Origin of the sequence: Bradyrhizobium sp. WSM2793 (assembly GCF_000379585.1) — a bacterium.
In the GTDB taxonomy this organism is placed as follows: Bacteria; Pseudomonadota; Alphaproteobacteria; order Rhizobiales; family Xanthobacteraceae; genus Bradyrhizobium.
Map to the genome: position 1 here is coordinate 1 of NZ_KB902782.1, position 56,717 is coordinate 56,717.

At 64.5% G+C, this 56,717-nt stretch carries 52 protein-coding genes, 1 tRNA gene and 1 pseudogene (1 of these 54 running past the window's edge); 26 read left to right on the top strand and 28 right to left on the bottom strand.

Annotation, left to right across the window (positions count from 1 at the left end):
* Positions 1–237 (top strand): annotated as a pseudogene (locus A3AS_RS0117305) (IS481 family transposase); the annotation flags it as partial.
* A 44-nt stretch (positions 238–281) separates the two neighbouring features.
* Here A3AS_RS0117305 and A3AS_RS0117310 read toward each other — a convergent pair.
* Positions 282–371 (bottom strand) — tRNA-Ser (locus A3AS_RS0117310).
* Between the two features lie 577 nt (positions 372–948).
* Positions 949–2,127: an ROK family protein gene (locus A3AS_RS0117315; RefSeq protein WP_018318836.1), complete on the bottom strand. Its 1,179-nt coding sequence runs from the start codon at positions 2,125–2,127 to the stop codon at positions 949–951.
* 331 nt (positions 2,128–2,458) lie between these two features.
* Between A3AS_RS0117315 and rplU the strand changes: the two genes are divergently transcribed.
* The 3 genes from rplU (at position 2,459) to A3AS_RS0117330 (ending at position 3,966) form a co-directional block, all read left to right on the top strand.
* A complete protein-coding gene (gene rplU / locus A3AS_RS0117320) occupies positions 2,459–2,845 on the top strand; it encodes a 50S ribosomal protein L21 (RefSeq protein ID WP_018318837.1) in 387 nt (128 codons plus the stop codon).
* Positions 2,846–2,948: 103 nt separating this feature from the next.
* Entirely contained in the window at positions 2,949–3,218 is a 270-nt protein-coding gene (rpmA, locus tag A3AS_RS0117325) for a 50S ribosomal protein L27 (protein WP_008137923.1), read from the top strand.
* Between the two features lie 154 nt (positions 3,219–3,372).
* Positions 3,373–3,966, top strand: a complete 594-nt coding sequence (locus A3AS_RS0117330; RefSeq protein WP_026202082.1) for a GNAT family N-acetyltransferase — start codon at positions 3,373–3,375, stop codon at positions 3,964–3,966.
* A gap of 161 nt (positions 3,967–4,127) precedes the next feature.
* Here the strand turns inward: A3AS_RS0117330 and A3AS_RS0117335 are convergent, their stop codons facing one another.
* Positions 4,128–5,042 (bottom strand): DMT family transporter, encoded by a 915-nt coding sequence (locus A3AS_RS0117335; RefSeq protein WP_026202083.1) that lies wholly within the window; start codon positions 5,040–5,042, stop codon positions 4,128–4,130.
* 277 nt (positions 5,043–5,319) lie between these two features.
* Here A3AS_RS0117335 and A3AS_RS0117340 point away from each other — a divergent pair, with 277 nt between their 5' ends.
* From A3AS_RS0117340 to A3AS_RS0117350, 3 genes are all read left to right on the top strand, one after another.
* Entirely contained in the window at positions 5,320–5,802 is a 483-nt protein-coding gene (locus A3AS_RS0117340) for a MaoC family dehydratase (RefSeq protein WP_020508694.1), read from the top strand.
* Positions 5,803–5,887: 85 nt separating this feature from the next.
* Positions 5,888–6,928, top strand: coding sequence for a GTPase ObgE (gene obgE, locus A3AS_RS0117345; RefSeq protein ID WP_018318841.1), 1,041 nt, complete (start codon positions 5,888–5,890; stop codon positions 6,926–6,928).
* Positions 6,929–7,171: 243 nt separating this feature from the next.
* Positions 7,172–8,806 carry an alkaline phosphatase family protein gene (locus A3AS_RS0117350; protein ID WP_018318842.1) on the top strand — a complete coding sequence of 545 codons (1,635 nt, stop codon included), beginning with the start codon at positions 7,172–7,174 and terminating at the stop codon, positions 8,804–8,806.
* A gap of 23 nt (positions 8,807–8,829) precedes the next feature.
* Here the strand turns inward: A3AS_RS0117350 and comJ are convergent, their stop codons facing one another.
* Complete coding sequence (comJ, locus tag A3AS_RS0117355) at positions 8,830–9,336, bottom strand: competence protein ComJ (protein WP_018318843.1); 507 nt, start codon at positions 9,334–9,336, stop codon at positions 8,830–8,832.
* A gap of 28 nt (positions 9,337–9,364) precedes the next feature.
* Positions 9,365–10,333, bottom strand: coding sequence for a Bug family tripartite tricarboxylate transporter substrate binding protein (locus A3AS_RS0117360; RefSeq protein WP_026202084.1), 969 nt, complete (start codon positions 10,331–10,333; stop codon positions 9,365–9,367).
* 189 nt (positions 10,334–10,522) lie between these two features.
* On the opposite strand from A3AS_RS0117360, the gene proB reads away from it, so the two are divergent.
* The 10 genes from proB to A3AS_RS0117410 all read left to right on the top strand — a co-directional run bounded on the left by proB (position 10,523) and on the right by A3AS_RS0117410 (position 20,449).
* Positions 10,523–11,644, top strand: a complete 1,122-nt coding sequence (proB, locus tag A3AS_RS0117365) for a glutamate 5-kinase (protein WP_018318844.1) — start codon at positions 10,523–10,525, stop codon at positions 11,642–11,644.
* 375 nt (positions 11,645–12,019) lie between these two features.
* Positions 12,020–13,315, top strand: coding sequence for a glutamate-5-semialdehyde dehydrogenase (locus A3AS_RS0117370; protein ID WP_018318845.1), 1,296 nt, complete (start codon positions 12,020–12,022; stop codon positions 13,313–13,315).
* A gap of 20 nt (positions 13,316–13,335) precedes the next feature.
* Positions 13,336–13,980 carry a nicotinate-nucleotide adenylyltransferase gene (locus A3AS_RS0117375; protein ID WP_018318846.1) on the top strand — a complete coding sequence of 215 codons (645 nt, stop codon included), beginning with the start codon at positions 13,336–13,338 and terminating at the stop codon, positions 13,978–13,980.
* A 222-nt stretch (positions 13,981–14,202) separates the two neighbouring features.
* Complete coding sequence (gene rsfS / locus A3AS_RS0117380; protein WP_018318847.1) at positions 14,203–14,559, top strand: ribosome silencing factor; 357 nt, start codon at positions 14,203–14,205, stop codon at positions 14,557–14,559.
* A 112-nt stretch (positions 14,560–14,671) separates the two neighbouring features.
* Complete coding sequence (gene rlmH / locus A3AS_RS0117385) at positions 14,672–15,154, top strand: 23S rRNA (pseudouridine(1915)-N(3))-methyltransferase RlmH (protein WP_018318848.1); 483 nt, start codon at positions 14,672–14,674, stop codon at positions 15,152–15,154.
* Positions 15,155–15,186: 32 nt separating this feature from the next.
* Positions 15,187–16,545: a murein hydrolase activator EnvC gene (locus A3AS_RS0117390; RefSeq protein ID WP_026202085.1), complete on the top strand. Its 1,359-nt coding sequence runs from the start codon at positions 15,187–15,189 to the stop codon at positions 16,543–16,545.
* Positions 16,542–17,900 (top strand): S41 family peptidase, encoded by a 1,359-nt coding sequence (locus tag A3AS_RS0117395; RefSeq protein WP_018318850.1) that lies wholly within the window; start codon positions 16,542–16,544, stop codon positions 17,898–17,900. Before A3AS_RS0117390 ends, A3AS_RS0117395 begins: the two co-directional genes overlap by 4 nt.
* 164 nt (positions 17,901–18,064) lie before the next feature.
* Entirely contained in the window at positions 18,065–19,303 is a 1,239-nt protein-coding gene (locus tag A3AS_RS0117400; RefSeq protein ID WP_018318851.1) for a divergent polysaccharide deacetylase family protein, read from the top strand.
* A 75-nt stretch (positions 19,304–19,378) separates the two neighbouring features.
* Entirely contained in the window at positions 19,379–19,885 is a 507-nt protein-coding gene (locus A3AS_RS0117405) for an RNA pyrophosphohydrolase (protein ID WP_018318852.1), read from the top strand.
* A 63-nt stretch (positions 19,886–19,948) separates the two neighbouring features.
* Entirely contained in the window at positions 19,949–20,449 is a 501-nt protein-coding gene (locus A3AS_RS0117410; RefSeq protein WP_018318853.1) for an RNA pyrophosphohydrolase, read from the top strand.
* Between the two features lie 284 nt (positions 20,450–20,733).
* Here the strand turns inward: A3AS_RS0117410 and A3AS_RS0117415 are convergent, their stop codons facing one another.
* From A3AS_RS0117415 to A3AS_RS0117440, 6 genes are all read right to left on the bottom strand, one after another.
* Positions 20,734–22,380: an adenylate/guanylate cyclase domain-containing protein gene (locus A3AS_RS0117415; RefSeq protein ID WP_018318854.1), complete on the bottom strand. Its 1,647-nt coding sequence runs from the start codon at positions 22,378–22,380 to the stop codon at positions 20,734–20,736.
* A gap of 161 nt (positions 22,381–22,541) precedes the next feature.
* A complete protein-coding gene (locus A3AS_RS0117420; RefSeq protein WP_018318855.1) occupies positions 22,542–22,949 on the bottom strand; it encodes a F0F1 ATP synthase subunit epsilon in 408 nt (135 codons plus the stop codon).
* A gap of 87 nt (positions 22,950–23,036) precedes the next feature.
* On the bottom strand, positions 23,037–24,479 hold the full coding sequence (atpD, locus tag A3AS_RS0117425) for a F0F1 ATP synthase subunit beta (RefSeq protein ID WP_018318856.1): 1,443 nt from the start codon (positions 24,477–24,479) through the stop codon (positions 23,037–23,039).
* A 52-nt stretch (positions 24,480–24,531) separates the two neighbouring features.
* A complete protein-coding gene (locus A3AS_RS0117430; RefSeq protein ID WP_018318857.1) occupies positions 24,532–25,407 on the bottom strand; it encodes a F0F1 ATP synthase subunit gamma in 876 nt (291 codons plus the stop codon).
* A gap of 143 nt (positions 25,408–25,550) precedes the next feature.
* A complete protein-coding gene (atpA, locus tag A3AS_RS0117435; RefSeq protein ID WP_018318858.1) occupies positions 25,551–27,080 on the bottom strand; it encodes a F0F1 ATP synthase subunit alpha in 1,530 nt (509 codons plus the stop codon).
* Entirely contained in the window at positions 27,080–27,640 is a 561-nt protein-coding gene (locus tag A3AS_RS0117440; protein WP_018318859.1) for a F0F1 ATP synthase subunit delta, read from the bottom strand. The genes atpA and A3AS_RS0117440 overlap by 1 nt, the downstream gene beginning before the upstream one ends.
* Before the next feature lie 683 nt (positions 27,641–28,323).
* Here A3AS_RS0117440 and A3AS_RS0117445 point away from each other — a divergent pair.
* On the top strand, positions 28,324–28,824 hold the full coding sequence (locus A3AS_RS0117445; protein WP_018318860.1) for a septal ring lytic transglycosylase RlpA family protein: 501 nt from the start codon (positions 28,324–28,326) through the stop codon (positions 28,822–28,824).
* A gap of 271 nt (positions 28,825–29,095) precedes the next feature.
* Here A3AS_RS0117445 and A3AS_RS0117450 read toward each other — a convergent pair whose 3' ends face one another.
* The gene (locus A3AS_RS0117450) at positions 29,096–31,306 is read right to left on the bottom strand and encodes a primosomal protein N' (protein ID WP_018318861.1); all 2,211 of its coding nucleotides are present in this window, start codon (positions 31,304–31,306) and stop codon (positions 29,096–29,098) included.
* Between the two features lie 111 nt (positions 31,307–31,417).
* Between A3AS_RS0117450 and A3AS_RS0117455 the strand changes: the two genes are divergently transcribed.
* A complete protein-coding gene (locus A3AS_RS0117455) occupies positions 31,418–32,383 on the top strand; it encodes a tyrosine recombinase XerC (RefSeq protein WP_018318862.1) in 966 nt (321 codons plus the stop codon).
* A gap of 97 nt (positions 32,384–32,480) precedes the next feature.
* A complete protein-coding gene (locus A3AS_RS0117460; protein ID WP_018318863.1) occupies positions 32,481–33,068 on the top strand; it encodes a DUF4337 domain-containing protein in 588 nt (195 codons plus the stop codon).
* 180 nt (positions 33,069–33,248) lie between these two features.
* On the opposite strand, the gene A3AS_RS0117465 is transcribed toward A3AS_RS0117460, so the two are convergent.
* The 11 genes from A3AS_RS0117465 to zapE all read right to left on the bottom strand — a co-directional run bounded on the left by A3AS_RS0117465 (position 33,249) and on the right by zapE (position 46,033).
* Entirely contained in the window at positions 33,249–33,779 is a 531-nt protein-coding gene (locus A3AS_RS0117465; protein WP_018318864.1) for a hypothetical protein, read from the bottom strand.
* A 34-nt stretch (positions 33,780–33,813) separates the two neighbouring features.
* Positions 33,814–35,214, bottom strand: coding sequence for a dihydrolipoyl dehydrogenase (gene lpdA / locus A3AS_RS0117470; protein ID WP_018318865.1), 1,401 nt, complete (start codon positions 35,212–35,214; stop codon positions 33,814–33,816).
* Positions 35,215–35,271: 57 nt separating this feature from the next.
* Positions 35,272–36,021 (bottom strand): SDR family oxidoreductase, encoded by a 750-nt coding sequence (locus A3AS_RS0117475; protein ID WP_018318866.1) that lies wholly within the window; start codon positions 36,019–36,021, stop codon positions 35,272–35,274.
* A 25-nt stretch (positions 36,022–36,046) separates the two neighbouring features.
* A complete protein-coding gene (locus A3AS_RS0117480; protein ID WP_018318867.1) occupies positions 36,047–36,280 on the bottom strand; it encodes a hypothetical protein in 234 nt (77 codons plus the stop codon).
* Positions 36,281–36,291: 11 nt separating this feature from the next.
* Positions 36,292–37,536 carry a 2-oxoglutarate dehydrogenase complex dihydrolipoyllysine-residue succinyltransferase gene (odhB, locus tag A3AS_RS0117485; protein WP_018318868.1) on the bottom strand — a complete coding sequence of 415 codons (1,245 nt, stop codon included), beginning with the start codon at positions 37,534–37,536 and terminating at the stop codon, positions 36,292–36,294.
* A 177-nt stretch (positions 37,537–37,713) separates the two neighbouring features.
* Complete coding sequence (locus A3AS_RS0117490; protein WP_018318869.1) at positions 37,714–40,683, bottom strand: 2-oxoglutarate dehydrogenase E1 component; 2,970 nt, start codon at positions 40,681–40,683, stop codon at positions 37,714–37,716.
* Between the two features lie 137 nt (positions 40,684–40,820).
* Positions 40,821–41,705 (bottom strand): succinate--CoA ligase subunit alpha, encoded by an 885-nt coding sequence (gene sucD, locus A3AS_RS0117495; RefSeq protein WP_018318870.1) that lies wholly within the window; start codon positions 41,703–41,705, stop codon positions 40,821–40,823.
* A gap of 36 nt (positions 41,706–41,741) precedes the next feature.
* Positions 41,742–42,221, bottom strand: a complete 480-nt coding sequence (locus tag A3AS_RS0117500) for a DUF1579 family protein (RefSeq protein WP_018318871.1) — start codon at positions 42,219–42,221, stop codon at positions 41,742–41,744.
* Between the two features lie 4 nt (positions 42,222–42,225).
* Positions 42,226–43,422 carry an ADP-forming succinate--CoA ligase subunit beta gene (gene sucC / locus A3AS_RS0117505; RefSeq protein WP_018318872.1) on the bottom strand — a complete coding sequence of 399 codons (1,197 nt, stop codon included), beginning with the start codon at positions 43,420–43,422 and terminating at the stop codon, positions 42,226–42,228.
* A 208-nt stretch (positions 43,423–43,630) separates the two neighbouring features.
* Entirely contained in the window at positions 43,631–44,599 is a 969-nt protein-coding gene (mdh, locus tag A3AS_RS0117510; RefSeq protein WP_008145224.1) for a malate dehydrogenase, read from the bottom strand.
* A gap of 249 nt (positions 44,600–44,848) precedes the next feature.
* On the bottom strand, positions 44,849–46,033 hold the full coding sequence (gene zapE / locus A3AS_RS0117515; protein WP_018318873.1) for a cell division protein ZapE: 1,185 nt from the start codon (positions 46,031–46,033) through the stop codon (positions 44,849–44,851).
* Positions 46,034–46,194: 161 nt separating this feature from the next.
* Between zapE and A3AS_RS0117520 the strand changes: the two genes are divergently transcribed.
* Both A3AS_RS0117520 and A3AS_RS0117525 read left to right on the top strand, forming a co-directional pair.
* Entirely contained in the window at positions 46,195–46,449 is a 255-nt protein-coding gene (locus tag A3AS_RS0117520; RefSeq protein ID WP_018318874.1) for a type II toxin-antitoxin system VapB family antitoxin, read from the top strand.
* On the top strand, positions 46,449–46,853 hold the full coding sequence (locus tag A3AS_RS0117525) for a type II toxin-antitoxin system VapC family toxin (protein ID WP_018318875.1): 405 nt from the start codon (positions 46,449–46,451) through the stop codon (positions 46,851–46,853). Before A3AS_RS0117520 ends, A3AS_RS0117525 begins: the two co-directional genes overlap by 1 nt.
* A 19-nt stretch (positions 46,854–46,872) precedes the next feature.
* Here A3AS_RS0117525 and thpR read toward each other — a convergent pair whose 3' ends face one another.
* Entirely contained in the window at positions 46,873–47,409 is a 537-nt protein-coding gene (thpR, locus tag A3AS_RS0117530; RefSeq protein WP_026202086.1) for an RNA 2',3'-cyclic phosphodiesterase, read from the bottom strand.
* Between the two features lie 174 nt (positions 47,410–47,583).
* Positions 47,584–48,228 (bottom strand): arylesterase, encoded by a 645-nt coding sequence (locus tag A3AS_RS0117535; protein ID WP_026202087.1) that lies wholly within the window; start codon positions 48,226–48,228, stop codon positions 47,584–47,586.
* 55 nt (positions 48,229–48,283) lie between these two features.
* On the opposite strand from A3AS_RS0117535, the gene A3AS_RS0117540 reads away from it, so the two are divergent.
* The 4 genes from A3AS_RS0117540 (at position 48,284) to A3AS_RS0117555 (ending at position 53,502) form a co-directional block, all read left to right on the top strand.
* Entirely contained in the window at positions 48,284–49,003 is a 720-nt protein-coding gene (locus A3AS_RS0117540; RefSeq protein ID WP_018318878.1) for an ABC transporter ATP-binding protein, read from the top strand.
* Positions 49,000–51,570, top strand: coding sequence for an ABC transporter permease (locus A3AS_RS0117545; protein WP_018318879.1), 2,571 nt, complete (start codon positions 49,000–49,002; stop codon positions 51,568–51,570). The genes A3AS_RS0117540 and A3AS_RS0117545 overlap by 4 nt, the downstream gene beginning before the upstream one ends.
* A 281-nt stretch (positions 51,571–51,851) precedes the next feature.
* Positions 51,852–52,643: a Bax inhibitor-1/YccA family protein gene (locus A3AS_RS0117550; protein ID WP_018318880.1), complete on the top strand. Its 792-nt coding sequence runs from the start codon at positions 51,852–51,854 to the stop codon at positions 52,641–52,643.
* 328 nt (positions 52,644–52,971) lie between these two features.
* On the top strand, positions 52,972–53,502 hold the full coding sequence (locus A3AS_RS0117555; RefSeq protein WP_018318881.1) for a GNAT family N-acetyltransferase: 531 nt from the start codon (positions 52,972–52,974) through the stop codon (positions 53,500–53,502).
* Positions 53,503–53,711: 209 nt separating this feature from the next.
* On the opposite strand, the gene A3AS_RS0117560 is transcribed toward A3AS_RS0117555, so the two are convergent.
* The 3 genes from A3AS_RS0117560 to acnA all read right to left on the bottom strand — a co-directional run.
* Positions 53,712–54,080, bottom strand: a complete 369-nt coding sequence (locus A3AS_RS0117560; protein WP_018318882.1) for a DUF2794 domain-containing protein — start codon at positions 54,078–54,080, stop codon at positions 53,712–53,714.
* A 615-nt stretch (positions 54,081–54,695) separates the two neighbouring features.
* On the bottom strand, positions 54,696–55,472 hold the full coding sequence (locus A3AS_RS0117565; RefSeq protein ID WP_018318883.1) for a thioredoxin family protein: 777 nt from the start codon (positions 55,470–55,472) through the stop codon (positions 54,696–54,698).
* A 234-nt stretch (positions 55,473–55,706) separates the two neighbouring features.
* Positions 55,707–56,717 carry the end of an aconitate hydratase AcnA gene (gene acnA, locus A3AS_RS0117570; protein ID WP_018318884.1) on the bottom strand. Its footprint extends 1,710 nt past the window's final position, so only the last 1,011 of its 2,721 coding nucleotides appear in the window; the start codon falls outside the window, past its right edge; it ends in the stop codon at positions 55,707–55,709.

Sequence of the window (56,717 nt, forward strand, 5' to 3'; positions counted from 1 at the left end):
TGTCCCTTTCACGATCGCGACGTCGTCGTCACCTCCTGCGGGCGTCTCTGCCTTCACCGTAAGAGAATCAATATCTCCCTTGTCTTGGCCGGCCAGAAGCTCGGCATCAAGGAGGTCGACGAGGGCATTTGGCTCGTCAGCTTCATGCACTATGATCTTGGATATTTCGACCTGGAGCAGAAGACCCTGCAACCCCTCGACAACCCGTTCGGCACGAGGTTGTCACCCATCTCTTAGGTACGATCCGTTACCCATCTCTTCGGGCCGGACACGACAAGTTATGGCGGAGAGGGAGGGATTCGAACCCCCGATAGGCTTGCACCTATGCCGCATTTCGAGTGCGGTGCATTCAACCACTCTGCCACCTCTCCTGAAGGCGCCATGGTAGGAGCAGCGGCCCCTGTGGTTGGGGGCGTTAATAGGCGAGGATGGCGGGCCAGACAAGGCGCGCGGGGCGAAAATCCGCTGCCTGTTTCGCCCTCTGCCCGCCTTTTCCCGGCGCGAACGGGGGGGAAAGGTGGCCCGATTAGCGATTTGCCCCGTTTTTCGCGCGCGCGAGGCGTCCGCTTCGACAACCCCAATGCGGAGACACCCTCTCCCCACCCCTCCCCCGCGAGCGGGGAAGGGGGCGCACCGCCTTCGGAGCGGGCGTCTCATTGCATGTTCGAAAAAACGGGGTGGGACCGCCAGACGCGGTAAACACTGGCGGTCCCGTGCCGCTCATTGCAATACTGGCTGGGAAGGGCGGCTTCGCCGGCCAGGTGAGGCGACAATTCGACCCTAGCGTGCGGCCTCGGCGCCGCAACGCAATCCGGTCCTTAACCTAACCAGTCAAGGTTACTCTGGAGCCCGCTTCCGTTCCGATGACACCGGAGCGGGGCTCCAGATTCCTCGTTTTGCGCGTTTTCTCGACGCGAACCGGTGTCCACTTCGCTTGAAAACGCGCAGCTAGTCGCTTTTGGCGCTGTCCTTGTTGTTTTCCTTGTTGTTTTCCTTGTTGTTTTCCTTGTTATTTTCCTTGGCCTTTTTCTTGCCGTTCTCCGTGCTGTCCCGGTCCTTGGCGCTCTCCTTGCGGCGGTTGGTGAAGCGCGCATTGCCAAGGCCGGTGCCGATGGTGAGCACGCCCCAGCGCTCGACGTCCTGCATGAACGGCACCTCGGAGAGGCCCTGAACCACGCCGTCATTGTGCATCAGGATCGCAGTGTCGTGCTCGCCGATCTCGGGGATGCCCTCGATCAGGCTCGCCGGCAGGTTGAACTTGCTGCTCTCCCAATTGCCCGGCAGGTTCTGCGCGCCCTTCTCGATCGAGCCGTCGGCATTGATCACGCCGGGACAGGCGATGCCGATGAACGGCGCGAGCTTGAAGCCCTCCTCTTCGGCCTCCGCGATCAGCCCCTTCAGCATCTTGGTGAGGCGCTTGACCGCACCCTCGCGCGTCGGCTCGTCGTCGGCATGACGCCACAGCTCGGATTTCACGACCTTGGCCTTCGACAGATCCTTGGCCTTCCTCCAGTTGGTCTCGACCAGGCCGCAGCGGATGTTGGTGCCGCCGATGTCGACGGCCAAAATGCTGTCATAGGCCTCGAAGATCCAGGACGGCGCCAGATGCAGCGCGCCGAGCAGGCCGGCCTCGTCGGGGTGATGGCGGATCGGCATCATGTCGATCTTGAAGTCCTCGGATTTGAGGATGATCTCGGTGCGCGCGATCGCGAGCTCGCCGAGCCGGGAATCGCGGAAGCCGCCGCCGACCACGATGCGCTCGGTCTTGGCCCAGGCCTTGGTCTTGAGGAAACGCCTTGTGACATAGGCGAGCTCCTGGGCGAAATCCTCGATCGCGCTGTGCACCACCGCGGAGGCCTCGGTGTCGTCGCCGACCAGGATGGCATCCAGCGTCTTCTTGCTGATCTCCTCCGAGGGCTCCTTGCCGAACGGGTCCTCCCCGGTCTTGCGCAGCGGCTTGCGCCAGCGGTCGAGGATGTCGCGGAACGCGCCCTTGCTGGCGCGATCGCCGAGAAAGCCGTCCTCGTCCTTCATCTCGATGTTGAAACTGTCGATCTCCACCGACGGCAGCCGCTCCGCGCCGTGATGGGCGATGCCCGTCGCCTTGACCAGTTCGTCCGTTGCCATGGTAAGCCCTTGCCCGCATGTCGATTTGCGAGGACAACGGCAGGGGAACCCGATGGTTGCAATGCTATCCCGCAGATTCGACGAGGCACCGGAAGAGGTCCAAGGCCTTCAAATCCGGGCCTTTTTCCGCGGTTTTCCTTGACTCTTCCCTGCCGGCGGCTATAAGTCCCACACCCGGCGCGGGGCGTTTCTCGCGCCGCTTGTTTTTGCGTGGGTTTTCAAAGGGATAACTCCCGCCCGCACAAAACTCGATAAACCCATAGCGACTGACAAAAAGCCGACCCCGACGATACCAGTCGCGAGGCCGGGATTGAACACGGAGAAAAAAACGATGTTCGCAGTCATCAAAACCGGCGGCAAACAATACCGCGTCGTGCCGGATGATGTTCTCGAAGTAGGCAAGATCGAAGGCGAAGTCGGCTCGATCGTGCAGCTGAATGAAGTTCTGGTGGTCGGCGGCGACACGCCGGTGCTGGGTATTCCGACGGTCGCAGGCGCGTCCGTTGCGGTCGAGGTGCTCGACCACAAGCGCGGCCCCAAGGTCATCGCGTTCAAGAAGCGCCGCCGCAAGAATTCGCGCCGCAAGCGCGGCTATCGCGACGAGATCACGGTGCTCCGCATCTCCGAGATCCTGACGGATGGCGCCAAGCCCACCAAGGGCCCGCGTCCGAAGCGGGAGAAGGTGGCGAAGGAGCCGGCAGCGGAAGCCGCCGAGTAACGCAAAATCGATCACGCCAATTCACGAATTGATGCGTGAGAAATTTTGAAATGATTCCGTCAAGGAATTGATCTAGAAATACGCAGGATTTCGGAGACGAGCCATGGCTCACAAAAAAGCAGGCGGTTCATCGCGCAACGGTCGCGATTCCAAGGGTAAGCGCCTCGGCATCAAGGCGTTCGGCGGGGAAGTTGTGATTCCCGGCAACATCATTGCGCGTCAGCGCGGCACCACCTGGCATCCGGGCCTTAATGTCGGCATGGGCACGGACCACACTTTGTTCGCCAAGATCGAGGGTCGCGTCACGTTCCAGGCCAAAGCCAACGGCCGCACTTTCGTATCGGTGCTCCCGCTCGCAGAGGCGGCTGAATAGACGGTGGATCAAATTGGAGTCCGCCGGTCCTACCAAACCGGCGGAGTCCTTAAGATCGCAAGAGATCGAAGGCTCCAAGGGGGAGGCGGGAAACCGGCCTCCCCTTTTCTTTTGACTTGCTCACTTTGACTTAGTGACTTTCACGGAGCCGGACATGTTGCAGGACTTCTCGAGCGCGACCTTGGCTGAGGCGAGACCTGGTGTCGTCGCCACCGAACGGCTGACCTTGCGGCGGCCGACCCTCGCCGACGTCAGGACCATCGCCCGGCTCGCCAACGACCGCCGCGTCGCGGAAAACACCCGCCGCCTGCCACACCCCTATTCCCAGGACGACGCCGTCGCCTTCGTCCGCGCCACTGCCGCGCTCGGCAGCGAGACCGTGTTCCTGATCGAGCACGATACCGGGCCGGTCGGCATGGTCGGCATCGACTGCTCCACGCCCGGCAATGCCGAGCTCGGCTATTGGCTCGGCGTCGAGCACTGGGGCCAGGGCTTTGCCACCGAGGCCGCGCGCGGCGCGATCGACTTCTTCTTCGAGGAGTTCGAGGACGAGCACCTCTATGCCGGCGCGCGCGTCACCAATCCCGCCTCACGCAAGGTGCTTGAGAAGTGCGGCTTCCAGTGGAGCGGCGTGCAGCTGCATCGCTTCCTGGCGCTGGGCTCGTCGACGCCGGTCGACTGCTTCCGCCTCTCGCGCGGCGTGTGGGCGTCGCTGAAGAGCTGGAGCAGTGCGCGAAGGATGAGGTAGGGGGCGCACTGCGTCCTCAATCACCAGTGTCGCCCCCGCGAAAGCGGGGGCCCATAACCACAGGGAGGAGTGAGAGGCAAAGCGCCCACTCCGAGTCTTCGCAAAACATCTCCCTGTGGGTATGGGTCCCTGCGTACGCAGGGAGGACGGCGTGAGTGGGGTTACGCCGGCGGATTCACTTCCACGCTCTCGCGACCCAAATCCCGTTCGCGCAAGTAGATGTAGAACCCCGCGCCGATGATGATCGCGGCGCCGATGAGTGTGGCCATTGACGGCACGTCGCCGAACACGACGAAGCCGAAGATCACGGCCCAGACGATCATCGAATATTGGTAGGGCACCACGACGCTGGCCGGCGCCAGCTTGAGCGAGCGATTGACGCAGAACAGCGCGGTGACCGAGACGCATCCGGCCAGCGCGAAGATCACGAGGCTGCCAGGGGTCGGCGGCACCCAGTGGAAGGCGGACAGCACCGCGCCCAGCGAAAACGTGCCGACGAATTGCGAGGATGCCATCACGATGTCGGGCGTCTTGCGCAGGCTGCGCGTGATCAGCATCAAGGTCGCAAACGACAGGCTGCCGCCGAGCGCGATCAGCGCCGGCAGGCTGACGGTCTGCGCCGACGGCCGCAGCGCGATCAAAACGCCGCAGAAGCCGATCAGGATCGCGGTCCAACGCCGCCAGCCGACCTTCTCCCCTAAGAAGGTCGCCGACATCGCGGTGACGAAGATGGGACCGGCAAGATAATAGGTGATGACGTCGGCGAGCGGCAGATAGACGGTGGCGAGGAAGAAGGCGGCGACCTCGAGCGTCGACAGCACGACGCGAAACAGCTGCAGCCACGGCCGTTCGAGGCGGACGAAATCGTGACGCTGCCGCCAGATCAGCGGCGCGAGCAGCAGCAGCGCCGCGCAGGCGCGCAGGAACAAGAGCTGCCCCACCGAATAAGTCCCGACCAGGAACTTGCCCATGGCGTCGCCGAACGAGAACATGAAGATCGACAGCACCATCAGCCCGATGCCGGCGAGGCGCGCGGAGCGATCGTCATAGGCGGAGAGGTTCTTGAACAGGGGCATCGAATAAGTCGGACTGTGAGAGGTCGTCATCGCGAGCGAAGCGAAGCAATCCAGACCGTCTCCATGGCGGCAGTCTGGATTGCTTCGTCGCTACGCTCCTCGCAATGACGGGCGGAGAGAGCGCAGAAAACCAGCGGTAGAGTTCGCTTGCGGTCGTTTTTAATGACGTGAGCCGCCGCGGCAACCCCGCGCAAGCCGAATTGAACGGATTGTCGCACTCTTCGCATCGCGGTAGCGATAAGCGCCCCACCGATAAAGTGATAAAGTGAGTATGGACATGACCGATTTCGATCCGACCCAGCATCGCATGATCCCCACGCAACGCTGGTTTGAGGATTTCGTCATCGGCGAACGCTTCGTGCTGCCGAGCCGGACCCAGACCTCGGCGATATTCGCCGCATTCCAGACCGCGAGCGGCGACACCCATCCCGTGCATTACGACGTGGAATATTGCCGCAGCCGCGGCATGCCGCATCTGCTCGCCCATGGCTTCCAGACCCTGATCCACACCGCGCCCGGCGCCGGCCTGTTTCCGTTCATGGTCGAGGAGTCCCTGGTCGGTTTCCTCGAGCAGTCGAGCCGGTTCCTCAAGCCCGTCTACGCCGACGACACCATCTATCCCGCGCTCGAAGTCACCGAACTGGTGCCGGGACGTACCACCGGCGCGGTGACGCTTCGCAGCACCGTGTTCAACCAGCGCAAGGAGCTGGTGCTGGAGGGGACGCAGAAATTCCTGATCCGGCGCCGGCCGACTGGTTAAGCAAGGGGCGAAATCGCGAGAAATTCGGCCGATTTGCGGGTCTATCCGGGTTGCCGCGGGAGACCTGCTGGCCTACCTATGGCCCATGAAATTCCTCGACGAAGCAAAGGTCTATATCCGCTCCGGTGACGGCGGGAACGGCTGCGTGGCGTTCCGCCGCGAGAAGTTCATCGAATTCGGCGGCCCCTCCGGCGGCAATGGCGGCCGCGGCGGCAACGTCATCATCGAGGTCGCCGATGGCCTCAACACGCTGATCGACTACCGCTACCAGCAGCACTTCAAGGCCCAGAAGGGCGAGAACGGCTCAGGTTCGGACCGCCACGGCGCCAACGGCAAGAACATCGTGCTGAAGGTGCCGATGGGCACGCAGATTTTCGACGAGGACCGCGAGACGCTGATCCACGACTTCACCAAGGTCGGCGAAAAGTTCGTGCTGGCCGAGGGCGGCAATGGCGGCTTCGGCAACGCGCATTTCAAGACGTCGACCAACCGCGCGCCGCGCAACGCCAATCCCGGCCAGGTGGGCGAAGAGCGCTGGATCTGGCTGCGGCTGAAATTGATCGCCGACGCCGGCCTCGTCGGCATGCCCAATGCCGGCAAGTCGACCTTCCTCTCCAAGGTCAGCGCGGCGCGGCCCAAGATCGCCGACTATCCCTTCACCACGCTGCATCCGCAGCTCGGCGTCGTGAATGCTGACGGCCGCGAATTCGTGCTCGCCGACATTCCCGGCCTGATCGAAGGCGCGCATGAAGGCACCGGCCTCGGCGATCGCTTCCTCGGCCATGTCGAGCGCTGCCGCGTGCTGCTGCATCTGATCGACGCGACCTGCGAGCACGCCGGCAAGGCCTACAAGACGGTGCGCAAGGAGCTCGACGCCTATGGCGGGCTGCTCACCGACAAGATCGAGATTGTCGCGCTGAACAAGATCGACGCGGTCGAGCCGGACGAATTGAAGAAGCAGAAGGACCGGCTGAAGCGCGCCGCCAAGAAGACGCCGCTGCTGCTCTCCGGCGTCACCGGCGATGGTGTCAAGGAAGCGCTGCGCGCGCTCGTCGGGGTGATCGGCGAAGCACCGGTGTCGGCCAAGGCCAAGAGCGCGGCCGAAGCGGAGCCGTGGTCGGCGTGATTGTCGTCCCTGCCTAGTGCGCCATTGCGCACGGGGCGCAGGGACCCACACCGCGTGATCTCTCGATGCGGATGGTCGTAGTACCGAACATCGAGTCTTCGCCAAACCACGCCCTGTGGTTATGGGTCCCTGCTTTCGCAGGGACGACAGTGGAGGATGCGGCTACGCGTACGCGCATCACCGGCTTGTCTTCGCCCCTCCAATAGCGCAGCATCCAACATCAAGAAAATGCAGGGATGACGCATGGCGCGGGCGAAGAACGTTCTCTGGATCATGTGCGACCAGCTTCGCTATGATTATCTCGGCTGCACCGGCCATCCCACGCTGAAGACGCCGAACATCGACGCCATGGCGAAGCGCGGCGTGCTGTTCAGCAAGGCCTATGTGCAATCGCCGATCTGCGGTCCGTCGCGGATGTCGTTCTACACCGGCCGCTACATGCGCTCGCACGGCTCGCACTGGAATGGCTGGCCGCTGCGCGTCGGCGAGCCCACGCTTGGCGATCACCTCAACAAGATCGGCGTGCGCAACGTGCTGGTCGGCAAGACCCACATGGCGCCCGATGTCGAAGGCATGAAGGCGCTCGGCATTCCCCCGGAATCGATGATCGGCGTGCATGTCGCCGAATGCGGTTTTGAACCGTATGAGCGCGACGACGGTCTGCATCCGACCGGCCGCCCGCGACCGAAATACGACGAGTATCTGCGCCAGAAAGGCTTTGACGCCGCCAATCCCTGGGAGCATTGGGCCAATTCGGGCGCGGCGGAAGACGGTAGCTTGCAGAACGGCTGGCTGCTGGTGCATGCCGACAAGGCCGCGCGCGTGCCGGACGAGCATTCCGAAACGCCCTACATGACGCGCCGCGCGATGGACTTCATCGGCGAGGCCGAGACCGACGGCCGGCCGTGGTGCCTGCATCTGTCCTACATCAAGCCGCACTGGCCCTATATCGCGCCGGAGCCCTATGCCAGCATGTACTCGACCTCGGACATGATCCCGGCGATCCGTTCGATGCGCGAGCGGCAGAATCCGCATCCGGTGTTCGGCGCCTACATGGACATGCGCTACTCCCGCAACATGGCGCGCGACGATGCCCGCGAGAAGGTGATCCCGACCTATATGGGCCTGATCACCCAGATCGACGACCAGATAGGCGTGCTGATGAAATTTCTGGAGCAACGCGGCCTGCTGGAAACCACCATGATCGTGTTCACCTCCGATCACGGCGATTATCTCGGCGATCACTGGATGGGCGAGAAGGATTTGTTCCACGAGCAGTCGGCGAAGATCCCACTGATCATCATCGACCCTTCGCAAGAGGCTGACGCCACGCGCGGCACGCGCAGCGACGCGCTGGTGGAGGGAATCGACCTCGCGCCGACCTTCGTCGATTATTTCGGCGGCAAGGTGCCGGGCCACATCCTCGAGGGACGTTCGCTGCTGCCGCTGCTGCGCGGGCCGACACCGCCGGACTGGCGCAAGGTCGCGTTCTCCGAATACGACTACGCCATGCAGGACGTGCGGCTGAAGCTGAACCAGCCGATCGAGCGCTGCCGCCTGTTCATGGTGTTCGACGGCCGCTGGAAATACATCCACGCCTCCGGCTTCCGCCCGATGCTGTACGATCTCGAAACCGATCCGCAGGAATATGTCGATCGCGGCGACGACCCAGAGTGCGCCGGCATCATCGCGCGGTTGCAGGCCGAGCTGTTCGACTGGGCGCTGCATCCGAGCGGTCACATCACCACGCCCCCCGAAAAGATCGCAGCCTATGCCGAGAACCAGCTTCAGGTGAAAGGCGGCTTCCTGATCGGCATCTGGGATGAGAAAGAGCTCGACGCGATCAAGGACGGCATCGCGCAACGCGCGAAGATGTAAGCCAAATCATCGCTCGGTACGTCTTAAGGGCGGTCCACGAGTCGTCCTTCGAACTCCGGTTTGCCCTGAACCAGAAAGAGGCGATACCACTCGACATCTTTTCGCTGGGCGAATTCGACATCAGCGAGCTTCGTGCTCTCGCCGAGGCTCAATTGATCGATTCCAAGATTTTGCGCGGCCGCATAGATCGAATAATCGCCCGGCTCGACGTCTGCGGAATATGCAGACTCATTGTCGATCACCGACATGACGTGAACGCGTCCGCTCTCGGATCGGAAGTGGACGCAGGTGATCCGCTGCCATTCATCGCAGGAGGGCGGCCGGCTAGCGGCGACCAGCTCGACCCAATGGTCATTAAGATCAGCTTCGGTATTGATCATGCGGAACGTGGGCGCGCCTGCAAAGCCCCGTTTGGTTTTCTCGTCATTCCAATTTTCATCAGCACCAAGCGGTCTGCGCGGATCGTCGCAGACGACGATCTGATAGTGACTCGCAAACAACCGCGCGGCGCCAAGCAGCTGCTGTTCCATTAGCAGAGATCCACTTCACGATTACGGTTCAATTCTCGATCTTGTATCCCGTCGCCTTGACGATCGGCTGCCAGAACGCCGTGTTCGCGGCGAGCTCCTTCGAAAGCCCGTCCGCATTGCTTCCGACCGGAATCAACCCGATCGCGGTGAGCTTCTCCTTCACCTCCGGCTTGGCCAGCATCGCGACCGCGGCTGCGCTGAGCTTTTCGGCAAAATCCGGCGGGCTGCCGGCGGGGAGCCACATGCCGTACCAGCCGTCGGCAACGAGATCGATGCCGCTTTCCTTTAGCGTCGGCACATCGGGAACGAACGGCGAGCGCTCTGCGCTTGCAATCGCGAGGATCCTCACGCCGTTGGCACGATGCTGCGCGATCGCATCGGATACCGTGGTAATGCCGAACGGCAGATGGCCGGCGATGAGATCATTCATGACCAGCGCACTCCCGCGATAGGGCGCCCTGGTCATTGAAAGACCAAGGATCTGTTCAAGTCGCCATCCGAGGAAGTGCGGGATGTTGCCGCTGCCTGGTGTCCCATAGGCGGCCTTTGCGACATTTGCCCTCAACCAGGTGACGAGTTCACTAAAACGACCCACCCCGATCGCGGGACTTGCAACGACGGCAAACTCGAAGCGAACGAGTTGCGACACGGGGACGAAATCCTTGGCCGCGTCGAAGCTCGGTTGATTCTCCACCATCGGCAGCAGGTACATGGTCGGACCGGTCGTCACCAAGATTGTATTGCCGTCCGAGCTTGCGCCCTTCACGGCCCTGATTCCGATCAACCCGTCACCACCGGTACGATTCTCGACGATCATGGTTCGCCCAAGCGGGGCGCCGAATTGCTCGGCGATGAGACGACACAAGGCATCACCGCTGCCGCCTGCCGCGAACGGGAAGATGATGCGCGTCAGCGGACCGGATTGAGCATGTGCGCCAATGGCCTGCGCCAGCAAGGGCAGCGAGAGGCCTCCGGCAATGAAGCTGCGTCGGTCCACGTCATCCTCCCTCGTTATTGATTATTCGAGGCATAGACTGCCCGGGCCTCGGCCGACAAGGGTGCCGTTAGGCCTATTTACCGGCTCCTCTGCCTTGCGCCGGCCACCGTCCTGCTGCAAAAGCTAGCCGCATCGGCGCCGCCCCTTTTTGCTCCGCCGGACCAACGACAGAGCAATTTGACGACCGCCATGGCCAGCCCCGAACTCAGTCAATTCCGCCGCATCGTCGTCAAGGTCGGCTCCGCGCTGCTGGTCGATTCCGACAAGGGCGAGGTGCGGGCGTCCTGGCTCGCCGCGCTCGCCGACGACATGGCCAAGCTGCACCGCGAGGGACGCGACGTCCTCGTCGTCTCCTCCGGCTCGATCGCGCTCGGCCGCAGCCGCCTCAAGCTGCCGCGCGGCCCGCTCAAGCTGGAAGAGAGCCAGGCCGCCGCCGCCGTCGGCCAGATCGCGCTGGCGCGGATCTGGTCCGAGGTGCTCGGCGCGCACGGTATCGGCGCCGGCCAGATCCTGGTGACGCTGCAGGACACCGAGGAGCGCCGCCGCTATCTCAATGCACGTTCCACCATCGGCAAGCTGCTGGAGTGGCGCGCGATCCCCGTGATCAACGAGAACGACACGGTAGCCACCAACGAGATCCGCTACGGCGACAATGACCGCCTCGCCGCGCGCGTCGCCACCATGGCGAGCGCCGACCTGCTGGTGCTGCTGTCCGACATCGACGGGCTCTACGACGCCCCGCCGAAGAACAATCCGAACGCAAAACTCATTCCGGTGGTCGAGAGCATCTCCTCGGAGATCGAGGCTGTCGCTGGTGATGCCGAGTCCGAGCTGTCGCGCGGCGGCATGCGCACCAAGGTCGAGGCGGCCAAGATCGCAACGACCGGCGGCACGCATATGCTGATCGCCTCCGGCAAGATCGAGCATCCCTTGCAGGCGATCGCCGATGGCGGCCGCTGCACCTGGTTCCTGACGCCGGCCAATCCGATCACCTCGCGAAAGCGCTGGATCGCGGGCACGCTGGAGCCGAAGGGCACGCTGACGATCGATGCCGGCGCCGTGACGGCGCTGCGCGCGGGCGCCAGCCTGCTGCCGGCCGGGGTGATCAAGGTCGAGGGCCAGTTCGCCCGCGGCGATGCCGTGATCGTGCGCGGCCCCGACACCAGCGAGATCGGCCGCGGCCTGATCGCCTACGACGCTGAGGAAGCCGAGCGGATCAAAGGCCGCTCGTCCCCCGACGTCACGACCATCCTCGGCATCAGCGGCCGCGCCGAGATGATCCACCGCGACGATCTGGTGGTGGGCGGATAAGGGCGAGAAGGGGCGTATCGAAGATCAGAGAGCTTCCGCGCGGCCAGCCGCTCGCGTCCTCGAGCCTTGATGCGTTCGATCCACTGATCATCGATCTCTTCCATTGGTCCGCTGTCGAAACCCTTCTGGATTTCGGCTCTCAGCGCCTCAAGCTTGGCCTTTCGTCCCTCTTCGCGCTCCTCGACGGTCGGCATCGCAGACTCCATTATTAGGCATTGATATTCCGAGATATTTTGGCGTCCCCCCAGTCGTGGCCCAACCAGGCCATTGGCCGAGCCGGCAGCGCGGACCGGGCCTCAGCCATACCCTCCACGGCCTTCGCAAACGCGGGATTTCCGTGCTAGGACACCGCCTTAGCAGAAGGTTGAAACTCCCATGGCCGCCCCCCTCAAAGCCGTCGACGGCAATGCCGATCTTCAGGCGCTGATGTCCGATCTCGGAACCCGTGCCCGCGCTGCCGCGCGCGTGCTGGCGCTGGCGCCGCCGGAGCAGAAGAACCGGGCGCTGGAGGCCATGGAGCGGGCGATCCGCGCGAGCTCTGCGGCGATCCTCGCAGCCAATGCCGAGGACGTCGCCGAAGCCCGTGCCTCCGGCAACGCCACATCCTCCTTCATCGATCGCCTGACGCTGACGCCGGCCCGCATCGAGGGCATGTCCGAGGGCATCGGCATCGTGCGCGGCATCGCGGATCCCGTCGGCATCGTCACCGAGAGCTGGCAGCGGCCGAACGGCATGAGGATCGAGCGCGTGCGCGTGCCGCTCGGCGTCGTCGGCGTGATCTTCGAAAGCCGGCCGAACGTTGCGGCCGACGCCGGCGTGCTGTGCCTGAAGTCCGGCAATGCCGTGATCCTGCGCGGCGGCTCGGACAGTTTTCGGTCCTGCCGCGCGATCCATGAATGTCTGGTGCAGGGCCTGCGCGAGGCGGGCCTGCCCGAAGCTGCGATCACGCTGGTGCCGACGCGCGACCGCGCGGCCGTCGGCATGATGCTCTCGGGCCTGAACGGCGCGGTCGACGTGATCGTGCCCCGCGGGGGAAAAAGCCTCGTCGCGCGTGTCGAGCAGGAAGCGCGCGTGCCTGTCTTCGCGCATCTCGAAGGCGTCAACCACGTCTATGTCGATGCCAGCGCCGACCTCGCCATGGCGAAGTCGCTCGTGCTCAACGCAAAAATGCGCCGCACCGGGGTCTGCGGCGCGGCCGAGACGCTGCTGGTCGATCGTGCGGCAGCCGGCAAAAATCTGAAGCCGCTGGTCGAGATGCTGATCGAGGCGGGCTGCGAAGTGCGCGGCGACGAAACGGTGCAAGGAACGGATGCGCGCGTAAAACCTGCCAGCGAAGACGATTGGGACACCGAATATCTCGACGCGATCATCGCGGCGAAGGTCGTCGACGGCGTCGATGGCGCAATCGCGCACATCCAGAACCATGGCTCGCATCACACCGATGCGATCGTGAGCGCGGATGAGGCGGCCGCGAAGAAATTCCTGAGCGAGGTCGATTCCGCGATCGTGCTGCACAACGCCTCGACGCAGTTCGCCGATGGCGGCGAGTTCGGCTTTGGCGCCGAGATCGGGATTGCCACCGGCCGCTTCCACGCCCGCGGCCCTGTTGGCGCCGAGCAGCTGACGAGCTTCAAATATCGCGTTCACGGCACCGGACAGACGCGGCCGTAAGCAACGTCGCGGGGCGGGCATTGAGCAACAATTTCGTCGTGCCGCGTTTCGTGGCGCAAGCGGTCCCGCCCCACACGGAGGGCATGCGCATCGGCCTGCTCGGCGGCTCGTTCAATCCGCCGCATCAGGCGCATCGCGCGATCAGCCGGTTCGCGCTCCAGCGATTGCAACTCGATCGCGTCTGGTGGCTGGTGACTCCAGGCAATCCGCTGAAGCAGAACGGCAATCTGCATGAGCTCGGCGAGCGCATGCAGGCCGCGCGCGACGTCGCCGATGATCCCAGGATCGAGGTCAGCTGTCTCGAATCCGTCATCCGTACGCGCTACACTATCGACACGATCAACACCTTGCGCCGCCGCTTCTCGGGCCTGCGCTTTGTCTGGATCATGGGCGCCGACAACCTCGCTCAATTCCATCGTTGGCAGGACTGGCGGCGCATCGCCGGCCAGGTCCCGATGGCAGTCATCGATCGCCCGCCGCAGAGTTTTCGCGCCCTCGCCTCCCCCGCAGCCCAGGCGCTGGCACGCTACCGCCTGCCCGAGAGCAAGGCAGCGCTGCTTGCGGACCGGCCGGCGCCGGCCTGGGTATTCCTGACCGGATTGAAGCTGAATCTGTCCTCAACGGGCTTACGGAACCCGGACGGGAGCTGGAAAGGTAAAATGTGAGGACGAGGGCGTGGATGTGGTGTGGGCTTTCGCCTCTCTGGCATATTGAAACCCTTAACCCCACATGATGTAGTGTAACCAGTGAGCGCGGATTCGGCGTTCGCGATACAGTGAAAGGAATGGTCCCTGACCACATCTGTATTGTCCAAGTCAGCTTCGACGAAGTCTGTTTTACCCAAGGTTGCCAAGCCGGCGCGTAAAACATCAGCCAAAGCTGCGGCCTTGAAGGCGCAACCCGACGCCGACAAGACGCTGAGCCTGATCCTCTCCCGCCTCGAGGACATGAAGGCGGAAGAGACGGTCACCATCGACCTTCGCGGCAAATCGGCGTACTCCGACTACATGATCGTCACTACCGGCCGGGTGAACCGGCACGTTGGCGCGATCGCGGAAAACGTCGCCAAGGGCCTCAAGGAAAACGGCATCAAGAACATCCATGTCGAGGGCTTGCCCAATTGCGACTGGGTGCTGATCGATTCCGGCGACGTGATTGTGCACGTGTTCAGACCCGAGGTCCGCGAGTTCTACAATCTCGAGCGATTGTACACGCAGGGCCCAGGGGCGGCGAAGGCGATCTAGGCTGATCGAGCCGATTTCGAATCGGCTGACGCGCATGCTAGCGTCGTGCGCGCGCCATTTGCGCGCGGTCTTGAAAACACGACCCTGAAGATATCAGACCCCTGAAGATATCATGCGCGTTGCTGTCATTGCGGTGGGCCGGCTGAAGCAGGGCCCCGAACGAGAGCTTGCCGACCGCTATTTCGAGCGGTTCGACGAGGCCGGCCGCAAGCTCGGATTCCGCGAACTCCTAGTCCACGAAATCCCCGAGAGCCGCGCGCGCGACACCGCGACGCGGATGACCGAAGAGGCCGCCGCGATCTCCGCGCATATTCCGGACAAATCGATCCTGGTGGCACTGGACGAGCGCGGGCAAAATCTCGACTCCACCGTATTCGCACGGCATCTCGGGCGCTGGCGGGACGAGGGGGCCGGACATACTATCTTCATGATCGGAGGGGCGGACGGACTTTCGCCCGAATTGCGCCGTAAGGCCAAGCTCGCGATCGCGTTCGGCTCTGCGACCTGGCCGCACCAAATGGTCCGCGTCATGCTTCTGGAACAGCTTTATCGGGCCGCCACCATTCTGGCCGGCCACCCCTATCACCGCGCGTGATCCGCGCCACAACGGGCACTTTTGCCGACACGATGCGAGCGCCGCTCCTCAACCTGCTGCTGATCGGAAGCGTTGCCGGCGCAAGCCTCGCGCAAGCTTACATAAGCCTCGCGCAAGCCCAGACCGCAGCGCCGGCGCCACAGACCGCCGCCGTCTCGCCCGACGCCATCAAGCAGCGCGAGCAGGAGCTCGAAGCCGCGCGCGCCCGGCAGAAGAGCGCGGAAGAGGCGCAGGCCAAGCTCAAGGCCGAGATCACCTCACTCGGCCAGGACCGCACTCAGCTCAATCAGCAGCTGATCGACACGGCCGCCAATGTGCGCAGCGTGGAGACCAAGATCGACGAAACCGAAGCCCGGCTGCGCGCGCTCAACGGACGCGAGCAGGCGATGCGCTCCTCGCTCGATTCGCGCCGTGCCGACATCGTCGAGGTGCTGGCAGCACTGCAGCGGGCCGGACGGCGCACGCCGCCGGCGCTGCTGGTGCGGCCCGAAGATGCGCTGCAATCACTGCGCACGGCGATGCTGCTCGGCGCCGTGGTGCCGGAGTTGCGCGGCCGCGCCGAAAAGATCGCAAGCGAGCTCGGCGAGCTCGTGGCCTTGCGCAAGAATATCGCCACCGAGCGCGACCAGCTCGCTTCCGATCGCGACAAGGTCAGGAGCGACCAGACCCGGCTCACCGCCCTCGTCGACGAGCGGCAGCGCCAGCAGGCGGCGCGCGAAAAGGACCTCGATGCCGAGAATTCGCGCGCCATCGCGCTTTCGAGACAGGTCGGCGATCTCCAGGGCCTGATCACCAAAATGGAGCAGGATCTGCAAAGCGCCGCCAAGGCCGCCGAGAAGGCAGCCGAGGCCGCAAGGCAGGCCGAGGCCAAGGCGGCGGCCAGCGCCAGCGCGAGCGCCAAGTCCGGGCCGGGCGTGTTCAAGGACCGGTCCCGGACCACCCCCGCGATCGTCTTTGCTTCCGCCAAGGGTCTCCTGCCTCTTCCGGTTAACGGTAACAAGATCAGGGATTTTGGCGGTTCCGACGGGGTCGGCGGGGTCCAGAAGGGCATTTCGCTGGCGACCAAGCCCGGCTCCCAGGTCACAACGCCGTGTGACGGCTGGGTGGTCTATTCAGGCCCGTTCCGCAGCTATGGACAACTCTTGATCCTCAACGCCGGGGGCGGGTATCATGTCCTGATCGCCGGGATGGAGCGCATTTCGGTCAACATCGGACAGTTTGTGCTCACGGGGGAGCCGGTTGCGACGATGGGATCGACCTCTCAGGTCGCCTCCATTCTCGCGACGAACGCGAGTCAACCTGTGCTGTATGTCGAGTTCCGTAAGGACGGCACTCCAATCGATCCAGGCCCATGGTGGGCCGCAAATGAAGGCGAGAAGGTTCGCGGATGATGCGCAAGACTTCAGTAATCCTCCTCAGCGCGGCCACCGGTGCGGCGCTGATGCTGTTCGTGACCCAGCCGCGCGCGGTGTTCATGGGCTCCAGCGCGCGAGCCGCGACCGCAGACACCTATCGCCAGCTCAATCTGTTCGGTGACGTCTTCGAGCGCGTGCGCTCCGACTATGTCGAGAAGCCCGACGACACCAAGCTGATCGAATCCGCCATCAGCGGCATGCTCACCGGCCTCGATCCGCATTCGAGCTACATGGACGCCAAGAGCTTCCGCGACATGCAGGTGCAGACCCGCGGTGAGTTCGGCGGCCTCGGCATCGAGGTCACGATGGAAGACGGCCTGATCAAGGTGGTCTCGCCGATCGACGACACCCCGGCTTCGCGCGCCGGCGTCATGGCCAACGACATCATCACCAATCTCGACGACGAGGCGGTGCAGGGCCTGACCCTGAACCAGGCGGTCGAGAAGATGCGCGGCCCCGTCAACACCAAGATCAAGCTCAAGATCATCCGCAAGGGCCAGGACAATCCGATCGACGTCACCCTGGTGCGCGACAACATCCGCGTCCGCTCGGTGCGCGCGCGCGTCGAGGCCGACGACATCGCCTATATCCGCATCACCACCTTCAACGAGCAGACCACCGAAGGCCTGAAGCGCGAGGTCGCCAACCTCTCCAATCAGATCGGCGACAAGCTGAAGGGCTACATCATCGACCTCCGCAACAATCCGGGCGGCCTGCTCGAGGAAGCGGTCACGGTGTCCGACTCGTTCCTGGAGAAGGGCGAGATCGTGTCGACCCGCGGCCGCAACGCCGAGGAGACCCAGCGTCGCACCGCGCATTCGGGCGATCTGACCAAAGGCAAGCCTGTCATCGTGCTGGTCAATGGCGGCTCGGCCTCGGCTTCGGAGATCGTCGCCGGCGCGCTGCAGGACCACAAGCGCGCGACCATCGTCGGCACGCGCTCGTTCGGCAAAGGCTCGGTGCAGACCATCATTCCGCTCGGAAGCGGCAACGGCGCGCTGCGCCTGACCACGGCGCGCTACTACACGCCGTCGGGCAAGTCGATCCAGGCCAAGGGCATCGTGCCCGACATCGAAGTGCTGCAGGACGTGCCGGACGAGCTGAAGTCGCGCACCGACACCAAGGGTGAGGCTTCGCTGCGTGGCCATCTGAAGAACGACGGCGACGAGAAGACCGGCTCGCAGTCCTACGTCCCGCCGGACGCCAAGGACGACAAGGCGCTCAAGCTCGCCGACGACCTGCTCCACGGCATCAAGAACAGCGCCTCCGCCGCGCCCACCCCGGGCGGCGACAACAAGGCTACGACCGACAAGCCCAAAGCGGCGAACTAAAGTCGGCGCATCCACGCGATGCCACGAAAGGGCGGCTCCTCGGAGCCGCCCTTTTTGCTTGGAACTCCTGGTTGCTGGAAACTCCTGGCATCCCCGGCCTATCCCGGCCTGCCGCCGCTTGACCCCGGCGTGGTATCGTCATTGGCAGTGATTCGGGATCGCGCATGACTGAAACGGCCGATGATCTGAGCGCCCCGCTCGGACAGGACAAGCCGCGTCGAAAACGCCGGCTGCGGTTGCCGTTCACGGCCATGCAGGCGCTCGCCGTGCTGCTCGGCCTGTTCCTCCTCACCTTTGCCGGCTTCGCCATCTTCAACAAGGATCCGCTCGGCGGCGAGCCGATGACGCGGATCGCCATCCGCGAGAACGGCGCCGACAAGGCTGCCGCCGAGAAGCCCGCCGCCGGCCACGGCCAGGACGGCAAGCAGGACAGCAAGCAAGACGGCAAGCACGAGAGCCAGGAGACGCCGAAGCAGGCCGCACCGGGCGAGCAGAAGACCGTCACCATGATCGACGGCTCCACCGGCGCCCGCCACGACGTGGTGATCGGCGAGGACGCAGGCGACAAGGCCGGGGCCGCGTCGGCCCCGCCGCCCGTCATGGCCGGGATCAATCCAAAACTGCTGGAGAAGTCACGCTACGGCATGATCCCGGTGGCCGCCGACGGGCTGAAGCCGTTCAACGTCTATGCGGCGGACGCCGATCGCGCCAAGGCCGCCAAGATGCCGGTGGTTGCCATCGTGATCGGCGGGCTCGGCGTCGGCGCCGCCAAGACCACCGATGCGATCATGAGGCTGCCGGCGGCGGTGACGCTGGCCTTCACGCCCTACGGCACCGATCCCGGCAAGCTCGCCGAACGGGCCCGCGCACAGCGCCACGAGATCTTCCTCCAGATCCCGATGGAGCCCTACGATTTCCCCGACAATGATCCGGGACCGCAGACGCTGCTGACCTCGCTCAGCGCCGACCAGAACATGGACCGCCTGTTCTGGCATTTCAGCCGGATGCAGGGCTATGCCGGCATCACCAATTTCATGGGCGCCCGCTTCGTCGCGACGGAGCCGGCGATGCAGCCGATCATCCGCGAGGCGGCCAAGCGCGGCCTCGGCTTCTTCGACGACGGCTCCTCGCCGCGCAGCATCGCAGCCCAGGCCGCGGCGAACCAGGCCATGCCGTTCGGCAAGGGCGACATCGCGATCGACGTGGTGCCGACCCCGACCGAGATCGACCGCGCCCTGAACAAGCTGGAATCGGCGGCACGCGAGCGCGGCGCGGCTGTCGGCACCGCCTCCGCCCTTCCCGTCTCGATCGAGCGCATCGGCGCCTGGACCAAGACGTTGGGCGACCGGGGTATCCTTTTGGTGCCATTGACAACCGCGATGCTGAAATCAAAATCCAGCTAAATCAACGGATTGGTACGGCACGGGTCCCGCGGGACCGGTCAAGCCTTACCGACAGCATGCGAGAGGTCTGGCGGAATGGCGCGTTACGAGGATCTGCCCTACCGGACCTGCGTCGGTGTGATGCTGATCAACACAGAGGGACGGGTATTCATCGGCCGCCGCGCCGGCGGCATCGAGCATGTCGACGACACCCACGTCTGGCAGATGCCGCAAGGCGGCGTCGATCCCGGCGAAGACACCTGGGACGCCGCCAAGCGCGAGCTCTATGAGGAGACCAGCGTGCGCTCGGTCGAGCGGCTCGGCGAGGTCCCGGACTGGCTCACTTACGACATTCCGCGCACGGTCGCCGGGCGCGCCTGGAAGGGCCGCTATCGCGGTCAGCGCCAGAAATGGTACGCGGTGCGCTTCACCGGCAAGGACAGCGAGATCAATGTCGCCAGTCCCGGCGGCGGCGGCCACAAGGCCGAATTCGTGAGCTGGCGCTGGGAGCCGATGAAGAATCTGACCGGGCTGATCATTCCCTTCAAGCGCCCGGTCTATGAGCGCGTGGTGCAGGAATTTTCCGCGCTGGCGGACCAATAAATCGAATTGTCGTCCCGGCTTCGGTGCTAATGCATCGCCGGAACGACGACGAGAGATTGACGCGTGACGAATCAAAAACCCTACCGCCCCAACGTGGGGATCGCCCTCTTCAACACCGAAGGCCGCGTGCTGATCGGCCATCGCTTCAAGGGCGACGGACCCGAGATCATCCTGCCCGGCCTCGACTGGCAGATGCCGCAGGGCGGCGTCGATGACGGTGAGAATTTGCGCGATGCCGCGATGCGCGAGCTCTGGGAGGAGACCAGCGTCGTCAGCGCAGCCTATCTCGGCGAGACCGACTGGCTCGCTTACGAATTCCCGCCCTACGACGGACCGCAGACGCATCGCCTCGCGAAGTTTCGCGGCCAGCGGCAAAAATGGTTCGCGCTGCGCTTCACCGGCAAGGATGACGAGATCGACCCGCTGACGCCGCGCAACGGCCAGCCCGCGGAGTTCGATGCCTGGCGCTGGGAGCGCCTCGACCGTGTTGCCGACGTCGTGGTGCCGTTCCGGCGTGAGGTTTATCAGGCCGTCGCGCAGCAGTTCGCGGCCTTCGCAAACTGAAACCGCGAAAACAACCCCATGCACAGTAGAATGGGGTTTGAAATGGTTGGAGAAATTTTGGCGGACATTTGCGTGAGGGGCCCCGCTATCTCGCTCCCTCCCCCCTTGTGGGGGAGGGTCGGGGAGAGGGTACCACACGGGGATTCTATCCGCCCGGGATCGCCTCGGCGCATCGACAACAACTCGCACCTTTTGCCGGGCTACCCCTCTCCCTAACCCTCCCCCACAAGGGGGGAGGGAACGCACCTGTGTCGGCGCGCCAGTGGGGCCTTTATCGCATCACCCTAATTAATCGGCCCCACCGTGAACGGGCCGAGTGCGATGACGTGGCAGTCGCTGTCGCGCTTGGCGCAGTCGGATAGCGCGGAAGCGACGGCGGCCTGCTCGTCGGCGGCCTTGAGGCCGAGGCCCGGTCGGCCCGCGGTGCCGACCGCGACCGCATTCCAGCCCATGGCGTCACCGAGCTTGCGCACGACCTCGCCGCGCGCATCCGCCACGATCGAGGCGTTGGAGGCGGCGTTGAAGAAGCCGGTGATCCTGAACAGCGTCGGGATCGGCACGACGAAATTGTCGTCGATCGCGACCACGAGGCACGCCACGCCAGCGATCGCGCCGCACGACTCCAGCGAACGGCGCGCGGCATCTTCGGCGGACGCGGCGCCGAGCACCATGAAATATTGTCCGCCGGGGCCGAGCGCGACCGAGCGGGATTTCGCCGCGGGCACGAACATGTTCTCGAGCCGGACCTTTTGCGGGTCGCGCACCATCGGAAAGTCCTTCGATGCGAATGTCCGCTCGGTCATGGCGTCATGCCGGAAATAGGGAGATGGCGGCATCGGCGGCTTGCCGTGCGCGTAGACGACGTTGTTGCCGACCGCATAGAGCTCGCAGCGCCGCGGCGATTGCGCGGCATCGGCGCGCTTCTGGCACTGCTCGATCGCGGTGTTGCGCGCGGCCTCCTCGTTCGGCTGGTTCAGGGCCGAGCCGGTGAAGCCGCCAACATTGAGCGCGAAAGCCTTGTAGTCGCCGGCCGCGGAATAGTCGCCGGCAAGGTAGTTGCGGACGCGCTCGTTGATGAAGGGCACGCTGTCGGCCGCAAATGTGCCGGCCATCGGCGCGGCCGATGGGGACGGCGCGGGCATCGGCGCCATCGCAGCGCCGGCATTTTGCGGCGCCATCGGCGTCATCGGCGCTTTCGCCATTTGCGTCGGCGCAGGGCTCGGCGCCGAGCTTGGTGCTGCGGCCGGCGTCGCTGCGACATTCGCCGTCTGCTTGAGCTTGGTGTTGTAGAGGAAGCCGGTGACGCCGATGCCGGTGACCGAGACCACGGCGACCACCAGCGGCCACATCCACACCGGTGCTGCGGCCACCTTGGAAGCCGCCTTCTTCAGCTGCGGCTTGCTATAGCTGCCGTCCTCGCGCCGCATCGCCACCATGTAGGCATGCACCGGCGTCGGGATGTTCTTGACCTCCTGCGCGCCGATATCGGCGAACTGCACCGAGAGCTTGTTGGCGACCTGCTCATGCACCGCGCGCGAGACGCAGATGCCGCCGACCTCGGCGAGACCCTCCAGCCGCGCCGCAATGTTGACGCCGTCGCCGAGCAGATCGCCGTTGCGCTCGACCACGTCGCCGATGGTGATGCCGATGCGGAACGACATCTGCCGGCTCGGCGGATAGGCCATGTTACGGGTCCGCAAGGATTCCTGGATGTCGATCGCGCAACGCACCGCATCGACCGCGCTCGGGAATTCCGCGAGCACGGCATCGCCCGCCGTATTGAAGATGCGCCCGCCGGCCCTGGCGATGAAATCGTCGACGACCTCGCGATAGGAGGCCAGCCGCCGCAGCGTCTCCTCCTCGTCTTCGGCAACCAGTCTCGAGTAACCGGCAATATCGGCTGCGAAAATCGCTGCGATCTTGCGTTTCATCTGCGACCCGCCCCGGGAACAAATTCGCAGGGCAGAATGCCGCGATCGGTAACACGGTGCAACAAAGTTTCAGCGCCCGCCACGGGTGTGACGAGCGCTGCACTTGGTCAGGGAATGTCTTGCAGGGTTCTCGCTCGAGCCCCGGAGCGGTGCCCCGGGGCTTAGTGCATAGCCGTCGAGTTGAGCTGCTGCTGGATGCTCTTGAAGTGGTCGAGCCGCTCGATCGCCTGATCGAGCTCGCTGCCTTCGTGCTCCTTCAGCCCCTCTTCCATCTCCGAGATGGTCGCCGCGAACTGGGCGCGGTCGAGCTCGGCCAGCGACGTCGCGACGTCGGCGAGCACGGTCAGGCCCTTTTCGGAGACTTCGGCGAGACCGCCGAGCACGATGACCTTCTCATGGCGGCCAGCCGTGGTGATGGTGAGGATGCCCGGACGGATCGCAGCCACGACCGGCGCATGCCCTGCCAGCACGCCGAAATCACCCTCGACGCCGGGGATGTCGACCTGATCAACCTCGCCCGAGAACGCGAGCTTTTCCGGAGAGACGAGATCGAAGTGGAAGGTAGCCATGGTGTACCTGCGAATGGTGAGTAGCGAATGGCGAGTGGCGAAGAGAGCAGCGCGTCTATTCGCTACTCCCCATTCGCCATTCGCGCCTTAGGCCGCTTCCGCCGCCAGCTTCTTGCCCTTCTCGACGGCTTCTTCGATCGTGCCGACCATGTAGAAGGCAGCTTCGGGCAGGTGGTCGTACTTGCCTTCCACCAGGCCCTTGAAGCCCTTGATGGTGTCGGCGAGCTCGACGAACTTGCCGGGCGATCCCGTGAAGATTTCGGCGACGTGGAACGGCTGCGACATGAAGCGCTCGACCTTGCGGGCGCGTGCCACCGTCAGCTTGTCCTCTTCCGAAAGCTCGTCCATGCCGAGAATGGCGATAATGTCCTGGAGCGCCTTGTAGCGCTGCAGCACCTGCTGGACCTGACGGGCGACCGCGTAGTGCTCCTCGCCGACGACCAGCGGGGAGAGCATGCGCGAGGTCGAGTCGAGCGGATCCACCGCGGGGTAGATGCCCTTTTCGGCGATCGAGCGCGACAGCGTGGTGGTCGCGTCAAGATGCGCGAACGAGGTCGCGGGCGCCGGGTCGGTCAAGTCGTCGGCCGGAACGTAGATGGCCTGCACCGAGGTGATCGAACCCTTCTGGGTGGTGGTGATGCGCTCCTGCAGCGCGCCCATGTCGGTGGCGAGCGTCGGCTGATAACCCACCGCCGAAGGAATACGGCCGAGCAGCGCCGACACTTCCGAGCCGGCCTGGGTGAAGCGGAAGATGTTGTCGACGAAGAACAGCACGTCCTGGCCCTTGTCGCGGAAGTCTTCCGCGATGGTCAGACCCGTGAGCGCGACGCGGGCGCGGGCGCCGGGCGGCTCGTTCATCTGGCCGAACACCAGCGCGCACTTCGACTTCACGCTCGGATCCGGATTCTTCGGATCGGCGTTGACCTTGGATTCGATGAACTCGTGATAGAGGTCGTTGCCCTCGCGGGTGCGCTCGCCGACGCCGGCGAACACGGAGTAACCGCCGTGCGCCTTCGCGACGTTGTTGATCAGCTCCTGAATCAGCACGGTCTTGCCGACGCCGGCGCCGCCGAACAGGCCGATCTTGCCGCCCTTCGCATAGGGAGCCAGAAGATCGACGACCTTGATGCCGGTGACCAGAATTTCAGCTTCGGTCGACTGGTCGGTGTAGCTCGGCGCGTCCTGATGGATGGGGCGCAGGCCTTCGGCGTTGACCGGGCCGGCTTCGTCGATCGGCTCGCCGATGACGTTGATGATGCGGCCGAGCGTGCCTTCGCCGACGGGAACGCGGATCGGCTGGCCGGTGTCGGTCACTTCCTGGCCGCGCACCAGACCTTCGGTCACGTCCATCGCGATCGTGCGCACGGTGGACTCACCGAGATGCTGCGCAACTTCCAGCACGAGGCGGATGTTGCCGTTCTTGGTTTCCAGCGAATTGAGAATGGCCGGGAGGTGGCCCTCGAACTGAACGTCGACGACGGCGCCCATGACCTGGGTGACGCGACCGACCGGGTTAGCTGCTGTAGCCATGAAGCTCTCCTTCGAAATTCTTTACTTGAACGACCGTCGTTGAGTTCGTGCGTCAGACCGCCTCGGCGCCGGAGATGATCTCGATCAGCTCCTTGGTGATCTGGGCTTGACGGGTTCGGTTGTAGATCTGGGTTTGCTTGCGGATCATTTCGCCGGCGTTGCGGGTGGCGTTGTCCATCGAGCTCATCTGCGCGCCGTAGAACGAAGCGGTGTTCTCCAGCAGCGCGCGGAAGATCTGCACCGCGATGTTGCGCGGCAGCAGGCCCGAAAGGAGTTCGTCCTCCTCCGGCTCATATTCGTAGGACGTCGACGGCGCGTTCGCCGCCTTCTCTTCCACGACCAGCGGAATGATCTGCTGCGCGGTCGGGATCTGGGCGATCACCGACTTGAACTGCGCGTAGAACAGCGTGCAGACGTCGAACTCGCCGTTCTCGAAACGGGCCAGCACCTTCCTGGCGATGTCCTCGGCGTTGACGAAACCGAGCTGACGAACGCTGCGCAGGTCGAGATGTTCGACGATCTGCTTGTCGAACTGGCGGCGGAGCTGCTCATAGCCCTTGCGGCCGACGCAGAAGAATTTGACTTCCTTGCCCTGCGCCATCAGCGCCTGGGCACGATCGCGCGCGAGACGCACGATCGAGGAGTTGAAGGCGCCGGACAGGCCGCGCTCGCCGGTGCAGACCAGCAGCAGGTGGACCTGGTCCTTGCCGGTGCCGGCCAGCAGCGCCGGCGCGCCGGGCGAACCGGCGGCAGCGCTGGCGATGTTGGAGATCACCGCGCTCATCTTGTCGGCATAGGGGCGCGCAGCTTCGGCCGCCTGCTGGGCGCGGCGCAACCTGGACGCCGCGACCATTTGCATGGCCTTGGTGATCTTTTGCGTCGCCTTGGTGGAGGCGATGCGCACGCGCATGTCTTTAAGTGACGCCATTCTTCGTTCACCCCGGCGGTTCGACTGATACGTCGGACCGCTAGCCTGTCCCGATCGCAATGCCCGGCCGGGCGCCGGGCACGCTTCTTATTGTCTTGCCTCTCGCGAAGCGATCATGGCCGGGTGACCCGGCCATGCTGCGACTAAGCGAAGCTCTTCGCAAAACCTTCGACCACCGACTTCAGCTTGGCAGCCACGTCGTCTGAGAGGTCGCGGGTGTCGCGGATCGAATTGAGGATGTCGACGTTCTTGCCACGCAGCAGCGACAGCAGGCCGTCCTCGAACGCGCGCACCTTGTTGACCGGGAGCGGATCGAGATAGCCGTTGGTGCCGGCCCAGATCACGCAGACCTGCTCTTCCATCTTCAGCGGCGCGAACTGCGGCTGCTTCAGGAGCTCGGTCAGGCGCGAGCCGCGGTTCAGCAGGCGCTGGGTCGAGGCGTCGAGGTCGGAGCCGAACTGCGCGAACGCCGCCATTTCGCGGTACTGCGCCAGCTCGCCCTTGATCTTGCCGGCGACCTTCTTGGTGGCCTTGGTCTGCGCCGAGGAGCCGACGCGCGACACCGACAGACCGACGTTCACCGCGGGACGGATGCCCTGGAAGAACAGGTCGGTTTCCAGGAAGATCTGACCGTCGGTGATCGAGATGACGTTGGTCGGAATGTAGGCCGACACGTCGTTGGCCTGGGTTTCGATGACCGGCAGTGCGGTCAGCGAGCCCGAGCCGTGATCCTTGCTGAGCTTGGCCGCGCGCTCGAGCAGACGGGAATGCAGGTAGAACACGTCGCCCGGATAGGCTTCGCGGCCCGGCGGGCGGCGCAGCAGCAGCGACATCTGGCGGTAGGCGACGGCCTGCTTGGACAGATCGTCATAGATGATGACCGCGTGCATGCCGTTGTCGCGGAAGAACTCGCCCATGGTGCAGGCGGTGAACGGCGCGATGTACTGCATCGGCGCCGGATCCGACGCGGTGGCGGCGACGACGATCGAATATTCGAGCGCGCCCTGCTCTTCCAGCACCTTCACGAACTGGGCAACCGTCGAGCGCTTCTGGCCGACCGCGACGTAGACGCAGTACAGCTTGATGTTCTCGTCGGGCTGCGCGTTGAGCGGCTTCTGGTTCAGGATGGTGTCGAGCGCGATCGCGGTCTTGCCGGTCTGACGGTCGCCGATGATCAGCTCGCGCTGGCCGCGGCCGATCGGGATCAGGGCGTCGATCGCCTTGAGGCCGGTCGCCATCGGCTCGCTCACCGACTTGCGCGGAATGATGCCGGGCGCCTTGACGTCGACGCGCATGCGCTTGTCGGCCTGGATCGGGCCCTTGCCGTCGATCGGATTGCCGAGCGCGTCGACGACGCGGCCGAGCAGGCCCTTGCCGACCGGCGCGTCCACGATGGCGCGGGTGCGCTTGACGGTCTGGCCTTCCTTGATCTCTCGGTCGCCGCCGAAGATCACGACGCCGACGTTGTCGGTTTCGAGGTTCAGCGCCATGCCGCGGGTGCCGTTCTCGAACTCGACCATTTCGCCGGCCTGGACGTTGTCCAGACCGTAGACGCGAGCGATACCGTCGCCGACGGACAGCACCTGTCCGACTTCGGAGACTTCAGCTTCCTGGCCGAAATTCTTGATCTGGTCCTTGAGGATCGCGGAAATTTCCGCGGCGCGGATGTCCATCAGCCTGCCTCTTTCATCGCGTGCTTGATCGAATTGAGTTTGGTGCGAAGCGAACTATCGATCATGCGGCTGCCGAGCTTGACGACGAGGCCACCGATGATCGAGGGATCGACATTCACGTTGAGCGCGACGTCCTTGCCGGTCACCGACTTCAGGGCAACCTTGAGGGCGTCGAGATTCTTGTCCGAAAGCGTTTCCGCCACGGTGACGTCGGCCGTCACCTCGCCCTTGAACCTGGCGACCAGGGCCCGGTAGGCGCGAATGACGTCGACCACCGCGAACAGGCGGCGATTGGCGGTCAGGACTTTCAGGAAATTGGCGGAGATGCCGGCGATGCCGGCCTTGGCCAGCACGGCCGAAAGGGCCTTGGACTGGGCATCGGCCGCGAAAACCGGGCTGCGGACGAGGCGCTTTAGATCGGCGCTCTCATTCAGCATGGCCTCGAATTTCTCGAGATCGGCTTTGACCTCGTCGACCACTTTCTGGTCGCGGGCCAGTTCAAACAAGGCCGTTGCATAACGGCCGGACACACCTGAAACGGACGTATCTTCTGCAGCCACAGACGCGCTCTTTTTGCTGTCAAACTCGCAAGGGAAAAACCGTCGCCACAAAGCGGCGCCAAGCGATCCAAGCCCTTGGAATTCAAGCGGGACTTCGATTTCCGGCCGACACGGGAGGTGCCGGATCCGTGAAAATCGCGGCTTTGCTAACATAGCAGGCGCGCAGGTGCAACATGACGCCAAATTAAAGGCACGAGGTTCTGTCGCCAGTTCGTCGCACGCTGGATGCATCGATCACACCGGGTCCGAGGACCGTAGCTAGGGCTTGATCACCTCCTTGGGTGACGGCCTGCCGCGCGACGGAGTTGTCGCGGGCTTCGCCGCGATCCCCGTCTTTGGTTCCTGCCCTCAGCGCATAGCGGCCATGAACACGGATCGCTGAGGCGTGATTCCAGCCTCGCCGGCTCCACTCGCCGAATACTTACCCAATTCTAAATGCTCAAGGTCATCACTTCGCTTTTACAGTATTTACAAGTAATCAATAGGTTAACAAATCGTTAAAGGCGAAGATTAAGGGGCATCGGCTGAATATCTCGTACCGGTAACAAGATATTTCATGACGACACAGAATGGATTTACTGCCCAATTCACGCCTCATTAGGAATCGAAACGCCAACCCGCTCACAAACTGATGGGGGCTCCACTAGCCACATGTGTGGCAATACTAGCTTAGGGACCACTAAATGCTGTCTTTGAAGACGCTGGGCTTTGTGACCCGGCCGCGCACGGCGATCGCTTTCATTGCCGCAACTCTTCTCATCGGTGGAACTGCCACCGAAGCTTCCGCCAAATCCCGGCATCACCGGCATCATCATCACCGCCACCACGCTCAGACCGATACCAACGCGACCTCCGATTGGCGCAACGCCAATGCGTCGATGACGCCGACCTCGGGCACGGGCCACAGCTTCTCCGGCATGGCCTCCTTTTACGGCAACGAGTCCGGCAGCCGCACGGCCTCGGGCCAGCGCTTCAACCAGAATGCTATGACCGCGGCGCACCGTTCGCTGCCGTTCGGCACCAAGCTGCGCGTCACCCACGGCGGCTCGAGCGTCGTCGTCACCATCAATGACCGTGGCCCGTTCATTCGCGGCCGGGTTCTCGACCTCTCCACGGGCGCTGCCCGCGCCATCGGCCTCACGGGTCGCGGCGTCGGCCGCGTCACCGCGGAAGTCGTCTCCTAAGGCGCGATAAAGCGTCCATCGAGCGCGCGCAGTTTTCATCAGTTTGATGCGCGCATGAAACAAGCCCGCGGTCTTGGGGGACCGCGGGTTTTTTTATGGCACGTCGTAGCCCGGGCGGAGCGCAGCTGCCGTAGGGTGGGCAAAGCATTCTCCGGCGCTCGCAGAGCGGCGGCGGATGCGTGCCCACCAATTTCAGTGGTGGGCACGCTTACGCCTTCGTTCTTCGAACGAAGACGCGCGCTTTTGCCCACCCTACGAATGCGCCTGGCTCCTACAAAAAGCTCTGCGGATCGACGTCGACTTCGAGCTTCTGATTGCCCGTCGGCTTCGGGCAGACGGCGAGCCAGTTGCGCAAATAGTCCGAGAGGTCGAAACCGCGCGCCGATTTCACCAGGATGCGGAAGCGGTAGCGGCCCTTGATGACCGCGAGCGGCGCTTCCGCTGGCCCCAGCACCACGACGCGCTCGTCGCGGGGCGCGAGCGCGACGAGTCTCCGCCCGAGACCTTCGGCGCTCGGGCGGTCGCCGGCGGAGATGATCAGGCTGGCGAGCCGGCCGAACGGCGGATACAGCGTGCGTTCGCGCAGATCGATCTCGCTGTCGTAGAAGGCCTCGCGGTCGCAGGCGATCAGCGCCTTCATCACGGGATGATCGGGCTGGTGGGTCTGGAGATAGCCGACGCCGCGGCCCTGCTCGCGGCCAGCGCGGCCGATCACCTGGTTGAGCAATTGCCAGGTCCGTTCCGCCGCGCGCGGATCGCCGTTGGACAGGCCAAGATCCGCATCGACCACGCCGACCAGATTGAGCCGCGGGAAATTGTGGCCCTTGGCGACGAGCTGCGTGCCGATGATGATGTCGACGCGGCCCTCCGCGATCTCGGCAAGCTCAGAGCGCATCGTCTCGATCGAGGTGATGAGATCGCTCGACAGCACCATGGTGCGGGCTTGCGGGAATAGCGCGGCGGCCTCCTCCTGCAGGCGCTCGACGCCGGGGCCGACCGCGACCAGCGATTCCTCGGCCGAGCAGTTCGGACAGAGATGCGGCCGCGGCATCGAGAAGCCGCAATGATGGCAGACCAGGCGCTGGCGGAAGCGGTGATCGACCAGCCAGGCATCGCAGATGGTGCAGGCGAAGCGATGGCCGCAGCCGCGGCACAGCGTCAGCGGCGCATAGCCGCGGCGATTGAGGAACAGCAGCGCCTGCTCGCGCTTTTCGATCGCGCCTCTGATTTCACCGGCCAGCCGCGGCGAGATGAAGCGGCCGCGCGCCGGCGGCTCGCGGCGCATGTCGATGGCCTCGATATGCGGCATGTGCTGGCCGCCGAAGCGCGAGGGCAGCGCGATGCGCTGATAGCGGTTCTTGCGCGCGTTGACCTCGGATTCGACCGACGGTGTCGCAGACGCCAGCACGACCGGAATCTTGGCGATATGCGCGCGCACCACCGCCATGTCGCGGGCGTGATAATGTACGCCCTCGTCCTGCTTGTAGGCCTGATCGTGCTCCTCATCGACGACGATCAGGCCGAGATTGGCGTAGGGCAAAAACAGCGCCGAGCGCGCGCCGACCACGACTGGCGCGCTGCCTCCGGAGATCGCAGCCCAGTTGCGCGCCCGGGTGCGCGGCGTCAGCTCGGAATGCCATTCGATCGGCCGCACGCCGAAGCGTTGCGCGAAGCGATCGAGGAACTGGCCGGTGAGCGCGATCTCCGGCATCAGGATCAGCGATTGCCTGCCGCGGCGGATGGCTTCCGCGATCGCCTCGAAATAGACCTCGGTCTTGCCGGAGCCGGTGACGCCGTCGAGCAATGCGACGTGGAAGGTGCCGTTGGCCGCGAGCGCGCGCATCGTGTCGACCGCCGCGCGCTGCAGCGGGGTAAAATCCGGCCGGCCGAAATCGGGATCGGGCACCGGCGGCGGGGCAGGCGGCGGCATCGGCTCGACCGTCAGCGTGCCTTCGTCGACCAGCCCGTCGATCACGCCCGAGGAGACGCCGGCCTCCTTGGCCGCTTCCGACTTGCCGTGCAGCAGCCGGTCCGACAGCACCTCGATCACGCGCTGTCGGGCCGGCGTCAGCCGTCGCGGCGGATCGCCGACCAGCCGCACGCCGGGACGCACCCGCTCGGGGCCGAGATTTTCGCCCATCCGCAAGCACATGCGCAGCACCATGCCGCGCGGGCTCAGCGTGTAATTGGCGACCCAGTCGACCACCTGCCGCAGCTCGGGCTTGAGCGGCGGGATGTCGAGCTTCTCGCTGACCTCCTTGAGACGGTTGTGCAGGCGGGGATCCGGATTGGCGTTCTCTCCCCAGACCACGGCCAGCACCTCGCGCGGCCCGAGCGGCACGGCGACGAGATCGCCCGCCTTCAGCTCCATGCCGCGCGGCACCTTGTAGGAATAGGTCTGGTCGAGCGCGACCGGCACCAGCACGTCGACCATGCCGGTCGCGTTGGTGGGGGCGGCGGTGCTGCGCGAGGTGTGATCCATGAACGAAGAATCGGAACCGGGGGCCTCAAGGCTAGCGCCCTGCGGCGGCCTTAGCGAACGATAAACGGATGTGATGCGATATACTGGGTGGAATCACCACGTCCAGTGCGCATGAGCAAAGCCGTCGCCCCACAAATCGAGCTGGCCAGCGCCGATCCCTCGATCGCGCAGGAGATGACGCGCTGGCTGTCGCATCTCGGCGCCGAGCGGCGGTTGTCGCCGAAGACGCTGGAAGCCTATGGCCGCGACTTGCGGCAGTGCCTGGATTTCCTTTGCAGCCATTGGGGCGAACGCGTGACGCTGAAGCGCTTCGCGGCGTTGGAGGCCACCGACGTCCGCGCCTTCATGGCGATGCGACGCGCCGACGACATCGCCGGCCGCAGCTTGATGCGTGCGCTCGCCGGGCTGCGCTCCTTCGGCCGCTTCCTCGAGCGCGAAGGCAAGGGCAAGGTCGGCGCACTCTCGGCGATCCGTGCGCCGAAGGTGGCCAAGACCTTGCCGAAGCCGTTGCCGATGGCATCGGCCAAACGCCTTGCCGATGCCGACGAGCGGGCCGGCGAGGATCGCGAGACCTGGATCCTGGCGCGCGACGCCGCGGTGATGGCGCTCTTGTACGGCTCGGGCCTGCGCATCTCCGAGGCGCTCGGCCTGAAGCGCCGCGAGGTGCCGCGTCCCGGCGAGGGCGACGTGCTGATCGTGACCGGCAAGGGCAACAAGACCCGCATGGTGCCGGTGCTGCAGAACGTGCTCGAACTCGTTCAGGAATACGTCGCGATGTGCCCGTATCCGTTGCCGGCGGAAGGCCCCATCTTCCTCGGCGCGCGCGGCGGTCCGCTCAGTCCGCGCATCATCCAGCTCGCGATGGAGCGGCTGCGCGGCGCGCTCGGCCTGCCCGACAGCGCCACGCCGCACGCGCTGCGCCATTCCTTTGCCACGCATCTGCTGTCACGCGGCGGGGACTTACGCGCCATCCAGGAGTTGCTCGGCCATTCCTCGCTCTCGACCACGCAGATCTACACCGGCATCGATTCCGAACGCCTGCTGGAAGTCTATGCCAGCGCGCATCCAAGACGCTGACGAATTGGCGCTGACACACTGACGTCATAACTGCCTTGCCTCTTGCGCAGGCCGCGCGGTTCGGTCAATCGTTGCGGAACCGAGGCAGGAGAGACTGATGAGCGCACATGAAAGCATGGAGCATGCCGAGCACGCCGAACACGCGTCCGGCTCGAACAAGAAGATCGCGCTCCTGATCGCCGTGCTGGCGCTCTTCCTGGCGATCTCGGAGACGCTCGGCAAGGGCGCCCAGACCGAATCGATCAGCAAGAACGTCGAGGCCGCCAATCTCTGGGCGTTCTTCCAGGCCAAGAGCATCCGCCGCACCGTGGTGATCACGGCGGCCGAGCAGGGCAAGCTCGCGCTCGCCGGCGCGGACGAGGCGCAGAAGCCCGCCGTGCAGAAGCAGGTCGACGACTGGACCAAGACCGCGCAGCGCTACCGCTCCGAGCCGGAGACCGGCGAAGGCACCGAGCAGCTCGCCGAGAAGGCCAAGCATGCCGAGCACGAGCGCGACGAGGCGACCGCGAAATACCATCACTTCGAGCTGGCGTCGGCCGCCTTCCAGATCGGCATCGTGCTGGCCTCGGCCACCATCATCACCGGCATGTTCGCGCTGGCCTATGTCGCCGGCATCCTGACGCTCGCCGGCCTGCTCATGACCAGCCTCGGCCTGTGGTGGCCGCATCTGGTGCATTTGCATTGATTGGTGCAACAGCGTTGCACCAACTCCGTCATCCTGAGGTGCGAGGAGCGCAGTGCATCAGCGCTGCGCCCGGAGCCTCGAAGGATGAACGGCCGAGATGCAGACGGGCCGTCGCCCTTCGAGGGCCGCTGAAGAAGCGGCCACCTCAGGGTGACGGTGAGAGACTGAATGTGCGGGCAGCTACCGCGCCTGGTGCACGCTCTTCCTGAAACGCTGGATCACACGCAGCGTACGTGACGACCAGCCCTCGCCGTTGCCGGCGATCAGCTCGCGGATACGGCGCTTGATCGGGTCGACCAGCAGGCGCGCCTTGGCGCGGACCTTCATCACCAGATCGTAGATCCGCTCGAACCAGTGCATCTCCAAAAGCTTGTCGCGCGTCACGTCGAACACGAAGGCGGTGACGCCGACGCCCAGCAGCTTCGCGAAAACGATCGTGAAGACCGCGCTGGTCCAGTATTCATGCGTGAGCAGCCACAGGCCGACCAGCTTGAGCGGAAACAGCGGGACGATGGGGACCGCGAACACGATCAGCGTCATGGCCGGCGACAGCGCATCGACGCGCTCCGTCAGCCATTGCTTGAAACGTGCGAGCGGGACGGCTGCGACAACCCGCGCAACGATCGGCTCGAGATGGTCCCACAGCCAGGCTTCGATCAGGAAGATGATCGCAAGCAGGACCCAGACCGGTTGAAGAAGGCGGCGCAGCATGTGTTCCCCGCCCGATTTGGCGCTGGGCGCGTTGCTACATATGGATGGCTCGCTTGCCGACTGCAAGCGCGGCTTCCTTGATCGCCTCCGAGCGGGTCGGATGCGCGTGGCAGGTGCGCGCGAGATCTTCCGCACTGCCGCCGAATTCCATGAGAACGCACGCTTCATGGATCATTTCGCCGGCTTCGCGGCCGATAATGTGCACGCCGAGCACGCGATCGGTCTTCGCATCTGCGAGAATCTTCACAAAGCCGTCAGTGGTCTGGTTGACCTTGGAGCGGCCATTGGCGGTAAAGGGAAACTTCCCGACGGTATAAGCTGTGCCCGCCTGCTTCAGCTCCTCCTCGGTCTTGCCGACGCAGGACACTTCCGGCGTGGTATACACGACGCCTGGGATCACATCGTAATTCACGTGCCCGGCCTGGCCGGCGATGATCTCGGCCACCGCCACGCCCTCGTCCTCGGCCTTGTGCGCGAGCATCGGCCCAGCGACGACGTCGCCGATGGCATAGACGCCCTTCAGGCTGGTGGCGAAATGCGGATCGATCTGGACGCGGCCACGATTGTCCAGCGCGACCCCGGCCTCCTTCAGGCCAAGCGCGTCGGTGTAGGGCACGCGGCCGATGCAGACCAGAACGACGTCGGCTTCCAGCGTCTCGGCGGCACCGCCGGCGGCGGGCTCGATGGTCGCCTTCAGCGTCTTGCCTGAATTGTCGACGGCGGTGACCTTGGCGCCAAGCTTGAACGCAAAGCCCTGCTTTTCCAGGATGCGCTGGAATTGCTTGGCGATCTCGCCGTCCATGCCGGGCAGGATGCGATCCAGGAATTCGACGACGACGACTTCGGCACCGAGACGATGCCAGACCGAACCGAGCTCGAGGCCGATCACGCCGGCGCCGACGATCAAGAGCTTGCCGGGGACCTTGTCGAGCGACAGCGCGCCGGTCGAGGACACGATGCGCTTCTCGTCGATCTCGATGCCCTTGAGACGCGCAATGTCCGAGCCGGTCGCTATCACGATGTTCTTCGTTTCGATCGTCTGCGACTTGCCGTCGGCGGAGACCGCGACCTTGCCGGTCCCCAGGATCTTGCCGGTGCCCTTGAGCACGTCGATCTTGTTCTTCTTCATCAGGAACTCGACACCCTTGACGTTGCCGTCGATGCCCTGCTGCTTGAAGTTCATCATCGCGGGAAGATCGAGCTTCGGCGAGGAGACCGACACGCCCATCTTGGCGAAGGAGTGCCCGGCTTCCTCGAACATCTCGGACGCGTGCAGCAGCGCCTTCGACGGCATGCAGCCGACATTGAGGCAGGTGCCGCCGAGGGTTGCGTTCTTTTCGACCACGGCGACTTTCATGCCGAGCTGGGCTGCGCGCACCGCGCAGACATAACCGCCCGGTCCGGTGCCGATGACGACGAGATCGTAGGTAGCCATGAGAGAAAGTCCCGTAGGTTTAGCGTGATGGGGATGTGTCAGCGTCCGCGCGGCGCGTCAGCGTCCGCCGGACACATCGAGAGTTGCTGCGGTGATGTAGGAAGCCTCGTCCGACATCAGCCAGACGATGGCATTGGCGATTTCATCGGCGGTGCCGACGCGCTTCATCGGCACCATATGGGCCAGACGATGGGCGCGGTCGGGCTCGCCGCCGGCGGCGTGAATTTCCGTATCGATCAGGCCCGGCCGGATGCCCGCGACACGAATGCCTTCGCCCGCGACCTCATAGCCGAGGCCGGTGGTGAAGGAATCGATCGCGCCCTTGGACGCGGCATAGTCGACATAGGTGTTGGGCGCGCCGAGACGCGCCGCGACCGAAGACAGGTTGACGATGACGCCACCCTTGCCGCCGTGCTTGGTGGACATCCGCTTCACGGCCTCGCGCGCGCAGAGAATGGAGCCGGTGACGTTGACCGCGAGCACGCGCTGGATGCGCTCGGCCGACATCTCGTCGACCCGCACGCCGCTGGTGCCGACGATACCGCCATTGTTGACGAGCGCGGCCAACGTGCCGAACTTGTCGGCCTGCTTGAACAGATCGAGGATGTCGCCTTCCTCGGCGACATCGCATTTCACCGCGATCGCCTTGCCATTGCCGGCCTCGATCTGGGCGACAACCTCACCGGCGGCCTTCTTGTTGCTGGCATAGCCGACCACGACGCGATAGCCGCGCGCAGCCGCCGCAATCGCGGTCGCGCGGCCAATGCCACGGCTGCCGCCGGTGATGACAACGACTTTATCGGTCACATCAATCCCCACGAGTTCGAGCGCACTACGACGTCTTGCCCTCAAGAGCGGCCAATCGATCCAGCACGGACTTGTCCGTGAGGCTCACCAGATGGAACAGAATGAAGGGCGTGAGAAACGGAATCAGGCACCAAGCAGCAAAGCCGACCCCCTTACCTTTTCTTCGACTGATCGGAATCGCGAAGAAGAAAAAGATAAGGGTGGTCAGCAGGAACGGCACCATGGAGATGAGCGCATGCGCAAGCGACGGCTCCCCCATCGTCGCCTCCCTCAGAGATCGAGCACCAGGCGCGCCGGATCTTCCAGGCTCTCCTTGACGCGAACCAGGAAGGTGACGGCTTCCTTGCCGTCGATGACGCGGTGATCGTACGACAGCGCCAGATACATCATCGGGCGGACCTCGATCTTGCCGCCGACGACCATCGGCCGCTCCTGGATCTTGTGCATGCCGAGGATGCCGGATTGCGGCGCGTTCAGGATCGGGGTCGACATCAGCGAGCCGTAGATGCCGCCATTGGTGATGGTGAAGGTGCCGCCCTGCATCTCGTCGATCTTGAGCTGGCCGTCGCGGGCGCGGCGGCCGAAATCGGCGATGCCCTTCTCGATGTCGGCGATCGACTTGTGGTCGCAGTCGCGCACCACGGGCACGACGAGACCCTTGTCGGTGCCGACGGCGACGCCGATGTGGTAGTAGTTCTTGTAGATCAAATCAGTGCCGTCGATCTCGGCGTTGACCGCCGGGATATCCTTCAGCGCCTGCACGACGGCCTTGGTGAAGAAGCCCATGAAGCCGAGCTTGGAGCCGTGCTTCTTCTCGAACGCATCCTTGTAGTGGGCACGCAGCGCCATCACGTTGGTCATGTCGACCTCGTTGAAGGTCGTCAGCATCGCCGCGGTGTTCTGCACGTCCTTGAGGCGGCGCGCGATGGTCTGGCGCAGGCGGGTCATCTTGACGCGCTCTTCGCGGGCGGCATCGTCTGCCGGTGACGGCGCACGCACCTGCACGGCGGCGGCCGGCTGGTTCACCGGGGTGGGCGCGGAGGCCGCACGCTCGATCGCGGCGAGCATGTCGCCCTTGGTGACGCGGCCGTCCTTGCCGGAGCCCGGAACGGTAGAGGCATCGACGCCGGTCTCGGCCGAGAGCTTGCGCACGGAGGGGGCGAGCGGCGCGTCGGCCGGCGGCGCCTTCGGCGCGCTAGGCGCCGGCGCGGAAGCAGCGGCGGCGGCAGGAGCGGCAGCGGCGGGCTTGGCGGGAGCCGCAGCGGGCTTGGCAGCGCCTGCGCCTTCCGTGATCTGTCCGAGCAGCGCGCCGACCGCGACGGTCGCGCCATCGGCGGCGATGATCTCGCTCAGCGTGCCGGCGGAGGGCGCCGGGACCTCGATGGTGACCTTGTCGGTCTCGAGCTCCACCAAGGGCTCGTCGACGGCGACAGGGTCGCCGGCCTTCTTGAACCAGCGGCCGATGGTGGCCTCGGTGACGGATTCGCCGAGCGTCGGCACACGAATTTCAGTCATGGTCTTTTCCTTAAGGGATCGCCGGTGCGGTCATAAGTCGGTCGTCAATGGCCCGCGAAAAGCAAGCCATCCGGCAAGCCGGACGTTCGTACACTGCACGGACATCGCGACGTACCGGATGCCCCGCCCCGGTGCGCTGGTTGCGCACGAGGCGGGGCATGACGCAGTTTAAAAAGTTCAGCTCAGTGCTTCGTCCAGGAACGCCTTCAGCTGTGCCTGATGCTTGGACATCAGACCAGTAGCGGTCGCGGCGGAAGCGGCGCGGCCGACATAACGCGGACGCCGGCTCGCGCCGTTCACCTGGTTCAGCACCCATTCCAGATAGGGCTCGATGAAGTGCCAGGCACCCATGTTGCGGGGCTCTTCCTGGCACCACACCACTTCGGCCTTCTTGAAGCGCGACAGCTCGGCCACCAGCGCCTTCAGCGGCACCGGATAGAGCTGCTCGACGCGCATCAGATAGATGTCGTCGATGCCGCGCTTCTCGCGCTCCTCGTAGAGGTCGTAATAGACCTTGCCGGAGCACAGCACGATGCGGCGGACCTTCTCGTCCGGCACGAGCTTGATGGCTTCGTTCGGCAGCATCTGGGCGTCATCATAGAGGATGCGGTGGAAGGTAGTGTCCTTCGCCAGTTCCTCGATGCGCGACACTGCCCGCTTGTGACGCAGCAGCGACTTGGGCGTCATCACGATCAGCGGCTTGCGGATCTCGCGATGAAGCTGGCGACGCAGCACGTGGAAGTAGTTCGCCGGCGTGGTCGGATAGACCACCTGCATGTTGTCTTCGGCGCACATCTGCAGGTAACGCTCGAGGCGCGCCGAGGAGTGCTCCGGTCCCTGACCCTCATAGCCGTGCGGCAGCAGGCAGACGAGGCCGGACATGCGCAGCCATTTGCGCTCGCCCGAGGAGATGAACTGGTCGAACACGACCTGCGCGCCGTTGGCGAAGTCGCCGAACTGGGCTTCCCAGAGGGTCAGCGTGTTCGGCTCGGCGAGCGAGTAGCCGTATTCGAAGCCGAGCACGGCTTCTTCCGACAGCAGCGAGTTGATGACCTCGTAATGGCCCTGCTCGTGGCCGAGATGGTTGAACGGCGTGTAGCGGCTCTCATCCTCCTGGTCGATCAGGACCGAGTGGCGCTGCGAGAAGGTGCCGCGCTCCGAATCCTGTCCGGACAGGCGGACGTGGTGGTTTTCCTGGAGCAGCGTACAGAACGCCAGCGCCTCGCCGGTCGCCCAGTCGATGCCCGCGTTGCCGTCGATCGCCTTGGCGCGATTTTCCAGGAAGCGCTGGATGGTGCGGTGGACGCGGAAACCATCCGGCACCTTGGTGATCTTGCGGCCGATGTCCTTGAGAACAGGCAGATCAACGCCGGTGACGCCGCGCCGCGCATCCTCTTCCTGATCGGCGATCTTGAAGCCGGACCACTTGCCGTCAAGCCAGTCGGCCTTGTTCGGCTTGTAGGAGGTGCCGGCCTCGAACTCGGCGTCGAGCCGCGCGCGCCAGTCGGCCTTCAGCTTGTCGACTTCACCCTCGGTGACCACGCCTTCGGCAATCAGGCGCTTGGAGTAGAGGGTGAGGGTCGAGGCATGGGCCGCGATCCGCTTGTACATCACCGGCTGAGTGAATGCCGGCTCGTCGCCCTCATTGTGGCCATAGCGGCGATAGCACCACATGTCGATGACGACGGGCTTGTGGAATTTCTGCCGGAATTCGATCGCGACCTTGGCCGCGAACACCACGGCTTCCGGATCGTCGCCGTTCACGTGGAAGATCGGCGCGTCGATCATCTTCGCCACATCCGACGGATAGGGCGAGGAGCGCGAGTAACGCGGATAGGTGGTGAAGCCGATCTGGTTGTTGACGATGAAGTGCACGGAACCGCCGGTGCGGTAGCCCTTCAGGTCGGACAGGCCGAAGCACTCGGCCACCACGCCCTGGCCGGCGAACGCGGCGTCGCCGTGCATCAAGAGCGGCATCACCGAGATGCGCATGTCGGGCGGATCGCCGTGCTGGTCCTGCTTGGCGCGGACCTTGCCGAGCACGACGGGATCGACGATCTCGAGATGCGAGGGGTTGGCGGTCAGCGACAGATGGATGCGGTTGCCGTCGAACTCGCGGTCCGAGGACGCGCCGAGGTGATATTTGACGTCGCCGGAGCCTTCGACCGCGTCGGGGTTGGCCGAGCCACCCTTGAATTCGTGGAACAGGGCGCGGTGCGCCTTGCCCATCACCTGCGTCAGCACGTTGAGGCGGCCGCGATGCGGCATGCCCAGCACGATCTCCTTCACGCCGAGATTGCCACCGCGCTTGATGATCTGCTCGAGCGCCGGGATCAGCGATTCGGCGCCGTCGAGACCGAAGCGCTTGGTGCCGGTAAACTTGGTGTCGCAGAATTTTTCGAAGCCCTCGGCCTCGACCAGCTTCATCAGGATGGCGCGGCGACCTTCGCGGGTGAACGAGATCTCCTTGTCCGGACCCTCGATGCGCTCCTGGATCCAGGCCTTCTGCGCGGCATTGCTGATGTGCATGAACTCGACGCCGAGCGTCTGGCAATAGGTGCGCTCGCAGATCGCGGTGATCTCGCGCAAGCTGCCGTATTCGAGGCCGAGCACGTGATCGAGGAAGATCTTGCGGTCGAAATCGGCTTCGCTGAAGCCGTAGGTACGCGGATCGAGCTCTTCGCGGTTGCGCTGGGCTTCGATGCCGAGCGGATCGAGCTTGGCATGGAAGTGACCGCGCATGCGGTAGGAGCGGATCAGCATCAGGGCGCGGACGGAGTCGCGCGTCGCCTGGAGCAGATCGGCGGAGGAGAGACCGGCGCCCTTGTCACCCCCCTTGGCCTGCGCCTTGGCGGCGATCTTGGCACCGACCGCCTTCTCGACTTCGGCCCAGTTGCCGTCGAGGGCGGAGGTGAGGTCATCCTGCGGGGTCAGCGGCCAGTTGTCGCGCTCCCAGGACGGCCCTTCGGCATTCTTCCGGACGTCGGAAGGCTGGTCGTTCAGGCTCTTGAAGAACTCCTGCCACTCGGCGTCGACCGAGGACGGGTCCTTCTCGTAGCGGGCGTAGATTTCGTCGATGTAGGTGGCGTTGGTGCCCTGCAAAAAGGATGACAGGGCAAAGGCTGCGTTCGCGTCCTGGCGAGACATACTGGAGTTCCTGGCGATTTCGGTTCGCGCATAGTAAACGGCGCTGGCACCGAGCTCCCCGGCAGAGGCTCGGCGCGACAGGCACCCTTTACCCTATTTGCTGCGAAACTTCGCCCGGAAAAGCACGAAGAAGTGAATTAGCCCTTCAACTTTTCGGCAAGCGTATGGCCGAGGCGGGCGGGCGACGGGGACACTGTAATCCCTGCCGATTTCATCGCCTCGGTCTTGGAACCGGCGTCGCCCTTGCCGCCCGAGATGATCGCGCCGGCATGGCCCATGCGGCGGCCGGGAGGGGCGGTGACGCCGGCGATGAAGCCGACCATCGGCTTCTTGCGGCCGCGCTTGGCCTCGTCCTTGAGGAACTGGGCGGCGTCCTCCTCTGCGGAACCGCCGATCTCGCCGATCATGATGATCGACTCGGTCTTGGGGTCGGCCAGGAGCATTTCGAGGACGTCGATGAACTCGGTTCCCTTGACCGGGTCGCCGCCGATGCCGACCGCGGTGGTCTGGCCGAGGCCTTCCTGGGAGGTCTGGAACACGGCTTCATAGGTCAGCGTGCCCGAGCGGGAGACGATGCCGACCGAGCCGGTCTTGAAGATGTTGGCGGGCATGATGCCGATCTTGCACTCGCCGGCGGTCATGACGCCCGGGCAGTTCGGCCCGATCAGGCGCGACTTGGAGCCGGCCAGCGAACGCTTCACGCGGACCATGTCGACAACCGGAATGCCCTCGGTGATGCAGACGATCAGCGGGATCTCGGCGTCGATGGCTTCGCAGATCGCATCGGCCGCGCCCGGCGGCGGCACGTAGATCACCGATGCATCGGCGCCGGTCTTCTCACGCGCATCGCGCACGGTGTCGAACACCGGCAGGCCCAGATGCGTCGCGCCGCCTTTGCCCGGCGAGGTGCCGCCGACCATCTTGGTGCCGTAGGCAATCGCGGCCTCCGAGTGGAAGGTGCCGTTCTTGCCGGTGAAGCCCTGGCAGATGACCTTGGTGTTCTTGTCGATCAGGATGGACATGAGGTCTGCTTTCGCGAAACTAACAGAGTGAGAGGGTCAGTGGATGCGGCGGTAGACGCCAGTGAGCACGTCGGCCCAGCCTTCCGCGTCCGGCGAGAACTGGATCTTCAACGAGTAGGAATCCTCGTTGATAATTTCGTAGACGTGGCGCGCATTGCCGCGGAGCGAGCCGCGCACCAGCGTCAGGGTATTGCCGACCCACCCGCCGGAAGCGGGCGAAGGCGGCGTATAGCCGAGCGAGTCGTACCAGAACAGTTTGTAGGTCCGGTCGTCGCGGTCGTAGGTGAAGATGCCGTGGGTGGCGAAGATCTGCTTGCCGTCGCGCATCTGCACCGCGTCCTGGATCAGATAGAATCCATTCAGGTCCATGCGCGCGACGACGTGCGAAGTTGCCGGGCCGCCCGCCGTCCAGCGCGACGGGAAGACCACCTCTTCGCCATTCCATTCGCCGGCGAACGCGGCAAGACGCGCGTGCTCGGGAAGCGGAGATGATGCGGCGAGATGGTCCTGGGCCATGGCCTTAGCCTCCCTTGACGGCCTTCACGATCTTCTGCGCGGCGTCGTCGAGATTGTCGGCCGGCACCACGTTCAGGCCGGACTCTCGGATGATCTTCTTGCCGAGCTCGACATTGGTGCCTTCGAGGCGGACCACCAGCGGCACGCTGAGGCCGACTTCACGAACCGCAGCCGTTACGCCCTCGGCGATCACGTCGCACTTCATGATGCCGCCGAAGATGTTGACCAGAATGCCCTTCACGTTGGGATCGGCGGTGATGATCTTGAAGGCGGCCGCGACCTTCTCCTTGCTGGCGCTGCCGCCGACGTCGAGGAAGTTCGCCGGCGACATGCCGTAGAGCTTGATGATGTCCATCGTCGCCATGGCGAGACCGGCGCCGTTGACCATGCAGCCGATGTTGCCGTCGAGCGTGACGTAGTTGAGGTCGTACTTGGACGCCTCGATTTCCTTGGCGTCTTCCTCGGTCTCGTCGCGCAGCGCGAGCACCTCGGGATGACGGAACAGCGCATTGTCGTCGAACGACACCTTGGCGTCGAGCACGCGGAGCTGGCCCTGCTTGGTCACGACCAGCGGGTTGATCTCCAGCATCGACATGTCCTTGGCGACGAAGGCCGCGTAGAGCTGCGCGGTGAGCTTCTCGGCCTGCTTGGCGAGATCGCCGGAGAGCTTCAGCGCATTCGCAACCGTGCGGCCGTGATGGCCCATGACGCCGGTGGCGGGATCGACCGAGAAGGTCACGATCTTCTCAGGATTGTTGTGCGCGACGTCCTCGATGTTGACGCCACCCTCGGTCGAGACGACGAAGGAGACGCGCGAGGTCTCGCGGTCGACCAGGATCGAGAGGTAGAATTCCTTGTCGATGTCGGAGCCGTCCTCGATGTAGAGGCGGTTGACCTGCTTGCCGGCGGGACCGGTCTGGATCGTCACCAGCGTGGCGCCGAGCATCTGCTTGGCGAACTCGGCGACCTCGGCGGCCGACTTGGCGATGCGGACGCCGCCCTTGTCGCCGGCCGAGGCTTCCTTGAACTTGCCCTTGCCGCGGCCACCGGCGTGGATCTGGCTCTTCACCACATAGACCGGACCGGGCAGCGCCTTGGCGGCGGCTTCCGCGTCAGTGGCCTTGAGGACCGGCACGCCCTTGGAGATCGGCACGCCGAACTCACCCAGCAGCGCTTTGGCCTGATATTCATGGATATTCATATGGTCGCTCCCTGAACCCGCGGGCGGTGACCTCTAGGGCCCACCTCAGTCTTGTGGCTGGCATACCATATACCACAGGAACTGCAACCCGGATTCTTTGACTTCGAGATCTCTGGACTGCTGACCCGGAACCTGTCCCGACAACCGGGCCCCGGATATGAAACCGCCGAAGACCGGTTTTCGGACTTCGGCGGGAAGTGTTTGGCTCTTAGCGGCCGAGAAGATCGGGGGCGATCTTCTTGCAGGCATCGACCAGGCCCTGCACCGCGCCGACCGACTTGTCGAAGGCCTCGCGGTCCTTGCCGGCGAGCTCGATCTCGACGACGCGCTCGACGCCCTTGGAGCCGATCACGACGGGCACGCCGACATACATGTCCTTCACGCCGTATTCGCCGTTCAGGTACGCAGCCGAGGGCAGCACGCGCTTCTTGTCACGCAGATAGCTCTCGGCCATCGCGATCGCGGACGCGGCAGGCGCATAGAAGGCCGAGCCGGTCTTGAGCAGGTTGACGATCTCGGCGCCGCCGTTGCGGGTGCGGTCGACGATCTCGTCGAGACGCGCCTGCGAGGTCCAGCCCATCTTGACGAGGTCGGGCAGCGGAATGCCGGCGACGGTGGAGTACTTCACCAGCGGCACCATGGTGTCGCCATGGCCACCGAGCACGAAGGCGGTGACGTCCTCGACCGAGACGTTGAACTCGTCGGCCAGGAAGTAGCGGAAGCGGGCCGAATCCAGCACGCCGGCCATGCCGACGACCTTCTTGTGCGGCAGGCCCGAAGCCTTCTGCAGCGCCCAGACCATCGCGTCGAGCGGGTTGGTGATGCAGATGACGAAGGCGTCGGGGGCGTACTTCTTGATGCCAGCGCCGACCTGCTCCATGACCTTGAGGTTGATGGAGAGAAGATCGTCGCGGCTCATGCCGGGCTTGCGCGGCACGCCGGCAGTGACGATGCAGACCTTGGCGTTGTCGAGCGCCTCGTAGGAGTTCGCGCCGGTGTAGTGGGCGTCAAAACCGTCGACCGGCGAGGACTGCGCGATGTCGAGCGCCTTGCCCTGCGGCACGCCCTCGGCGATGTCGAACATCACCACGTCGCCCAGCTCTTTCAGGCCGATGAGATGAGCCAGCGTTCCGCCGATCTGACCGGAGCCAATCAAAGCAATCTTGTCGCGCGCCATGTGAGCCTGTCCTTTAGACACGTAAGGTGGGGAAAACTGAGAGGGTGGTTATCCCTTTCGCCTCCCCCGTTCAAGTCGCCGGATGCCCAATTGTCGGGCTTGGCGCGATTCCAACCCGCAGACCTAAAAGCCGTCATTCCGGGGCACCCGCGCCATTGCGCGGGCGAACCCGGAATCTCGAAATTGTAGCGCGAGATTCCGGGTCCGCGCTGGTGCGCGCCCCGGAATGACAGCGCTGGCAAATAGGACTTAAGTCTCCACCAGCCCCTTGGTGGAGCCGCTTGCGGTGGAATCCTTGCGGCCGTGAGCCAGCGCCAGATAGGATTCCGAGCTCATCTCGATCAGGCGCGACGCCGTCCGCTTGAACTCCATGGCCTCAACGCCCTCATGGGCCAGGTAGAGCGAGATCGGGTTGGCATCGGCCGAGGCCATCAGCTTCACGGCATTGTCATAGAGCGCGTCGATCAGCGTGATGAAGCGCTTGGCGGCGTTGCGCTGGGACTGGTCCATCACTGGAATATGGTCGACCAGGATGGTGTGATAGTCGTGCGCCAGCCTGAGGTAGTCGGATGCGCCCAGCGGCTTCTCGCAGAGATCGGCAAACGAGAACCGCGCCACGCCATGGGCCGAGCACGGCACGTGCAGGATGCGGCCCTTGATCGAAATATCGCGCGACTTGCATTTGGCGCTGCCCGACATCCGCGACCAGGCGCGGTCGAGCGCCGCGTCCGCATCAGCGTCCGCCGGCGTCAGCCACATCGGCACGCCCTGAAGTTTTTCCAACCGGAAGTCGGTGCGCGCATCGAGCCGCGCGACGTCCATGTGGTCGGTGATCTGCTTGATGAAGGGCAGGAACAGCGACCGGTTCAAGCCGCCCTTGTAGAGATCATCAGGCGCGACGTTGGAGGTCGCGACCACGACGGTGCCGAGCTCGAACAATTTGGCGAACAGGCGTCCGAGGATCATCGCATCCGCGATGTCGGTGACGTGGAATTCGTCGAAGCAGAGCAGCCAGCTCTCCTCGAAGATCGCGTTCGCGGTCAGCGCGATGACGTCGCTGTCGGCGATCTCACCGCGCGCGATGCTCTGGCGATAATCGTAGATGCGCTCATGCACGTCGGCCATGAATTCGTGGAAATGCGCCCGCCGCTTGTGCTCGACCGAGGCGTGCTGGAAGAACAAATCCATCAGCATGGTCTTGCCGCGGCCGACCTCGCCATGGATGTAGAGCCCGCGCGGCGCCTCGTCCTTGTCACTGCTGAACAGGCGGGCAAGCAGGCCCTGCTTGCGCTGCGGCTTGTAGTCCGCGAGCCGCAGGTCGAGCGCGGCATAGGCTTCGGCGACCTCGGCTTGCGCAGCATCGGGCTCGATCGCGCCGGAGGCGATCTGGGCCTGATAGGCTTCGCTGAAGGGGGAACTGGGGGTCGAGAGCATGGCCCTTTACCGCCAGAGACCGGCGGAAATTGCAACCGCGTATTGGCGCAACGGGCTTATGCGCTTGATTTTCAGAGGAGATCGCCGACCCTGGACGCCGTCCTAGCCTATTACGCCCCATTTAGGTAGAATATACCTATTTAGGAACTAAGGATCCTCATATGGCCCTGAGCATCAAGGACCCCGAAACCGAGCGGTTGGCACGGAGTCTCGCGCAACTGACTGGCGAGAACATCACGACCGCGACCAAGCGCGCCATAGAGGAGCGGCTGCGTCGGCTCGGGGGTCAAACGCGCAAAGACGCGCTACTGGAAGACATGGCCGAGATCAGGCGTCGCTGGAGCGAAATGCGCGTCGTGGACGACCGCACGCCTGAGGAAATTCTCGGATACGACGAGCATGGATTGCCACGCTGATGGTGATCGACACATCGGCGATCGTGGCAATCGCGCTCAACGAAGACGATGCAGCCGATATTGAGCGACTGATTGTGGATGATCCGATCCGCCTGATCTCTGCAGCCACGGTGCTTGAAGCAACGATGGTGATCGAAACCCGGCTGGGCGATTCAGGCGGGCGTGAGTTCGATCTCTGGCTCGTCAAGCTCGGTGCAGAGATCGTCGCGGTCGATGCCGTGCAAGTCGATGCCGCACGGCGCGCCTGGCGGCGCTACGGCAAGGGGCGTCACGCCGCGTCGCTCAACTACCGCGATTGCCTCTCTTACGCGCTGGCTATGACTCGCGGCGAACCTTTGCTTTTCAAAGGCGAAGACTTCGCAAAGACCGATATCAGTCGAGCAGGCGCTGCGCCGCTGCGGTAACGCCGCCGAGTTTGGGAGCCTACTCACACAGCTCGTAGGCGTCCTCGACCACATACGGCCCGCCGCCAGTGGAGGCGCGCGACGAGAACAGCACAAACCGCTCCGCCATGAACGCCTTGCTCGGGAAGTAGCCACGCAGCGAGAGATAGTCGGCGACGTCGCGATCGGAGGCATCGTGCAGCCGGGCGAGCGTGACATGCGGGATGAACTTGCGGCCTTCAGGGTTGAGACCGATCCGCTGCATCATGCGCTCGAGCTCGGCCTGCAATTCCATCAGCGGCCTGCTCGGTGCGATCGTCGCAACGACCGCTCTCGGCTTGCGGCCGCCAAAACTCGTCAGCCCCTGCACCTTCACCTCGAAGGGCTTGCGGTCGACGCGAAACAGCATCGATGCGATCTCGTTGGCGGACAGGCCGTCGATATCGCCGATGAAGCGCAGGGTGACGTGATAATTTTCGGGATCGATCCAGCGGGCGCCGGGAAGGCCACCCCGCAAATTGGAAAGCGTCTGGCTGACTTCGGCCGGGATTTCCAGACCAGTGAACAAACGCGGCATCGTTTCGCACTCCCGATGCTTGGGCATGATCCGAGGGACAGACCATATCCAAATTTTAGAGCCGGTGACGAATCACCGGTACCCTGATTCCTATCGCAGTTGTGTGACTCTGCGAAGCATCGCGCGCCTCACCCCGGTAAAACCCTGGGTATGACGGTTGGCGCTGCCCGCTTTTCAACGCCGTTGCTCAGCGATGGTGCCAAGGAATGCCTCCACGGTGGGCATGATGTTGCCGACGATGATGTCGACGCCGGCCGCAGTCGGATGAATGCCGTCGGCCTGGTTGAGCTTGGCGTCGGCCGCAACGCCCTCGAGAAAGAACGGATAGAGCGGCACGTCGAATTTCTTCGCCAGATCCGGATAAATCGAATTGAAGCGCGCGGCATAGTCGGCGCCGTAATTCGGTGGCGCCAGCATGCCGCACAGCATCACCGCAATCTTGCGCGCCTTCAGCCGCTGGACGATGTCGGTGAGCGCGGCGCGCGTCAAATCGGGATCGACGCCGCGCAGGGCGTCGTTGGCGCCGAGCTCGACGATGACGCCGTCGGTTCCGTCGGGGACCGACCAGTCGAGCCGGTCACGGCCGCCCGAAGAGGTGTCGCCGGACACGCCGGCGTTGGTCATGTCGACCTCTATACCTTTGTCCTGCAAGGATTTTTTGAGCTTGGCCGGGAACGAATCCTGGGCCGAGAGGCCGAGGCCCGCACTCAGGGAATCGCCGAGGACGACCAGCTTGATCGGTTTGGCCGCCGGCTGGGCCTGCAACGACGGCGTTGTCGCGATCGTCATCAAACCGAGCATCAACACGGCTATGTGCATGAACAATCCGTAACGCCTCTCGACCGCGCCATCGGAGTTGCCATATGACCGGACCATGGACACTCGCATCGAACCCTCGTCGCTCACCGCTGCCGCGGACACCATCGCCATCTCCAACGTCAATCTCTCATTGGGCACGGGCGCGGCACGCGTTCACATCCTCAAGGATATCAGCCTGCGGGTCGCCTCGGGCGAGACGATCGGCCTGATCGGCCCGTCAGGCTCGGGCAAATCCACGCTGCTGATGGTGATGGCGGGGCTGGAGCGTCCTGATAGTGGAGAGGTGGTGGTATCGGGCACGCCTTTCAATGCCCTCGACGAGGACGCGCTGGCCCGCTTCCGCGGCCGCCAGGTCGGCATCGTCTTCCAGTCCTTTCATCTGATCCCGACCATGACGGCGCTGGAGAACGTCGCGGTGCCGCTGGAGCTCGCCGGCAATCCCGATGCCGCAACGCGCGCGGCGCAGGAGCTGCAATCGGTCGGGCTCGGCGACCGCCTGCATCACTATCCGACCCAGCTCTCCGGCGGCGAGCAGCAGCGCGTCGCACTCGCCCGCGCGCTGGCGCCCGATCCCGCCATCCTGGTCGCCGACGAGCCGACCGGCAATCTCGACGAGGCCACCGGAAAGCAGATCGTCGATCTCCTGTTCAGCAAGCACGCCGAGCGCGGCATGACCCTGGTGCTGGTCACGCACGATTCCTCGCTCGCGCATCGCTGCGACCGCGTGATCCGCCTGCGCTCGGGCCGCATCGACACGCAGTCTGCGCCGGCATGAGCGCCTCGGCCCAACCGTTCGCAAAGCCGAACGGCATCGCGCTGTCGCTGCGTTACGCGCTGCGCGAATTGCGCGGCGGCCTGCGCGGTTTCTACGTCTTCATCGCCTGCATCGCGCTCGGCGTGATGGCGATCGCCGGCGTCGGCTCGGTGTCGGCGAGCCTCTCCGACGGCTTGGCCCGCGAGGGCCGCACGCTGCTCGGCGGCGACGTCTCCTTCGTGCTGTTCCAGCGCGAAGCCAAACCTGAAGAGGTCGCCTTCCTGCGCTCACGCGGCACGGTCTCGACCGCCGCGACCTTGCGCGGCATGGCGCGCGCGGCCGATGGCCAGCTCGCACTGGTCGAGATGAAGGCGGTGGACGACACCTATCCGATGCTGGGACAGCTGACGCTGGCGCCACAGCTGCCGATGTCCGATCTGCTCGCAGAGCGCGACGGAGCGTTCGGCGCCGCCGCCGATCCGACGCTGCTGGCGCGGCTCTCGCTCAAGACCGGCGACCGCGTCACCATTGGCTCTGCGACCTTCCAGATCCGCTCAACCGTCGAAGCCGAACCCGACAAGCTCGCCGGCGGCATCGGCTTCGGACCGCGCTTCCTGATCAGCGAAGCCGGCCTGCGCGCCACCGGCCTGATCCAGCCCGGCAGCCTGGTGCGCTGGGTCTACCGGGTGAAGCTGCCTGATACGGCGAATAACGAGCGCGCCACCGAAGCCTTCATCGCGGACGCGCGGGGCGCCGCGCCGCAGGCCGGCTGGGAGATCCGCAGCCGCTCCAACGCCTCGCCGCAGCTCGAACGCAACATCAACCGATTCACGCAATTCCTGACGCTGGTCGGCCTCGCCGCGCTGCTGGTCGGCGGTGTCGGCGTCGCCAATGCCGTGAAGAGCCATATCGACCGCCGGCTCGAAGTGATCGCGGCCCTCAAGGCCGTCGGCGCCACCGGCCGCGACGTGTTCGGCATCTATCTGGCGCAGGTTCTCCTGCTCGCAGGCATCGGCTCGATCATCGGCCTTGCGCTCGGTGCCGCCATGCCGTTTGCGATCGTCGGCCTGTTCGGCAAGCTGCTGCCGCTGCCGGTGGTGCCGGCCGTGCATGCCGACGAGCTCGCGCTGTCCTTCATTTATGGCCTCCTGACCGCGCTCGCCTTCGGCCTGTGGCCGCTCGGGCGCGTCCACGACGTGCCGGTGGCCGCGCTGTTCCGCGACACCATCAGCTCGGAATGGCATCGGCCGCGCGCGAGCTATCTCGTGTTCATGGGCGTCGTGATCGCGCTGCTGATCGCGGTCGTGATCGGACTGTCGTTCGACAAACGCATCGCGGCGGTGTTCGTGGCCTCCTCGGTCGTCGTGTTCGCCCTGCTGCGCGGCATCGCCGCCCTGCTGATGGCCATCGCGCGGCGGCTGCCGCGGACGCGGCTGCCGATGCTGCGGCTGGCGATCGCCAACATCCACCGGCCGGGCGCGCTGACGCCCTCGGTGGTGCTGTCGCTGGGGCTCGGGCTCGCCGTGCTCGTCACCATCACCCAGATCGACGGCAATCTGCGCCGGCAGTTCCTGGCAGCCCTGCCGGACCGCGCGCCGTCCTTCTTCTTCATCGACATCCCGAGCACGCAGGCCGAGCAGTTTGACGGTTATCTGCGCCGAATTGCGCCGGGCGCGACGGTCGAAGACGTGCCGATGCTGCGCGGGCGCATCGTCGCCGCGCGCGGCGTGCGCGCCGAGGAGCTCAAGCCGACCACCGATTCCGAGTGGGTGCTGCAGAGCGACCGCGGCCTGACCTATACCGGCGAGCTGCCGAAAGGCTCCAAGGTGGTCGAGGGCGAATGGTGGAGCGCCGATTATTCCGGCCCGCCGCTGGTCTCGATGGAGAAGAAGATCGCCGACGGGCTCGGCCTCAAGCTCGGCGACGAGGTCGTGGTCAACGTGCTCGGCCGCGACATCCCGGCCAAAATCGGCAATCTGCGCACCATCGACTGGCAGGGGATGGGCATCAACTTCGTTCTCGTATTCTCGCCGAACGCCTTCAAGGGCGCCCCCCACACCCACATCGCGACGCTGACGGAAACGGCCGGAACTGCGGCAGGCGACGGCAAGATCATCAAGCAGGTCGCCGACGCCTATCCGATGGTGACGAGCGTGCGCGTGCGCGAGGTGATGGAGACGGTCGGCTCTGTCGTGACCAATCTGGCGCTGGCGATCCGCGGCGCCAGCGCCGTGACCCTGATCTCGGCGATCCTGGTGCTCGGCGGCGCGCTCGCCGCCGGCCATCGCCACCGGGTCTACGATGCGGTGATCCTGAAGACGCTGGGCGCGACGCGGCTGCGGCTGCTCGGGGCCTATGCGCTGGAATACCTCCTGATCGGGCTCGCGACCGCGGTGTTCGGGGTGATCTCCGGCAGCATCGCGGCCTGGATGATCGTGACGCGGCTGATGACGCTGAGCTTCGTCTGGCAGGCCGGCAGCGCGGCCGGCGTGGTCGCGGCCGCGCTCGTCGTCACGGTCGGACTCGGGCTCGCGGGCACGCTGCTGGCGTTGAACAAAAAGCCCGCCACGGTGTTGCGGAATTTGTGACAAAATGTAGCGGATGGCTGCGCGAGAGCAGAATCGCACGATTTCTGCGATTAACCACGACTGCCCGTCAGGTTCGCGTCAGGATTGCCGCCAAGGGCGACATTCAGCCGCGCGTGGAAGGTTGCAGCTAATGTGTTAGTTTCCCACATATCGAATGGGTTCGGAGCCCCGATTGTTAGCCAAAATTTAGTCGGTTGGCGTCGGTATCCGAGATAGAGTTTGACGAACCGGCGGCATGGCGACCCTCGTGCCGGACCGGACCAACCAACGGGAATTCGACCATGTCGGACCTAGACCGTAACTACGCTTCTCCTTTCGGCAGGGCCGCCGGGCGTGTTGACGCCGCGACGGTCGATGCTGGCCTGCGCGCCTATATGCTGCGCATCTACAACTACATGAGCATTGGCCTCGCCATCACCGGCCTTGCCGCGCTCGGTGTCTACATGGCTGCCGTGACCGACGTTCCGACGGCGGAATCCGTCCGCGTCGGCAAGCTGTTCCTGACCCCGTTCGGCTACGCGATGTTCGTCAGCCCGCTGAAATGGCTGTTCATGCTCGCGCCGCTCGCCATGGTGTTCGTGATCTCGGCGGGCATCAACCGTCTCGCTCCCTCGACCGCCCAGATCCTGTTCTGGGTGTTCGCGGCGCTGATGGGCATCTCGCTGTCGTCGATCTTCCTGGTGTTCACGCACACCTCGATCGTGCGGGTGTTCTTCATCACTGCGGCCACCTTCGGTGCGCTGAGCCTCTACGGCTACACCACCAAGCGTGACCTGACCGGCATGGGCTCGTTCCTGTTCATGGGCCTGATCGGCATCATCATCGCGAGCCTGGTGAACCTGTTCCTGGCGAGCTCGATGCTGCAGTTCATCGTGTCGGTGGTCGGCGTGCTGGTGTTCGCGGGCCTCACCGCCTGGGATACCCAGCGGCTGAAGAACGACTACATCTACGGCTACGCTTCGGCCGGCGGTGACATCGCAGAGCGTGCGGCCATCACCGGCGCGCTGTCGCTGTACCTGAACTTCATCAACCTGTTCACGCTGCTGCTGCAGCTCCTCGGTCAGCGCGACTAAGCGCAACGACGAGAGAACGGATACGAACCCCGGCCGAAAGGCCGGGGTTTTTGTTTGGGGGGTGGGGTGGCGCTTGTAGCCCGGATGGAGCGCAGGCAATCCGGGACAGTCCTTTCCGCGGATAAGGCGGCCCCGGATTACGCTTCCCTCCATCCGGGCGACAAGGCCACGAGTGCCGCCTTTCCTCCTCGTCATTGCGGGCGCAGCGAAGCAATCCAGAGTCCCTCCGCGGATGCATTTCTGGATTGCTTCGATGCGTTCGCAATGACGGGTGGGGCAACACCGTTGCCCCTTTCAGCGGAAGCGGGAAGGCTCTAATCTTGCCGCCATGTCCGCACCTGAAATCAGACCTACAACCGAGGCCGACCTTCCCGCCATCACCGCCATCTACCAGCAGGCTGTCCGCGAGGGCACCGCGACATTCGAGCTGGAGCCGCCCGACCTCGTGGAGATGACGCGCCGTTATCGCGCGCTGGTCGACGGCGGCTATCCCTATTTCGTCGCTATCCTCGACGGCCGCGTGGCCGGCTATGCCTATGCCGGCGCCTACCGCCCGCGCCCGGCTTACCGCTTCACGGTCGAGAACTCGATCTATCTCGATCCCTCCTTCCACCGCCGCGGTGTCGGATCAAAGCTGCTGGAGCGGCTGGTCGCCGAATGCGAGGCGCGCGGCTTCCGCCAGATGATCGCGGTGATCGGCGATTCCGCCAATGCCGGCTCGATCGGCGTGCACACCAAGGGCGGCTTCAAGATGATCGGCACGCATCCCAATGTCGGGCTGAAATTCGGCCGCTGGCTTGATACGGTGATGATGCAGCGCGACCTCGGCGAGGGCGCGAAGACGGTGCCGACAAAGTAGATCTCGTAGGGTGGGCAAAGCGATACCCGGGACCACCGCGAGACAAAACCCGGATGTCGCTGCGCTCATCCGGGCTACGAAGAATTCGCCACATCACTGCTGTCGTAGGGTGGGCAAAGCGCAAGCGTGCCCACGGCTTGCGGCGATAGAGAAAGGACGTGGGCACGGCGCAATGCGCCTTTGCCCACCCTACGGCACCGTCAATGTGGCTACACCACCGCCAGCTTCCGATCGATCACCAGCAGCACGCGCTCCAGCTCGTGGCCGCGGCGCAGGATCAGGCCGGTCGCCGAGATCACGCTGTACATGCCCTGCTTGCGCGCCAGCCGCGGATCCTTCTCGATGCGATAGATCGGCACTTCCGAGGCACGGCGATAGACAGAGAACACGGCGCGATCCCTCAGGAAGTCGATGGCATAATCGCGCCATTCGCCGTCGGCGACCATGCGGCCGTAGAGATTGAGAATACGATGCAGCTCGAGCCGGTTGAACGTCACCCGGCTCAGTTGCGTCGCCGCCGCGGCGGGGCGGGCCGCCGCGCGCTGCTCGCTCGGATCGGCATCCTCCGACAGACTCATGGAGCGCTTCCTCATCGCACGGCATGACCCGAATCCGCGAAGACCGTCCCCGGAACCTGGATCATGACAGCTGCATGATTGCGCCAACCGGCCACCGCCGCAAGGGGCTCCTGATTCAACCGGTCGAATCGGTTACGAATCGGGGCACACGCTATGGTGGAACTCCCTCGCGGCAAACCGTCACGGGATCGTTAGCAGGAATCATACTCTCGCCGCTTTTCCGCCTAGCGACTGCCGCCCTGCATTGCGAAAAGACTCCCGTGCGTTGACCCGGTCCTTTCGGTTCCGGATTCCTCAGCCCCCAGCCCCCCGGGGTCGAACAGGATCGGGTCTGTACGCGCGACAAGGAGGGCCAACGCAAGTTGGTCCTTTTTTGTTTGTGTCGGGATGTTTCTGCCCCGGCGAAATTCTCCTCTCATCAGCGCCAACAGTCTCTCCCCTCATCCTGAGGAGCCGCGCTCCCTTCGCGTGGCGTCTCGAAGGATCGAGGCCCAACCGCATGAGCGGGGCCGGCATGGTTCTCACGGCGATGCGAAACATCGTCCGGTAGACGCGCGCAAGAGCGCGCTCCTCACCATGAGGGTGGGCAGTGAGTACGACGCTAGAGAATTGAAATCAGTGCAGCGACGTGTAGGCCGCACCCAGCATCGTGCCGGGCTTCTCGCGGCTGCCGTCCTGGACATAGACCACCGCGCCGTCGACGCCGTCGCGCGTGAGGTTCTCGATCGGCACCGTCCAGCTTTCCGAACGCCCGGTCCAGTCACCGACCTTGAGCAGGTTGCGCACCACGTTGTGATAGGTGACCTGCTGTCCGCGATTCTCGCCGCGGGTGATTGCGATCGGGACTGACTTGGCGATCGAACAGATCCAGACCTCGCCTTGCGAGACGGCCGGCTCGTTGCTCGCCGCCACCGATACGTTGATCTGCTTGCCCGCGAGCGACATCGTCACCGGCACGCTCATCACGCCCGTGCCCTTGTCGGTCTTGCCGATCGCGCTCTCGATGCCGGCACGATCGCTGCCGATGACATGGGTGGAGCCGTTGACCACAACCTGCGGCGTGTAGACCTCGCGGTCGCCGCGCATGCGCGAGTAAGCACGCTGCCGTGCAGAGAAGCGTGAATCCGCCAGCGTGTCCTTCCAACCCAGATAGTCCCAATAGTCGATCGGCATGCTCAGCGCGATGATCGACGGGTCTTTGGAGAGATCGCCGATGATCTGGTCGGCGGGCGGGCAGGAGGAGCAGCCCTGCGAGGTAAACAATTCGACAACGGCGCGGGGATCGGCTTCGGCAGGACGGATGACGGCGACAATCGCACAGATGCCGAGAGCTCCCGACCAGAGAGCACCGGACCAACGTGAAACCAGATGAGAAGCCGTCATTGTTGTCATGTCGAACGCCGCACACCATTGCTCGTGGGAAGGAAAACTTATCGCCGGATGGTCACCGTAGTCTTACGGGGCGCGACACACTCGACCGTCCAGGCCAACCGTCCGAAAGGAGGTTTTCCGCCGGGCGGGCCCATCTGGAGCATGCCGCAAACGCACGAAGGCGGCCTTGTGATAGGCCGCCTTCGTTTAACCTTCTACTCACGTCGCGGTGAGCCACCGTTCACAAATTCGCGCTTAGGCCGCGAGCTTGCGCAGCACGTAGTGCAGGATACCGCCGTTCCGGTAGTAGTCGAGCTCGTCCAGCGTATCGATGCGGCAGAGCAGCGAAACGCGCTGCAGCGAACCGTCGCCGGAGACGATCTCCGCGGTCAGCTTCTGGCGCGGCTTGAGATCGCCGACGAGGCCACGCAGCGTGACCTTCTCGTCGCCCTTCAGGCCGAGCGACGACCAGGAGGTGCCCTCCTCGAAGGTCAGCGGCAGCACGCCCATGCCGACCAGGTTGGAGCGATGGATGCGCTCGAAGCTCTGGCAGATCACGGCGCGCACGCCGAGCAGGCGCGTGCCCTTGGCGGCCCAGTCGCGCGAGGAGCCGTTGCCGTATTCGGCGCCGGCGAACACCACCAGCGGCACCTGCTCCTGCTGGTACTTCATCGCGGCGTCGTAGATCGACATCTGCTCGCCGTCGGGCCAGTGCTTGGTCAGGCCGCCCTCGGGGATATTTCCATCCGCGCCCTTCAACATGAAGTTCTTGATGCGGATGTTGGCGAAGGTGCCGCGCATCATCACTTCATGATTGCCGCGGCGCGTGCCGTACTGGTTGAAGTCGGCGGGACGCACCTGGTGCTCGCTGAGATATTTTCCAGCCGGAGAGGTAAGCTTGATCGAACCGGCCGGCGAGATGTGGTCGGTGGTTATCTTGTCGCCGAACATGGCGAGGATGCGGGCCTCGACGATGTCGGTGACCGGCTCCGGCTCCTTCTTCATGCCGTCGAAATAAGGCGGGTTCTGCACATAGGTCGAAGACATGTTCCAGCGATAGGTCTCGCTCTCGACGGTCTTGATCTTGCGCCAGTTGGTGTCGCCCTTGAACACGTCGGCATACTTCTTCTTGAAGATCGACGCGGTCACGAACTTCTTCATGAAGGCATTGATCTCCTTGGTCGTCGGCCAGATGTCCTTGAGGTACACCGGCTTGCCGTCCTTGCCCTCGCCGAGCGGCTCGACGGCGAGGTTCTTGGTGACGCT

Excerpts from the sequence above, each read along its gene's own strand:
- obgE (WP_018318841.1), top strand. The coding sequence starts at position 5,888 with ATGAAATTCCTCGACGAAGCAAAGGTCTATATCCGCTCCGGTGACGGC.
- rlmH (WP_018318848.1), top strand. The coding sequence starts at position 14,672 with ATGCGCGTTGCTGTCATTGCGGTGGGCCGGCTGAAGCAGGGCCCCGAA.
- A3AS_RS0117550 (WP_018318880.1), top strand. The coding sequence starts at position 51,852 with ATGTCGGACCTAGACCGTAACTACGCTTCTCCTTTCGGCAGGGCCGCC.
- A3AS_RS0117560 (WP_018318882.1), bottom strand. The coding sequence starts at position 54,080 with ATGAGTCTGTCGGAGGATGCCGATCCGAGCGAGCAGCGCGCGGCGGCC.
- A3AS_RS0117420 (WP_018318855.1), bottom strand. The coding sequence starts at position 22,949 with ATGGCTACCTTCCACTTCGATCTCGTCTCTCCGGAAAAGCTCGCGTTC.
- atpD (WP_018318856.1), bottom strand. The coding sequence starts at position 24,479 with ATGGCTACAGCAGCTAACCCGGTCGGTCGCGTCACCCAGGTCATGGGC.
- thpR (WP_026202086.1), bottom strand. The coding sequence starts at position 47,409 with ATGCCGCGTTTGTTCACTGGTCTGGAAATCCCGGCCGAAGTCAGCCAG.
- A3AS_RS0117535 (WP_026202087.1), bottom strand. The coding sequence starts at position 48,228 with ATGCACATAGCCGTGTTGATGCTCGGTTTGATGACGATCGCGACAACG.
- A3AS_RS0117500 (WP_018318871.1), bottom strand. The coding sequence starts at position 42,221 with ATGGCCCAGGACCATCTCGCCGCATCATCTCCGCTTCCCGAGCACGCG.
- A3AS_RS0117460 (WP_018318863.1), top strand. The coding sequence starts at position 32,481 with ATGAGCGCACATGAAAGCATGGAGCATGCCGAGCACGCCGAACACGCG.
- A3AS_RS0117430 (WP_018318857.1), bottom strand. The coding sequence starts at position 25,407 with ATGGCGTCACTTAAAGACATGCGCGTGCGCATCGCCTCCACCAAGGCG.
- A3AS_RS0117340 (WP_020508694.1), top strand. The coding sequence starts at position 5,320 with ATGACCGATTTCGATCCGACCCAGCATCGCATGATCCCCACGCAACGC.
- A3AS_RS0117335 (WP_026202083.1), bottom strand. The coding sequence starts at position 5,042 with ATGCCCCTGTTCAAGAACCTCTCCGCCTATGACGATCGCTCCGCGCGC.
- rpmA (WP_008137923.1), top strand. The coding sequence starts at position 2,949 with ATGGCTCACAAAAAAGCAGGCGGTTCATCGCGCAACGGTCGCGATTCC.
- rplU (WP_018318837.1), top strand. The coding sequence starts at position 2,459 with ATGTTCGCAGTCATCAAAACCGGCGGCAAACAATACCGCGTCGTGCCG.
- A3AS_RS0117330 (WP_026202082.1), top strand. The coding sequence starts at position 3,373 with ATGTTGCAGGACTTCTCGAGCGCGACCTTGGCTGAGGCGAGACCTGGT.
- sucD (WP_018318870.1), bottom strand. The coding sequence starts at position 41,705 with ATGTCCATCCTGATCGACAAGAACACCAAGGTCATCTGCCAGGGCTTC.
- A3AS_RS0117465 (WP_018318864.1), bottom strand. The coding sequence starts at position 33,779 with ATGCTGCGCCGCCTTCTTCAACCGGTCTGGGTCCTGCTTGCGATCATC.
- comJ (WP_018318843.1), bottom strand. The coding sequence starts at position 9,336 with ATGGAACAGCAGCTGCTTGGCGCCGCGCGGTTGTTTGCGAGTCACTAT.
- sucC (WP_018318872.1), bottom strand. The coding sequence starts at position 43,422 with ATGAATATCCATGAATATCAGGCCAAAGCGCTGCTGGGTGAGTTCGGC.
- A3AS_RS0117415 (WP_018318854.1), bottom strand. The coding sequence starts at position 22,380 with ATGAAACGCAAGATCGCAGCGATTTTCGCAGCCGATATTGCCGGTTAC.
- A3AS_RS0117480 (WP_018318867.1), bottom strand. The coding sequence starts at position 36,280 with ATGGGGGAGCCGTCGCTTGCGCATGCGCTCATCTCCATGGTGCCGTTC.
- A3AS_RS0117315 (WP_018318836.1), bottom strand. The coding sequence starts at position 2,127 with ATGGCAACGGACGAACTGGTCAAGGCGACGGGCATCGCCCATCACGGC.
- proB (WP_018318844.1), top strand. The coding sequence starts at position 10,523 with ATGGCCAGCCCCGAACTCAGTCAATTCCGCCGCATCGTCGTCAAGGTC.
- atpA (WP_018318858.1), bottom strand. The coding sequence starts at position 27,080 with ATGGACATCCGCGCCGCGGAAATTTCCGCGATCCTCAAGGACCAGATC.
- A3AS_RS0117490 (WP_018318869.1), bottom strand. The coding sequence starts at position 40,683 with ATGTCTCGCCAGGACGCGAACGCAGCCTTTGCCCTGTCATCCTTTTTG.
- A3AS_RS0117545 (WP_018318879.1), top strand. The coding sequence starts at position 49,000 with ATGAGCGCCTCGGCCCAACCGTTCGCAAAGCCGAACGGCATCGCGCTG.
- odhB (WP_018318868.1), bottom strand. The coding sequence starts at position 37,536 with ATGACTGAAATTCGTGTGCCGACGCTCGGCGAATCCGTCACCGAGGCC.
- A3AS_RS0117445 (WP_018318860.1), top strand. The coding sequence starts at position 28,324 with ATGCTGTCTTTGAAGACGCTGGGCTTTGTGACCCGGCCGCGCACGGCG.
- A3AS_RS0117400 (WP_018318851.1), top strand. The coding sequence starts at position 18,065 with ATGACTGAAACGGCCGATGATCTGAGCGCCCCGCTCGGACAGGACAAG.
- A3AS_RS0117555 (WP_018318881.1), top strand. The coding sequence starts at position 52,972 with ATGTCCGCACCTGAAATCAGACCTACAACCGAGGCCGACCTTCCCGCC.
- zapE (WP_018318873.1), bottom strand. The coding sequence starts at position 46,033 with ATGCTCTCGACCCCCAGTTCCCCCTTCAGCGAAGCCTATCAGGCCCAG.
- A3AS_RS0117455 (WP_018318862.1), top strand. The coding sequence starts at position 31,418 with ATGAGCAAAGCCGTCGCCCCACAAATCGAGCTGGCCAGCGCCGATCCC.
- A3AS_RS0117520 (WP_018318874.1), top strand. The coding sequence starts at position 46,195 with ATGGCCCTGAGCATCAAGGACCCCGAAACCGAGCGGTTGGCACGGAGT.
- A3AS_RS0117525 (WP_018318875.1), top strand. The coding sequence starts at position 46,449 with ATGGTGATCGACACATCGGCGATCGTGGCAATCGCGCTCAACGAAGAC.
- mdh (WP_008145224.1), bottom strand. The coding sequence starts at position 44,599 with ATGGCGCGCGACAAGATTGCTTTGATTGGCTCCGGTCAGATCGGCGGA.
- A3AS_RS0117450 (WP_018318861.1), bottom strand. The coding sequence starts at position 31,306 with ATGGATCACACCTCGCGCAGCACCGCCGCCCCCACCAACGCGACCGGC.
- A3AS_RS0117390 (WP_026202085.1), top strand. The coding sequence starts at position 15,187 with ATGCGAGCGCCGCTCCTCAACCTGCTGCTGATCGGAAGCGTTGCCGGC.
- A3AS_RS0117350 (WP_018318842.1), top strand. The coding sequence starts at position 7,172 with ATGGCGCGGGCGAAGAACGTTCTCTGGATCATGTGCGACCAGCTTCGC.
- A3AS_RS0117405 (WP_018318852.1), top strand. The coding sequence starts at position 19,379 with ATGGCGCGTTACGAGGATCTGCCCTACCGGACCTGCGTCGGTGTGATG.
- A3AS_RS0117565 (WP_018318883.1), bottom strand. The coding sequence starts at position 55,472 with ATGACAACAATGACGGCTTCTCATCTGGTTTCACGTTGGTCCGGTGCT.
- lpdA (WP_018318865.1), bottom strand. The coding sequence starts at position 35,214 with ATGGCTACCTACGATCTCGTCGTCATCGGCACCGGACCGGGCGGTTAT.
- A3AS_RS0117370 (WP_018318845.1), top strand. The coding sequence starts at position 12,020 with ATGGCCGCCCCCCTCAAAGCCGTCGACGGCAATGCCGATCTTCAGGCG.
- A3AS_RS0117395 (WP_018318850.1), top strand. The coding sequence starts at position 16,542 with ATGATGCGCAAGACTTCAGTAATCCTCCTCAGCGCGGCCACCGGTGCG.
- A3AS_RS0117540 (WP_018318878.1), top strand. The coding sequence starts at position 48,284 with ATGGACACTCGCATCGAACCCTCGTCGCTCACCGCTGCCGCGGACACC.